Raw genomic sequence first — 57,671 nt, forward strand, 5'->3', positions numbered from 1 at the left:
GGCCTGCACCGCCTTCGCCATCGTGTTCTTCCGCACCCCGCTGAAGCATGTGTTCTTCTGGAGCGTGTTCATCACGCTGATGCTGCCGCTCGAAGTACGCGTCGTGCCGACCTATGCCGTAGCCGCCGACCTCTTCCAGCCGATCAAATCCATCCTTGGGTTTTTCGGCCTCGACATCTCCATCGAGTGGAATCTGCTTAATTCCTATGCCGGCCTGACGCTGCCGCTGATTGCGACGGCCACCGGCACCTTCCTCTACCGGCAGTTCTTCATGACGCTGCCGGACGAACTGGCGGAAGCCGCCCGCATGGATGGCTCGGGCTCGGTGCGTTTCTTCTTTGACATGCTGCTTCCGCTGTCGCGCACCAACATGCTGGCGCTCACCACCATCATGTTCGTTTATGGCTGGAACCAGTATCTCTGGCCGCTGCTGATGGTGACCGACCCGTCCTACAAGACGGTGATGATGTCGCTGCGCGCCCTTCTGCCCTCCGACAACGGCATTCCCGACTGGAACGTGACGCTGGCCGGTTCGCTGATCATCATGGCCCCGCCGGTCATCGTCGTCGCAGTCCTACAGCGCTGGTTCGTCCGCGGCCTGGTCTCCTCCGAAAAGTGACCGCCCGCGCGTCGTCTCAAGAAAACAAGGTTTGACTAAAATGGCTGATATCCAGATCCGCGCCGTGCGCAAGAGCTACGGCAAGACCCCGACGCTGCACGGCATCGACCTGTCGTTCGATTCCGGCGAATTCGTCGTCATCCTCGGCCCCTCCGGCTGCGGCAAGTCCACGCTGTTGCGCATGATTGCCGGCCTCGAAGACATCACCGCCGGCGAGATCGCCATCGACGGGCGTGTCGTCAACAAGCTGGAACCGCGTGAACGTGGCTGCGCCATGGTGTTCCAGAACTATGCGCTCTACCCGCACATGACGGTTGCCGGCAATATCGGTTATGCGCTGAAGGTTGCGGGCGTTTCCAAGGCCGAGCGCGAGCGGCGCATTGCCGAAACCGCCAAAATCGTCGGCCTGCAGGATTACCTCGAGCGACGGCCGGCAGCGCTCTCCGGCGGTCAGCGCCAGCGTGTTGCCATGGCGCGCGCCATCATCCGCGAGCCAAAAGTGTTCCTGTTCGACGAACCGCTGTCGAACCTTGACGCAAAACTGCGCGTCACCATGCGCGCTGAAATCCGCAAGCTGCACCAGCGGCTGTCGGCGACATCAGTTTTCGTCACGCATGACCAGGTGGAGGCCATGACGCTTGCCGACCGGCTGGTGGTGATGAACCGCGGCCATGTCGAGCAGGTCGGCCGGCCGCTCGATATCTATCACCGCCCGGCCAGCACGTTTGTCGCCTCCTTCATCGGGGCGCCGGCAATGAACCTGTTTACGACGCGCATCGAGGTGGAAACCGCAACCGTGCGCCTCGACGGCGCTGCCATCGCCATCGATCCGCTGGTGGCGCATGCGCTGCGCGGCCGTGAGGTGATCGTCGGCATTCGCCCCGAGCAATGCCGTCTCACAACCGAGAGCAAGGGCCTTCCGGCGCGCATCGATTTCGTCGAGGAACTCGGCGTTGGACGCGTCATCCATTGCGAGATCGCCGGCGAAGCCTTTGCCGCAGCCGTGGCGGAGGATGCCGACGTTTCCGCCGGCGACACCGTCTGGCTGTCGCTCCCCCCGGAACAATTGCACTTCTTCGACGCCGAGACCGGCCGTCGCATCGAATTCCCCCTCCCGGGCACCGACATCGCTGCTGCACGCGGCAGCGCATCCACGACACAGCACACCGGAGTTCTCTCATGACCGACATCATTTCCGCCATCGGCTTCTGCAACCGTACCGGCCGCGGCGACCTCACCACGCTTGACGCATCGCTGCGCGAAATCGCCGACACCGGCGCAGACGCCTGCGAAATCGGCATCTATGGCGAGGAAATCGTCTCGGGCGGCCGCATCATCGAAGATCGCATGAGCCGCGTCATCGAGATCGTTGGCCAGTATGCGTTCAAGAAGCTGTCGCTGCATGGCCAGATCAGTTCCAACTTCATGGACCGCGAGCACCTCGTCCTGCAAAAGCAGGTCGTGCGCGCCATGCTGGAAATGGCAAACCGCCTCGGCGCCGGCATCCTTGTTCACCACTCCGGCTCGGCCCAGCTGGCACCCGGCGAAAATGGCGCTGACCTTGATCAGATGGAGCGCGAGGCACTGTCCGAAATGGCCGATGTCGCCAAGGGTTATGGCGTGCGGATCGTGCTCGAAAACATCTTCACCACCGAAAGCGGCCAGTATCGCCAGACGCCGAGCCAGGTGGCTGAAACGGTCCGCGCCATCGGTCACGACAATGTCGTTGCCCTCATCGACTTCAGCCATGCCTATATCGAATCCACCTTCAAGGGTCTCGATTTCCGCGACCAGTTGCGCGCCATGGCACCGGTCACCGGCCACCTGCACGTCCATGACAGCTTTGGCCGTCCCTACACGATGACAAAATTCTTCCACCCGGCAGAAGCAACCGCCCTTGGCATTGGCGACCTGCACCTGCCGATCGGCTGGGGCGATATTGCCTGGGACGAGATCTTTTCCGAACTGAGCTTCCTGCCGGACACGACGCTGATCATGGAAATCGGCGCCGAGCGCTTTATCGACCAGCAGCCCGCCTGCCTCGCCCGCGCCCGTGCGCTGGCGCAGATGGTCAACGCACGCTGACGTTCGCCGCATGAAAAAGGGGTTTCGGTCATCCGGAACCCCATTACACTCGAGCTTTCCGCAGGCGACGGCAGAGCAGACAAATTATCGGCGGGTGCGAAGCCCGTCCATCAAAAGCCCGATCAGGCGGTGGCAACGGTCACGCCAGTCGGGAAGGTCCGGCATCGAGTAAATGCCCGACAGCGCATGCAGAAGGTCGCTCGTTTCCATGTCGTCGCGGATCAGCCCCTCGGCGGCCGCCTTGGCACGAAGACTTTCCAGCGCCTCGCGAATGCGGCTTGCGCCATCGGCAAACAGGCCTGAATTGGAACTCATCAACACTTTGAGGCTTGCGGCCATGCCACGCTTGGCGGCAATATAGCTGACGAAGCGACGCATCCATTCCTCAAGTGCTATATCGGCCGGATGGCGTGCGGCAAGGGTTTCGGCCGCCGCCGCCAGACTTTCCAGTTCGCGACGATAGACAGCCTCAACCAGATGCTCGCGGCTTGGAAAATGCCGGTAGAGCGTACCGATCCCGACACCCGCCTGCTTTGCGATATCATCCAGCGACGCCTCGACGCCATGGGCCGAAAAAGCGCCAGCAGCCACTTCCAGAAGTTTCTCGCGGTTGCGCAGCGCATCGGCGCGCGGTCTGGGAGAAGGTTTTATCGGTTCTGCTGCAGACAAAAAACGGGTCCTGGCAAGGCGGGGACTTGACGACAGTCCATACACCCCTAAGTTAATCGGAGGCGCCTCCGTTTATGACGTAGAGCGCTCTCACTGTTTACCGCATCCGGCAACCGGATGTCATGGATAATGTTTCCGCGCATCCCGCGGCCGACCTTTACGGGCCGCCCGCCAACTGCCCCCCACGCATTTCCTCTTCGTTCCCATCAGGAGCCGTCATGACCCAAACCATTCCCCTGACGCTGGACATCAATGGAACACCGCATGCCCTTGCGGTGGAGCCACGCGTAACGCTTCTCGATGCGCTGCGCGAACAGCTTCACCTCACAGGCACCAAAAAGGGCTGCGATCAGGGCCAGTGCGGCGCCTGCACTGTGCTGGTCGATGGCCGCCGCGTTCTCTCCTGCCTGACACTTGCCGTCCAGGCGGAAGGCTGCGAGATCACCACGATCGAAGGCATCGCCGGCGAGAACGGCGAACTGCACCCGGTTCAGGCCGCATTCCTCGAACACGACGCCTTCCAGTGCGGTTATTGCACGCCGGGCCAAATCCTGTCGGCCGTTGCCTGCATCCGCGAAGGCCATGCCGGCTCCGACGCCGAAATCCGCGAATACATGTCCGGCAATCTCTGTCGGTGCGGAGCCTATAACACCATCGTTGACGCGGTGCGTCAGGCAGCGGAGGCAGCCCGATGAAAGATTTTACTTACTTGCGCGCGACTTCGCTGGACGATGCAAGCCTCAGGGCAAAGGAAGCTGGCGTTCTGCTGATGGCCGGCGGCACCACGCTTCTGGATCTGGCCAAATGCGGCGTAACAGAGCCGGATGCGGTGGTGGATATCGGGCGCCTTTCGGGCCTTGATGATATCCGCGTAACAGACGACGGTCTTCACATCGGCGCGCTCGCCCGCATGAGCGACGTGGCGGATCATCAGGGCATCAAGGCCGCTTTTCCCGCGATTGCCCAGTCGCTGTCGCTTGCCGCCTCGCCGCAGCTGCGCAACATGGCAACCATCGGTGGTAACCTTCTGCAACGCACGCGCTGCGCCTATTTCCGCGATCCCGGCGCATTTCCCGCCTGCAACAAACGCCAGCCCGGCAGCGGCTGTTCAGCCCTTGGCGGCGTCACCCGCAACCACGCGGTTCTCGGCACGAGCCCACACTGCATCGCAAGCTATCCCGGCGATCTTGCCGCAGCCCTCATCGCGTTCGATGCGGTGGTCGAACTGCAGGATCGTCAAATTGCGATTGCCGACTTCTTCCTTGAACCGGGCGACACGCCGCATGTCGAAACCGTGCTGCAGCCCGGCGAGATCGTCACCGGACTTTTTGTCCCCGCCTCCCCGGCAGCGCACTGTTCCACCTATCTGAAGGTGCGAGACCGTGCGAGTTACGAGTTTGCCGCAGCCAGCGCCGCCGTTGCGCTCGAACTGGACGAAGACGGACGCACGATCCGCGATCTGCGCGTGGCGCTTGGCGGCGTTGCCACCACACCCTGGCGCGCCCGTTCTATCGAACAGGCCCTGATCGGCAAGACGCTCGACGAAGACACCGTTGCTCAGGCAAGCCGGCTTGCCACGGAGGGCGCCGTTTCCCACGGCGACAACCATTACAAGATTGACCTTGTGCCGCGTGTCGTCACGCGCGCCATCCTGACGCTTGGAGGCCTTGCATGACCCTCATCGAACCCAGAAAGCATGGCGATGCCTCCGACGGCAGCCTCGGCCGCCACGTCGCCCGTCTCGATGGCCGCCGCAAGATTACCGGTGCTGCGACCTATGCGCTCGAACAGCCGGTCGAAAACCTCGTCCACGCCGTTCTTGTCCAGTCCACCATCGCATCCGGCCGCGTCGTGTCGGTCGACAAGGTGGCCGCCGAAGCCTCTTCCGGCGTGCTGATGGTGCTGACGCCGGACAAGGTGTTCAACATGATGGTTGCCTCCGACTGGAACGGCAACCGTGTGGACAAGGTGCCCTACCTGCCGCTGCCCGCCGAGGTGAACTACAACGGCCAGGCGGTGGCCGCCGTCATCGCCGAAACGTTCGAGCAGGCCCGGGAAGCCGCACGCCTGATCACGGTGAAGTACAAGGAAACGCCGGCGACCACGACCATCGCAGAGGCAGGCACCGGCAAGGTCACCGACCCGATGACCGTGGAGTGGGGCGATCCGGAGGCAGCCTTTGCCGCCGCCGACATCACCATCGAGGCCGAATACCGTACACCGCGCGAATATCACGTGCCCATCGAGCCGCATGGCCTGATTGCCAGCTGGCAGGACGACCAGCTGACGATCTGGGAGCCCAGCCAGTGGACGCATGGCATGGCGCGCACCTATGCCGAATGGTTCGAAATCCCGTTCGAGAATGTCCGCATCATCTCACCCTTCATCGGCGGCGGCTTCGGCTCCAAGGGCGGCGCCTATTTTTATGGCGCGGTGGCAGCACTTGCGGCACGGGAACTCGGCCGGCCGGTGAAGCTTGCCGTCACCCGGTCGCAAGGGTTTACCGCCTATGGCGGACGCGCGTCGACGCGCCAGACGCTGAAGCTCGGCGCTTCCGCAGATGGCGTACTGCAGGCGGTCATTCACCGCGGTGCCAACGAAACCTCGACCTATGCGGAGTTTCACGAGTCAACCGGGGCTGCAACGCCCATCATGTACGCGGTGAACAACTTTAGTTCGCAGCAGAGCCTGATCAAGGTGAACACCGTCACCCCCGGCGCCTTGCGCGCACCCGGCAAGAACCCGAGCGCCTATGGCATCGAATGCGCCATCGACGAGCTGTCCTATGCCGTCGGCATCGACCCGCTGGAGATCCGGCTGCGCAATTATGCCGATCACGATTACCAGTCCGGTAAACCGTGGTCGACGCGAAAGCTCAGGGAAGCCCTGATGGCCGGCGCCGAGCGTTTCGGGTGGTCGGATCGAACCGCTGCCCCGCGCTCCATGCGCGACGGCCGCACCCTGATCGGCTGGGGCATCGGCTGCGGCACGTTTCCAAACCTCACCAACAGCAGCGAGGCGATGATCCGCATCCTCTTAGACGGTAGTGTCGAGGTGGAAAGTGCTGGCATCGACATGGGCCAGGGCACCTATACGATCGTGGCCCAGACGGCAGCCGACGCGCTCGGTGTCGGCGTCGAGCAGGTCGACGTGAAGCTCGGCGATTCCCTGTCTGCCGGTGCGCCGGTTGCCGGCGGCTCCATGCTGGCGGGCTCCATCACCGGCGCCGTCCACAAGGCGGCACAGGCCGCCCGCGAGGAACTGATCGGGCTTGCGCTCAACGAGCCGAACTCGCCCTTTGCCACGTCCGGCGCCAACACGCTGATCATCGAGAACGGCCACATCAAAACATCGCGCGAAGACGGCCCATCGATGAGCATCGGCGAACTGATGGCCATGCTTGGCCGCGAGAGCCTGGAAGTGAAGCGCAACACCCTGCCCGAAGGCACGACAACTGAGGAAAAACAGAAAGCCTGGACGCATATGGCCAAGGTGCGCGGACCGACCGCCGGCGACTTTTCCATCCACAGCTGGGGCGCGCATTTCATCGAAGTGCGCGTCGATGAGGACTTTGGCACGGTGCGCGTCTCGCGCATCGTCTCCGCCTTCGATTGCGGCCGGCTGTACAACCCAAAACTTGCCGAAAGCCAGCTGCGCGGCGGCATCATCATGGGCATCGGCCAGGCACTGCTCGAGGAAGGGCTGGTCGATCCGCGCAACGGCCGTGTCGTCAACAACAATCTCGGCGATTACCTCGTGCCGACCAATGCCGACGTGCCGCTGATCGAGATCCTGTCGGTCGGAGAGCCGGATTTCGAAGCCTCCGTGCTCGGCGGCAAGGGCGTTGGCGAAGTGGGCATTGTCGGCGTGGCGCCGGCCATTGCAAACGCCGTCTTCCATGCCACCGGAAAACGGGTCCGCGACCTGCCGATCACGCTGGAAAAACTGCTCTGACAAACGCGGGCGACGCCTCAAGGCGTCGCCTTCCCGTCCTTAGGGAGCGCCGGGCGCTGATACATTCTCCACGGCATTCAATGCCGGGACCAGGTCTTGGAACGAGCGGGCCGCATAATCGGTGGTCAGTGCAGCAGGGAATGGCCCTGACGTCAGCAGCGTAAAATCGAACGAGCCCCTCCTGTCGGCGTTCAGCACATATTGCCGGTGAACGCGCAAAAAATCGCGCTTGATGCGCGCGTAACGCTCCGGCGACAAGAGGTGCTTGACGCGGATGGTGACAAGCGCTGCCTGCGGAGCCGATGGATGGCCGGTGATGGCGACGACCCGCGACTTGTAGAAATTGATCGGATCAGTCAGGCACTGCACCTCAAGCCATGAGACTTCCGGTGTCCGCGCAATAAGGCCGACGCGCCGACGCAAGTCCGTTGCGGAGCGCAGGAGCGCACATTGCAGAATGGCACCGCCGAGCGTGACGAACACAACGCGCTTGCCGGCAAGCGCATCCGGCTGCCGTTCCAGCAGCATGCCCAGCACCTGCACGGCAAGGCTTGAGCCCATGCTGTGCGAACTGATGACATATTCGTCCGCCTCTACCTCGAGCGCACGCCGCAGCGTCTCCACACGATCTTCAAGATACCGTTCCACGCTCGACGCCTTGCCACTGGCAACCGCGACGGCCATTTCCCAATCCGAAAACAGATGCAGCGTGTAAAACCGCTCCGCAAACGGCAGCAGGCCATAGCGGAAGAAGGCGCCTGCCAGCGGCAGGCTCCAGAGGTAATGCCAGTACACGAGGGAGAGCCAGTGCGGCAGAGCGGCCAGACCGAGACTGATGCCGATGCCTGATAGCATCAGGAGGAATGGAAAAAAGAAAAACAGCGCGAACCGCCAGCCATGGCGGAAATAACCGGCAAGCCCGCCTTGAACAACGACCTGTGCGGCGCTCCTGAAACCGGTCAGCAGGCGGTTTACCAGCGGGCGTTCGGCGAGTTCATCGACAAGGGTATCATGGTCGCAGATGTGGATCCGGCTGGTCGTCTGCCAAGTGTCCGATCCGGCAACGACGGTAAAACCTGCGCCCGAGGCATCGGCAGCAAGCGGTCCTATATCGGCGGAAAATCCCCAAACTTTTGCCATCTGCGCAGCTGTGCGCAGGAAGCGGCCATGATGGCCGGCCGTGGTCATTTTCTCAAAGCCGGGAAAGTGCAACACCACCCGCTTGCCTATTGCGACAGTCATTTTGGCCCGCACGTTCATGTCTTTACTATAATACACCAAGCAGTTCCCGCCGGTTTCGGCTCCGATGCCGGATTTTCCGGATCTTTTGGAACAACAGGCCTTTCGTGGGGCACTGCATCAATCGCGTGGCTAAAGCAAGGCATGATTTTTGTCTTGACCTGCATTTCCCTTGTCACGGCGCTACCGGTTCTCCCTGATGGCGGATCGGAAGCTGGCGGTCGTTTGTCGGCGCTCCTTGCCATCGCGGAACGCCTTTGACAAAAGAGCGGTGAGAGTTCGGGAGGAACACGCGCGCAATAACCGGCCTTCCCCGAAAGAAGAGGACCGGCAATAGGAGAGACTGCCACATGACGGTAAGCTGGACGGATGCAGCAATCCTGGGCCTGATACAGGGCCTGACGGAATTCCTGCCGGTATCATCGAGCGCACATCTGCGCATCGCCGGCGAATTTTTGCCCTCCGGGGCCGATCCCGGGGCAGCCTTCACCGCCATCACGCAAATCGGCACGGAAGCGGCGGTTCTCGTTTATTTCTGGTCGGATATCATGCGCATCGCCACCGCATGGTTGCGCCAGACCGTCCTGCGCGCACCCCATGATGCTAAGGACGCCCGCATGGGTTGGCTGATCATCCTTGGCTCGCTGCCCATCGTCGTGCTCGGCCTGCTGTTCAAGGACCAGATCGAGCATGGCCTGCGCAACCTCTATATCACCGCAACCGCGCTCATCGTGTTCGGCATCATCCTTGGCCTTGCCGACCGGATCGGCACCAAGGCGCGCACGCTGGATCACCTCACCTGGCGCGACGGCATCATTTTCGGGTTTGCCCAGGCCATGGCGCTTATTCCTGGCGTCTCCCGCTCGGGCGGCACGATCAGCGCCGGCCTTCTGATGGGTTATACGCGCGAAGCGGCGGCACGGTATTCGTTCCTGCTCGCAGTGCCCGCCGTTTTCGGTTCCGGTTTTTACCAGTTGTTCAAAAGCATCGGGCAGGACAACCCGGTGGGTGCCGGCCAGACGGCGCTTGCGACGCTCATTTCCTTCGTGGTCGGCTACGCGGTGATCGTCTTTTTTCTGAAGCTGGTCTCCACCCGCAACTATCTGCCCTTCGTCTATTACCGCGTTGTCATCGGCCTTGCCATCATCGCTCTCCTCGCCACCGGCAAGCTTTCCGCTCTCTGAGGACGCGTCAACCGGGGTCAGCCGTCGATGCGCAGCACGACGCGGCCCCGGATACGGCCATCCACAATATCCGCTGCCAGCTGCGGCAGCGCCGACATCGGCTCGATGCGCATCAACTCTTTCAGATGTAGCTTGCCCGCTCAGGCGCACTGCACCACGCGCTTGGTGACAGCGGGCACGAAACCGTCAGAACCGGACGTCAAACCGCGCCTTTATCTGGTTCTGCCAGTCCCCCTCTCCTGCTTGAGCTGCATAAGACAGACCAAAGCTTGCGCCATCGGAGACGGGCAGAGAAACAGCCGCACCGACAAGGGCAACGTCGCGGGCAATCGGGGTGCCGGAAACGGAGAATGTTTCGCCCGTCGCGAAGCGATTGATTGACCCCGGCGTCTCATCACCAAAGGCGTGGCGCCAGGCAAGTTGACCGTGCACAGTGGCTGCCATGCCAGCAAACTCAAGCGGTGTTTGAGCACGCAAGCCCATGGTGGCATAGGTGACGGCGTCGTGGTTGTCTGCGACGGACAGTGCGGCATCCCCGCCTGTTTCATCAAAACCGTCCGTATGCGTGCGCACATGGGCCAGCCCGGCGAACGGGGAAAATTCGACACCGCCTGCGTCGAGCGAAACACTTGCCTCAGCAAATATCTGTGCCGTGCCACCGTCATAGTCGGCGCTCAGCCTGTTGCTCAGACCGTTGAAGTCCACGGTTCGGTCCGTATTGATCTGATGCATCGTATAGCTGCCGCCAAGCCGCAGATCGACACCTCCCACAGCACCGCCGCCATAGATCCCGAGCGAATAATTGTCGGCGGTCGCATGGCTTGAGCGGCCATCCACATCAACGCTGGTGCGGCTGTAAGCGGTGGCCAAGCCAAGGCGCCAGCCATCCGTCAGGTCACCGTCGAGGCCCGTAACGAAGCCGCCGGTGTTTCGGCGAATATCGGCCGCGTTGCCGTCCCCTCCCCCGTCACGCCAACCGCCGAAGGCCGACATCCAGAAGCCGCGGCCGCCAGTGCCGTCGCCCTGTGAAAGACGGTCCATGAGCCCGTCGCGCAGAAATGCGCTATCCTCCAAAAGGACGCCGCGAAGCGATGCATGGCTTTCACCCGAGAGCTGATCATAGGCGCCGGGCACTGCCGCATCGGTCAATGTTGCAACGGCATTCCAAAGAGATCCACCGGTCGCCATCACATCGAAGGCTGCGCCGACGGCGCGCTGGTTGCCGGTTCTGCCGAGGCTTGCAAAGTTCACGCCGTTGCGGGCAAGCGTCAGGTAAACATTGTTGGCATCGTAAGCGAGGACCCCGTCGAGGAAGGCAAAGCTGTCCGTCAGCGAACCGAAGGTGCCGTTGATGCCGCCATCCGCCGTGATAATCGTATAGCGGGTGCCGATCGTGTAAGCGCTGCCATCATCCGTGCCATTTTCTGGCTCAAAATGCACCAGCGCCCCGGAACTGATCGAGGCGATCCCCGTCGCGTGCAGAAGATCGCTCGCACCGGTCTGATCGATCTCCACGGAATAGGTCGAACCGGAGGCGAAGTTGATATCGGCCACCGTCAGCGTGCCGATGGAATTGCCGGGAGCAACCGTGGCGCCACTGGCAACACTGACATTGCCCATCGTTCCCGAACCGCCAAGCGTTGCACCAGCCTCAACATCCGTCACGACAGAAAGCGTCGCGGTATCCACAGATACGAAACCGCCCGATATCTGCAGGCTGCCGGTAAAATCCGTGTAATCGCCCGTCAGATAGGTCGAGCCGGAATCAAATTCCAGGGTGCCATTACCGTCGACATCGGCCGCAAACGTGTAGTGGTTGTCGCTGTGATCAAAAACGATCTTGCCGGTGCCATCGCCGAAGGACACGCTGTTGGTGTTGATGGCGCCTGCTGCTGCGCCAATGGTCAAGGTACCCTCGGAAGCGGCATCGCCGGCGATGACGATCCGGTCAGCCTGGATGACAGCACCGTTGCTGATAACCAGCGATCCATCTCCTTCAAGGCCGACAGACAATTGATTGGTGACATTGATGCTGGAGCCTGCACCCGTCAGTGTCACCTGCCCGAAGGACCCTGCTTCGTTGCCGATATGAAGCATGCGGCCGGATACCGAACCGCCGCTTGCGATCGTGAGGTATCCTTCCCCAAAACGGCCGACGTTCAGATCGCCGGAATACTGAATGTTCGGATCGACGTGCGCACTCCAGGTGGAGCCGGTTCCGGTCACCGTCATACGCCCCTCAGAGCCGGAGAGATCGCCGAGTGTTCCCTGCAATCCGTCGATCACACCCCCTGCAGAAATGGTCACGACGCCTTCGGTGGCCGATTGGTAACCGACAATGAAAGTACTGCTCATGTCCCAGCGCGAGCCGGCGCCTGTTACGGTGATCTGTCCGGTTGAACCTGTGACGGTGCCCACATAACCGGCTGTACTGGTGACGACACCGCCGGCTGATACGGTAAGCGACCCAGACCCCTCATTGCCGACATAGAGTTCGGCCGTATTATCAAAGCGGCTACCGGCACCATCGACCGTCGCTTCACCTGTACTGCCCGCATACCAGCCGATGATTGCGCCTGCCGCATCGACGGTGCCCGTGTTGGTGATCTCAAGCTTGCCTTCTCCCTCCTGGCCGACAAAAACACGGCCGGTAACGTCAAGGTCTGAATCATTAACGATGAGACTGCCATCCCCTGATGTGGTGATACCGAGCTTGACCGCTCCCACGGTTGCCGAAGCACCGTTTTTCAGCTCAAGTTCTGCATCCGTTGCGCTTGCAATGTTGACGTCACCGGTAACGGTGAGGCTGCTCGTTGCTCCGTCAATCGTCACCTTGCTGCCGGATGCCGTCGCAAGGCTGCCGATGGAGAGGCTCCCCGTTTCGACAGCACCGCCATCCGTCACAGTCAGCAACCCAAGGCCGCCGCCGCCAACCACCATTGTCCCGGAATTGTCAAAGAGAGACCCGGTACCATCAACCACGACCGTACCTTGGGTATTGTTCCCGTCCGCGATGTTTGCGCTGGCACTGGTGACAGTGGAACCGGAATAGATGTGCAGATATCCCGTGCCGCCATGGGTTGCGTCCCCGCCATAGCCAACATAGATCGCGCCCGTCGCGGTGAGTTCTGCGCCATCTTGCAGCCGCACCGTGCCGACACCATCTGCCGCCGAGCCCAGATAGACATCAACAGATGAAACGGCAGAGCCGTCCAGAATATCAACCTCACCTGTTCCACCATGGCCCACATAGATGGCAGAACTGTTGGCCCACAGGCTTGCAGTCCCACCGGACACCGTAAGGGTGCCGGAAGAGCCGGCATTGTAACCGAGTGTGACACTGTTAGAGGTCAGATCATCCTCCAAAGTCAGGTCGGCCACACCGCTTACACCAATGAGCAGGTCCTTCACCGCTCCTGCCGTGCCGACCACGACACCTGGAGCATCAATCCGGGCATCATCCGCAGATGTGGGCGCATGGCCGTCCCATACCCAGTTGCTGTCGGTGAACCAGTCGCTTGTGCCGGCTCCCCCGGACCACGAAACACTGCCGGCATGGGCGTGACCAACATCCAGAGACTGAACTGCAAGAAGTCCAAGAGCGGTCGAGATCAACAATCTCCGGCGCCGGTGGAGCCCAGGAAAATTCAAAACCGGAAACATTGTTTACCCTCCCACAGGCACTCAATAAAGTTGTTTGGGACTTATTAACGTGCAGAAAAGGCTGTTACAATCATTTTCACCTGATTTTTTGAAACCGGATAGGAGAATTGGCGGCCATTGCTTCAACCCTGCAAGCATCTATGTCACTCTTGATCGCAGTATAACCGCGACCTGAAGAAGATGGAGACAGGCTCGCTTTTCTGTGCTGGACAGTCATCAGGCGCATCCGCGCGTTTTTATTGATCTCAGCGGTCTGGAGCAAAGCCAGTTCCGAGGCGAGAGCCTGGGCAAAACTCGCTTTCCAATCGACCAGACCAAGGGCTATGCGCGGTATCAGGTGATAATTTACAAGAAAGCGCACGCCCTTTGTTTTCTGAACAATGCGCGATAAAATTCCAAGCCATCTTTTGACTGCTCCGCCCCAAAGGCCACAGGCGCACCTGTGACCGGATACCGCCACATCTTGCCTTTCTCGTAACCTGACCTAATGCCCGTCCGCCTGAAAAGCCGCACCGGAAAACGATGAGGTGCCAGATCCTTGCCTGAACTCATCATAAAAATCGCCGCTCCCGTACCGGTACAACTGGATGCGCCTAGGCAAGATAGCCGCCTCCCCTCACCCGGTTTTCCGTTCACTTCCGCCGTTCTGTCTCATCAGCGCCATGACCATGGGCGCAAGCGAGAACTCGCCGCGTTCGGCCTTTCGCGTCAGATCGCGCAGGTAACCGCCGGCGGAATTGATCTGCCCGGCCCGTTCCAGAATGCAGGCCATGACGATGGCCGCATTTTCAGCCCCGAGGATTTCGCAGGCGTTCTGGTAGGCCGACGGGCTGACGCCGAGCATTGAGCGGGTGACGACGGCGGCGACCAGAAGATCGCGCCAGCTGCGGATATCACCGTCCGGGCCGTAATCGAGGATCTGCGGGCAGGCTTTCAGCACCATCGGCAAGGGCAGTGGTTTTAACCGCTCGGCAAGTTTTTCGCGCAATTGCCTATTACGCCCGCCGGCTGGGTCAGCGGCGGAACCGGAACCGGAACCGGAACCAGAAATGGAAACACCATCGTTTGCAGCATCGGTTTCAGAGGCTGGCCCTTTTGCCCACTCCTCCCCTGTCGTCCCGGCTTGCCGTGTCTTATTGGCATTCGGGTTTTCGCCCTGCTTTTTTTCTAAAGCGGGTTCAAGTTCATTAAAGGATTCGGGTTTTGAATTCTGTATGTGATAGCCAGAATGGATAGCACTGGCGTCTGTTTTTTGGCTTTTAAGCTGTATTTCCAGAATGTTGAGCACTTCATCGCGCAACATCTGCATGTCTTCCAGGATTGCGGTCACCGATGCGAGATCCGCACGGCGCGGAAGGCGGGCCACAAGTGCGATATAATGGCTCTCGACCACATCCCAATTGCCGGACGCGCCCTCTTCGATGGCCGCCGTAATCAGCTTGCGGATATCGCGACGGCAGATCGTCAGCGCTTCACGTGCCTGCGACAGCGCTCGCCGTTCGGCAGCGACCGATTGTGCCAGATGGGCAAACTCTTCCGAGCGCAACAGAAGCGGTGCCAGGCTAAAACCAAAGGCCTGCTCGATCTCGCCACCGGCCTGACGGCGCACATAACGTTTGCCGTTGGGGCTATCGCGGCGATGGAGAAGTCCTGCGTCGACCAGGGCTGCCAGATGCCGGCGTAGCGTCGTTCCCGCAATGCCGTGGGCGCGAAGGCTCAGTTGCTCGTTGGAGGGAAACACCACGAGCCCCTTTTCCTGGCAAAGGTCGGTTTCTGGGTAAAAGCTCAGAAGCGCGTTCAGCACCGCAAGGCTTCGATCCTGCAGTCCAAGCTTTTCGCGCGCTTCCGCGACATCGCGAAACAGCTTCCATTTGTCCACCACCTTGCCGGCGCGGATGTCCTCCGCCTGCATTTGCCCTTTCACGAGCGCAAGCGAAACCCCACGCCGCCCAAAGGGCGTCGTCACTCCATGCGTCTGCATTGTCCTTCACCTTCAAACAGGCAAAAGATCCCGGCCCGTCAAAACAGACGGCTGTAAAAGCTTGACAGCGATTCGGGGAAATGCGATTCTCAACTTGCTACAGATCGAGAAGGGCTTCCACGACGTCAGTCGCTTGGGGGCCTTTTTCTTTTGCGGTTCAAATCTCCTGTTTCATTGTGGCCTGTGATCAATCCGTTCGTGGTGAGCGGACTGAACCTGTGATTTGTCATTCCGGCTTGCCTCGTTACCAGGCTGCCATTGTCAGCTGACAATCAGGCTAGTCGCCCGATGTCTGCGCGTCCTGTTCTTCGAACTCCGCCACCAGCTGCGGCATGCGTTCCGCCATGAAAACGGCAAAGGCCTGCGAGCGAATGGCAAGTTTTGCCCCCCTGCCCGAGCGGGACAGCGTCGCGAGAACGGCACCCTTGCGGGTCTTGACCGGCTCATCGGAAAGCCTGCTCTTCTGCTCTGGTGCTGCCTCGTTCAGCGCGGCCCAGAGGCTGGCAAACCGGTCATTGCTGTCTGCCGCGCCAAATTCCTCTGCCGATGTCAGCGTCATGGCCTTGCGCGCCAATGGCGCTGTCTTCAGTCGGTCTGCAAGCGCCAGCCAGCGCGGCCGGCCGATCTTGGGTGCCGGGCCGATAGCCAGGATAATATCGTCCGGAACCGCCTGCGCCACCTGCAACAGGCGGGACACTTCCGGTTTGTCGACGGACAGCGCCTGCGCGATCGTTTCACGATCAAAGCCATGCTCGTCCATCCGCCGGGCAAAAAGCGACCGCTCGATAAAGCTCAAATCGACGCGCTGACCATTTTCCTGGCCCTGCGCAAGGATCAGCTCCTCATCCGTCAGCTGGCGGATGACCGCCTTCACCTTCAGCCCAAGCTCGCTTGCCGCGCGCAGACGCCGGTGACCATAGGCGGCCTGGTAAAGTTTTGGTTTGTCCGGATGCGGACGAACAAGGATCGGTACCTGCTGACCGTTCTCGCGTATGGATGCCTTCAGCGCCTCCAGCGTCACGTCAAGACGTACGGGAATGCGGTCCTGGATGAAGGCCGCTTCCACCTGCGCCGGATCAAGTTCCACCACCCGGTCGCCCTGGGCAATGGTTTCGCGCAACACCTTGGCGGCCGCCGCTTCCTCGTTGAGACGTCCGAGAGACATGTTCATCGCCCGCACGGCACCTGCCGGGCGGTGAGCCTGTTGCGGGCTCTGATCGAGCTTCTTCGGGTCGGTGGAGCCCACCATGCCCTTCAGGATGTCGCGTCCCTTCATGCTCGTCCCCATGCACTGCGAATCAACTGCTCGACCTCACCATTGACACCGTCCATCGCCTCGACAGCACGGTCGTAGGTCTGGCGGTGCATGGTTTCGCGACCAGCCTCATAGATCGTCTGCTTTGACAGCCCCGCATCCGAGACTGCGGTGGATTTGACCATCATCGAGGTCAGCACCCGCTCATTAAACAGGCTGCGCAGGAAGGCCACGATCTGCGCCTGCGGGCCATCATTGGCCTCATAGCGTGTCACCAGGTAGCGCATCCAGTCGTATTGCAGATTGCCGCCAGCTTCCTTGACGACGGCGAGAAGATCGGACGTCATCGCGAGAAACTGGTTCATCGATGCGACATCCAGCATCTGCGGATGTACGGTGATGAGAACCGAGGTTGCCGCACACAAAGCCGAAAGCGTCAGAAAACCGAGCGTCGGCGGGCAGTCGATCACCACCACATCATAACGATCGTCAAGCGAGGCAAGCGCATTGCCCACCCGCATGAAGAACATGTCGGTATCGGTGCGGTCATTATCGGCGAGCGCGCGCGGTGTATCGTGCTCGAACTCGTGCAGTTCCAGATTTCCGGGGATCAGATCGAGGCCGGGGAAATAGGTTTCCCGCACCACCTCGTCCACGGCGCGCCGATGTTCGTCATAGCGGATTGCGCCGTACAGCGTCTCGTTGTCGTTGACGTCAAACTCTGGCTGGAACCCAAGCATCGCCGACATGGAAGCCTGCGGATCGAGATCAACGGCAAGCACCCGGTAACCGCGGAGCGCCAGATACTGGGCCACATGAATGGCGGTGGTCGTCTTGCCGGACCCGCCCTTGAAATTGGTGACGGCAATGACCTGCAGATGGTCGCCAGGGCGACGGCCTGGCAGATAGGCGGGCTTGGTCTTGCCGAGATGCCGGCGGATGGCATTGATCTCTTCCAGCGAAAACGTACGCCGGCCGGACGCCGTCTTTTCGGAAGAGACCGTTTCTTCCTGCGCTGCCAGATGGCGCACATAACTGTCGGTGACGCCGAGAAGGCGTGCGACTTCGGTACTGCTGAACCGGCGCAGCTCCTTGCGGGCGTTGGGCGAGAACAGCTTTTCGAAAAGGATCTGCAACTGCCCGCTCAAAATCGCGGAATCATTACCGATCGTCTCATCGATCGAACGCGTTTCTGGCTTTCTCATTTTGTCGGCAATTGCGTTCTTGTTCGGCATTCACGGAAAACCCGGTAAATTGGTAAGGTTATCGCAAATAGGGGCCGAGTCTGTGTTGGCGTCAAGCAGTTTTTGGTCAACCGTCCGGATGCAGGAATTTTATACAGGGTTTTCAGGGATTTGATTCAATTGTCAGCTGACAATCGCGCCAAAAACACGCCCGATCGCGGGGCCAAAGTTCTTCTAGCGAAGAATCGGAGGAGGGGGAAGGCCGTGATTCTAGGGGTCGCCATGGCTTGTCCCGGCCCGATTCTCATCCAAGCATCGCCCCATCTGTCGGCGAGCATCGTCATCACAGGGCAGGCCCGCAACAGCATAAGGCCCGCAAGACCGGTTTGACGCAAGATGCTTTGGCGCGAAGGCAGGGCATCAGGCCGCGGCATGGGAAAGGGACGCGCTGTCGGGCCCATGCTCGCCGTCCGAAAAAGGCCTCGTCATCTGGTGCCACGTCCACCGACGTCACGCTGCGCACCGTTCTACGACATCAGAGGCGAAAGGGGAGGGGAGGGGAGGCCGACGCGGCCACCCCGTGTTGTTCACACCGTGGCCGTCGCGGCAAGGCCGAGGAGGGCTGCGCCGATCAGCCCCGGCTCGATCTGGCATTCCGCCTTCACCACAAGAGGACGGTCGAACTTGCGCAGGATGCGGGCTCGCACCGCGCGGTCGATCTCGCCCAGCAGTTCCAGCGAATTGGACAGCCCCCCGCCAACCGGCATGATCGTCGCCCCGGTGACATTGGCAACCAGCGCCAGCGGCGAGGCCAGCACATCGACATAGACATCGATGGTGCGGGAGGCATCCGCCTCCTGTCGCTGCCAGGCCCTGATGATCTCTTCGCTGGTCAACGTCGTCCCGTGCAGATGGGCGTGCAGCTTTTCCATGCCACGCGCGCTGCACACCGCATCGATACATCCGTCGAGGCCGCAGCCGCAGCGGAAACGCGGCAACTGGGCCGGCGGGTTTCCGGCCTGCGTTGCCGCAACCGGCGCATGGCCCCATTCCCCGGCAAAGCCACCCTCGCTGTTGATAAGCCTGCCATCGATCACCAGGCCACCCCCGACGCCAGTGCCGAGAATGACCCCGAATACAACGCGATGTCCCCGGCCAGCACCAATACCCGCTTCCGCCAGCACAAAGCTGTCGGCATCATTGGCAATCTTCACCGGAAGGCCGAGTGCTGCCTGCAGATCCTCCTGCAACAGTCGCCCGTGGATGCAGGGCACGTTGGCCACGACCGCGCGCCGGCTGTCAGGATCGATGATGCCGGCAATCGACAGCGCCACGCAATCAGGTTTTTCCGGCGAAAGATCGATGACGGAGCGCATAGTGGCAACGAAGGCATCGAAATCATGCAGCGGCGTCGGCTGGCGCGGCACCGGGCGGATATCCTGTGGCGACCAGGCCATCGCTCCCTTGATGGCCGTGCCACCGATGTCGAAACAGACGATCATGACCGGGCAATCTCTTGGCGTGCGGTGTAAACGCACTGTCCGCCGATCCAGGTGGAAAGCAAACCGAGCTTGTTGTCCAGCATGATGAAATCTGCATCCCTGCCCGCCATCAACTGTCCCTTCGTGTCTGCGCCAATGGCTTCTGCCGGATAAAGAGAGGCCATGTTGAGCGCATCGGCAAGCGGAAGGTTCAGCCTCTCATGCACGAAACGCACGCAGGACAGCATGTCAATATCAGCGCCTGCAAGCGTGCCATCGGCAAGCGTCAGGCGTCCGTCGCGGCGGTAGACTTGGCGCCCGTTCAGCTCAAAGCCCGTCTCGTCCGTCCCGATTGTCGACATGGCGTCCGTCACGAGGAAAATCCGGGCGGGCCCCTGCTTGGCGCGCAGCGCAATCGCCATCGACAGCGGATCAACATGAAATCCATCGGCAATCAGGCCGCAGGAGAACCGCCCGTCGCCCAGCGCTGCCCCGACAACGCCCGGCTCACGATTGCCGAGCTGGCTCATCGCATTGAACAGGTGGGTCACCATCGATGCTCCCGCATCGGCATAGGCAATGGCTGTTGCCGCATCGACATCGGTATGGCCAAGGCTCACCACATAACCGGCAGCTTTCAACCTGTTCACCTGCTGCGGCGTGACGTTTTCCGGCGCAATGGTGATCAGCGCCTTGCCGAACGCGCCCGCTGCTTCGATGAGAACGGCAAGATCAGCCTGCGTCATCGGGCGGATCAGGGCGGGATCATGCGTGCCCTTGCGCGCGATGGAAAGATGCGGGCCTTCCAGATGCAGGCCAAGAAAGCCGGGAATGCGGTTTTCGTGCGCCGTGCAGCCGGCGGAAAGGACAGCCGTTCGCAGGTCCACGGTGTCAGTGATCAATGTTGCCATCAATGCCGTCGTCCCAAAACGCGCATGGGCCGCGCAAATCGTGGCGATGCCCTCGAGGGTGGGCTGATTGTTGAGCAGCACTCCGCCACCGCCGTTCACCTGCAGGTCGATGAAACCGGCCGCAATCAGTGCGCCCTGTGCATCGATGCGGGGGAGGGGGGGCAAAGCGACATCTTCAGGCAGGATGGCGACGATCTTGCCGGCCGCCACCAGAAGCACATGCCTTTCCAGAAAGCGGTGACCATCGAAGATCCGGCCGCCTGTCACCATCATGTCGGTGGGCTGCATGTCGGCAGGCTGGAACGGCGTGCTCATCGCGTCTCCGTCACTTTCTTCAAGGCCGCCGGCTTGTCGGGGTTGAACCCGCGCCGAAGCGAGAGCGCCTCCACCATGCCGTAATAGGGAATGATGAGGCAGAGCGCATCGGTCAGCGGGTGCCCGGTTTCCACCACCGGCAGGACCGCAGGTCCGTTGCCGCGGCTGGACGTGAGGTAGATCGCGGCATTCTTTTCCACCAGCCGCGAGGCGGTCTCGGCAACGGACGCTTCGGCCTTGTCGCGGGCGGCAAAGGCGATGATCGGAAAATTCGCCGCAACCAGCGAGACCGGGCCGTGCAGAACCTCGGCGGAGGAATAGGCCTCCGCATGCAGTTCGCAGGTTTCCTTGCATTTCAGCGCCGCCTCCGAGGCAATCGCCAGGGAAGGGCCGCGGCCCAGCATGTAAAGCGAATCGCACGTGGCGAGCGGCTCCACCAGTTCGCTCCAGTCAAGCGACAGTGCCTTTTCAAAATGCGCCGGCAGATCGGCCACCGCCTTTGCCAGCACCGCATCGCCCTTCCAGGCTGCCAGAATGGCAAGACCGGTGACGATGGAATTCACGAAGGATTTCGTCGCGGCAACGGCAATTTCCGGGCCGGCCTTGATGTCGATGGCCATGGTTGCCGCATCGGCAAGCGGGGAGGGGACCGTGTTGGCCAGCGCAATCGTCAGCGCCCCGCCGGCCTTTGCGGTTTTTGCCAGGGATACGATGTCAGGGCTTGCGCCCGACTGCGAGACCGCAATGGCGGCTGCCCGCTCCAGCCGCAGCGGCGCCTCGTAGATGGAACTTAGCGATGGCCCGAGCGAGGCGACCGGGATGCCAAGCTCCAGTTCGATGGCATATTTCAAAAAATGCGCCGCATGATCGGAAGAGCCGCGCGCGATTGTGACGACGACAGCGGGATCACGTTCGCGCAGAGCCTTGCCTGCCGCCTCGATGGCTGCATGGCTGGTGGCAAGAAGGTTTGCGGCGACGGCCGGGATCTGGTCGATCTCCTGGCGCATGATGGAAGTCATGAAAAAGCCTTTCGGGAATTGGGCGTGGCGTCAGGCGCCGATGGTGAGTTCTGCGACGAGATCATAGGCGTCGCTGCGATAAAGGGCGGTCGAAACTTCCATCACGCGCCCGCCCTCAAGATAGGCGATCCGCTGGACGGAAAGCGCAGCCGAACCCGGCGGAACGCCCAGAAGCTCGGTCTCCTCGTCCTTCAGCAGCACCGCGCAGATACGCTGGTTTGCGCGCACCGGCTGGATGTTGCGCTGCGCAAGCGCCTGATAGAGCGAGTTTTCCACGAGATCGGGATCGGGCAACATGTCGTCGGCAAGGCTTGTCCGCTCCAGCGCAATCGGCATGTCGTTTGCCGTACGCAGGCGCGTCAGCCGGGCCACCCGCGCCGAACCGGCAAGCCCGAGCGTCATGGTTTCCTCGGAGGTCGGTTCGAAAATGCCACGATCCAGCCAACGCGAGCCGGGCACCATGCCACGACGGCGCATGTCTTCGGAAAAGGAGGTCAGCCGCGTCAGCGCCTGCTGCATGCGCGGCACCGGTTTCACCACGAACGTGCCGGAACCGCGACGGCGTACCAGAAGCCCCTGATCGACGAGATCATCGATGGCCTTGCGCACCGTCACGCGCGAAATCGCCGCCTCATCGGCAATGTCGCGCTCGGCCGGCAGGGCATCGCCGTGCTTCAGACGACCGGACACCACAGCGTCTTCGATCATGTTCTTCAGCTTGAGATAAAGCGGACCGCCGCGCACAGCCTGGAGCTGCGCCAGCGGCAGAACCTCCTCCATTGCCATGCCGATCCCCCTTTCGCGCTCGAAGAGCGAGATCGCGGCTGTCTGCCGTCCCCTGCAATTCGCGCTGCTCACCTGCCGTTTCGTAAGGCTGGACAATACCAACGCGATACCAAATCCGCAAATGGTTTTATTCCAGTCGTCAACTTCATGCGCAATCACTGATTTATTTCGCCCACTCGGGCAAAAACAACCGGTTTCGAATTTTTATGCTGGAACCGGTAGACGATTGGCATTTTTTTGGTATTGTCTCTGCAACGACTGGACAGAATGACGGGCAGCAACAACGACCAAAGATCTGCAAGGCCTTTTCAAGAGGCGAGACGCGCAACACGCGCCGAGCCATGAAAAGGAATTTCAGGAAATTTGCCCACGGGCGTTTTTTGGTTGACGAAATCCGGCATCTGCCACAGGCTAAGAAAAATAATTACGAAAACAGGGAACAGGCCACTATGAAGGTCGCCATTATCGGGCTCGGATTCCGACTGGGCTATCTCGGATGCGCATTCAAGGATATCGATCCGGATTTCGAGATCGTCGGTTATGTCGATCCGGCGCCGGCAGGTCTGCCGCGCCTGACGGAGGCTGGCATCTCGCCCGGCAATGCCTATTCCACCCCTCAGGAACTGATCGCCGCTGAAACGTTCGATCTCCTGATGATCGGCTCACCCAATCACCTGCATCTGGAGCATATCCGCATCGGGCTCGAAGCCGGTCTTACCGTCTTCACCGAAAAGCCGATCGTGGTGTCGATCGAGGAAAGTTATGCGCTGGCCTCGCTCCTCAATACCTATGGCCATGACCGGCTGCTGGTTGGTCTCGTGCTGCGCTATTCGCCGCTTTATCGCGACCTCCGGGAAGCCCAGTCCAAGGGACTTCTCGGCGATGTCGTGTCTATCGAAGCGTCCGAGCACATCGCGCCTTATCACGGCGCCTTCTTCATGCGCGACTGGCGCCGCTACGGCCATTATGCCGGCGGCTTCATGCTGGAAAAATGCTGCCACGACCTCGACCTCTATAACGGTGTCGTCGGCCAGCGTCCGCGTTTTGTCGCAAGCTTTGGCGGCCGCAAGAGCTTTGTGCCGGGCAATGCGCCACAAAATTCCGGCGTCAACGATCTCGAAATCTACCACAAGAAGCCGAGCGGCTGGATGGGCTCCGACAAGGTGTTCGACAGCGACGGCGACATCATCGATTACCAGACTGCCATCGTCGAATACGAAGGTGGGGCGTCGATGACCTTCCACACCAATCTCAACGTACCCGACGAATTCCGCCGCTTCTGCGTGATCGGCTCCAAGGGCATGGCCGAAGGCGATTTCGTCCGCGGCTTCCTCGACGTGCATGATGCCCATACCAGCGAAAAGCGGGTTGGAAACAAATATCAGGCGCCGTCGGCCACCTCGCATCACTACGGCGCCGATGAACAGATGGCGGCCGACGTGTTTGCCCATGTGACGACCGGTGCCGCCCTGCCGGTTTCGGCGCTGGACGCCATCGAGGCCGGCATTCTGGCGCTTGCCATGGATGAGGCGAGGGCAGGCCGCAAGGTGGTCGATCTCGCCCCCGTCTGGGAGCGCTACGACACCTGCCTCCACGGGCATTCCCTCAAGACGAAAACCGCGTGAGGGGAGAAGCTCCATGCATGCCAGACGAAGCGCTGTCATCTTTGCCTGGTTGCTACTGGCGCCGGCCCTTCTTTATGTCTTGACCATCGTTGCCTATCCGCTGGTCGATACGTTTATCCTCTCCTTCACAGACGCCTCGCTGAAGAAGGTGACGAACTGGGTCGGCTGGGATAATTACGACAAGATCTTCAACGCCACCTTTGCCGAAGTCATCACCCGGACCTTCGTGTGGACCTTCTTCTCGGTGTCGATCAAGATGATCATCGGCACTTTTGGCGCCTCCATGCTGAATGCAGCCGTGCCGGGCCGCGCGCTGTTTCGCGTGCTCACCATGCCGCCGTGGATCGTGCCCATGGCCATCGGCATCTTCATGTGGGGCTGGATGTATAACGGCCAGTTCGGCATGATTTCCGGCCTGCTGCAGCGCGCCGGCGTTGTCGATGGACCGGTTGCCTTCCTCGCGCAGGGCTCGACCGCTTTCTGGGCAACCGTCATCACCGATGTGTGGATCGGCGTGCCGATGGTAACGCTTTACATGCTGGCCGCCATGCAGTCGATCCCGCAGGATCTCTATGAAGCTGCCTGGACCGATGGGGCAGGGCGCTTCTACCGCTTCCGCCGCATCACGCTGCCGCTTCTCGTGCCGGCCATGATCACCATGTCAATGCTGTCGCTGATTTCGACGTTCAATTCCTTCGACATCATCTGGATCCTGACGCAGGGTGGTCCGAACGGCGAAACCACGACGATGATCATCGATACCTATCGCACCGCCATCGGCTCGAAGAAATACGGGGAAGGGGCAGCGCGCGCGGTGATGATCTGCATCTTCCTGTCGATCTTCTGCCTTTGTTATTTCCGCGTCACCAGCCGCCTGTCTGCCGGAGAGAAATGATGAAAGAGCCCCAGCAGCTGATCAATCGCTACAAGTGGTACGAGATCGTCGGCATCTATTGCGGCATCTTCGTTTTCCTGTCCTTCGTGCTGTCGCCCTTTGTCGAAGGGTTCCTGGTGTCGCTGAAACCGCTTTCCCAGCTGTTTTCGTCGCCCTACCGCTTCATTCCGGAAAACGGCTCGTTTGCCGCCTACCGCACCATGTGGGAAAGCGTGCCTGGTTTCGGCCGTTACATCTTCAACTCCTTCTTCATCTCTTCGATTGTCACCATCGTGGTGCTGCTGATGGTGGTGCCGGCGGCTTATGCCTTTGCCCGCTTCGAGTTCAAGGGACGCGGCATGCTGCTCGGTGCCTTCCTCGCGGTCAACATGTTCTCCGGCGCCGTGCTGCTGATCCCGCTGTTTCGCCTGATGCGCACATTGGGCGTGCTCAACACCTATTTCGCCATGATCGTGCCCGGCGTCGCCTTTCTCATCCCGTCCGCCATCTGGCTGTTGCGCACCTATATCATGCGTATTCCGCGCGAGCTGGACGAGGCGGCCTATGTGGATGGGGCAAGCCATTTTTATACGCTGCGCCGCGTGATCCTGCCGATTGCCATGCCCGGCATCACGGTGGTCGCCATCACCACCTTCATCGGGTCCTATGCACAGCAGTTCATCTTCGCGCTGACCTTTAATGCCAAGAGCGAATACATGCCTTTGCCGGTTGGGCTTTACGCCTATTTCGGCCGCCAGGAAGTGATCTGGAACGAGTTGATGGCGGCGAGCTTCGTCGGCATCACGCCGGCCATGATCGTGATCTTCTTCCTGCAACGCTATCTCGTCAGCGGTCTCACCGCCGGCGCGGTGAAACAATAAAACAACAACCACAGAGAATGGGAGCATGACCGTGAACATTTCAATCAAGACTGGGATCTATGCCATAGCGCTGGCCGGCACCACGATGCTGAGCGCCATGGCGGCACATGCCGCCGACAAGGAAATCTCCTGGATCTATTGCGGCGACAAGATCGACCCGATCCATGAAAAATACATCAAGGAATGGGAAGGCAAGAACGCCGGCTGGAAGGTCACGCCAGAAGTTGTCGGCTGGGCGCAGTGCCAGGACAAGGCAACAACGCTTGCTGCCGCCGGCACGCCTGTTGCCATGGCCTATGTCGGTTCGCGCACCCTGAAGGAGTTCGCCCAGAACGACCTCATCGTGCCGGTGCCGATGACGGAAGACGAAAAGAAGAGCTATTACCCGAACATCGTCGATACCGTGACCTTCGATGGCAACCAGTGGGGCGTGCCGGTCGCTTTCTCCACCAAGGCGCTCTACTGGAACAAGGACCTCTTCAAGCAGGCAGGCCTTGACCCGGAAAAGGCCCCGAAGACCTGGGCTGAAGAAATCGCCTTTGCCAAGCAGATCAAGGAAAAGACCGGCATTGCCGGTTACGGCCTGCCGGCCAAGACCTTCGACAACACCATGCACCAGTTCATGCACTGGGTTTATACCAACAATGGCAAGCTGATCGATGGCGACAAGATCGTTGCCGACAGCCCGGAAGTGCTGGCAGCACTGCAGGCCTACAAGGACATCACGCCCTATTCCGTCGAAGGCGCCACCGCCTACGAACAGAACGAAATCCGCGCCATCTTCCTCGATGGCAAGGTCGGCATGATCCAGGCAGGCTCCGGCGCTGCCACCCGTCTCCAGGCGACGAAGATCAACTGGGGCATCGCACCGCTGCCGCTCGGCCCCTCGGCCAAAGGTGAAGGCACGCTTCTCATCACCGACAGCTTGGCCGTGTTCAAGGGATCGGGCGTCGAGGAAAAGGCAATCGAATTTGCCAAATACATCACCTCGCCCGGTCCGCAGGGTGAATACGAGTTGCAGGGAGGTGCCGGCCTTACCCCGCTTCGTCCGTCCGCCAAGGTCGATGAATTCGTCGCCAAGGACCCCTTCTGGAAGCCGCTCATCGACGGCATCAAGTTCGGTGGACCTGAGCCGCTGTTTACCGACTACAAGGGCTTCCAGAACGTCATCATCGAGATGGTTCAGTCGGTCGTGACCGGCAAGGTCGAACCTGCTGCCGCGCTGAAGAAGGCGGCTGCCGACCTCGAGCAGTACAAGTAATATCCGTTTTCCATCGGGGATCGCGGCCATGCCGGTCGCGATCCTCATCCGCTTACCTTACCGCCGCGGCCGCTCGTTCCGGCGAACGGAGACTGAGAACCTTGGGACAGCTTTATCTCAACAACGTGCAGAAGTTCTACGGTGACTTCGAGGTGCTGAAAAGCATCAAGCTTGAAGTCAGGGACGGCGAATTCGTCGTCTTCGTTGGCCCCTCCGGCTGCGGAAAATCGACGCTGCTGCGCATGATCGCCGGTCTCGATTCCACCTCGTCGGGCGATATCGTCATCGATGGCGAACGGGTCAACGACAAGCCGCCCGTGGAGCGCGGCATTGCCATGGTGTTCCAGTCCTATGCGCTTTATCCGCATATGACCGTGTTTGAAAACATTGCCTTTCCGCTGCGCGTGGAAGGCCTGCCAGAAGCAACCATCAAGGAAAAGGTCGGCGCGGTCGCAAAGATCCTCCAGCTGGAACAGCGCCTGCAGCAGAAGCCGGGCATGCTGTCCGGCGGCCAGCGCCAGCGTGTCGCCATCGGCCGCGCCATCGTGCGCGAACCAAAGATCTTCCTGTTTGACGAACCGCTGTCGAACCTCGACGCCGCTTTGCGCTCGGACATGCGCATCGAGCTTTCCAAGCTGCATGGGGACCTGAAGGCCACCATGATCTACGTGACCCACGATCAGGTGGAAGCCATGACCATGGCAGACCGCATCGTGGTGCTGAACGCCGGCACCATTGCCCAGGTCGGTGCGCCGCTGGAACTTTACCACAAGCCGCAGAACATTTTTGTTGCGGGCTTCATCGGCAATCCGAAGATGAACTTTTTGCCCGTGCACTGCGAGGCGGCCGGGGAGGAGGGGATCACCGTGTCCTACGAAGGACAGACCGTCACCCTCCCGGTCGAGCCACGCGCCGATATCGTAGGGCGCACGCTGACGCTCGGCATCCGGCCGGAACATACGACGCTTATAGGCGGCGACCTGAAGGTCACCGTCACCCCGTCGGTCATCGAGCGCCTCGGCATCAACACGGTTGCCTATGCAAGCCTGCCAACCGGCGAGCCTTATTGCGCGCTTCTTTCCGGCTCCGCACCGATCCAGGTCGACACCCCCGTCACGACCGGTATCCGTATCGCCGATTGCCATCTCTTCGACGCGGACGGCCAGGCCTTTGAGCGCCGCATCGACTGGCGCACCGTCGATATGCCGCAGGCTGTCACCGCGGCATAAGAGGGATCACGACACCAGCGCCGCAGGTTACCCTGCGGCCATCCCTGTCAGCGAAAGCGATGACGGCGCAGACGGTGGTCGAGACGATCAGACGATCAGCATCGCTCTGAAATCGTTCACATTGGTGCCGGTCGGTCCGGTTTGGAACAGATCGCCGATCGCGTTGAAACCCGAATAGCTGTCATTGCCATCGAGCAGCCGGCGCGGATCGAGACCGGCCGCACGAAGACGCTTGATGGTCGCGCCATCGAAATAGGCGCCTGCATTGTTTTCCGAGCCATCAATGCCGTCGGTGTCGGCCGCCAGCCCATGGATGCCGTCAACGCCGTCAATGGCAAGCGCCAGGGCAAGCGCAAATTCACTGTTGCGTCCACCCCGGCCACCCCTGGTGCGCAGCGTCACCGTCGTCTCGCCACCGGAGAGAATGACAACCGGCTTTGCAAACGGCCGGTTGCGGCTTGCGATCTCACGGGCGATTGCCGCATGCACCAGCGCCACATCGCGTGCCTCACCTTCGATCGAATCCGACAGGATCGCCGGCGTGATGCCGTAAGAGCGGGCAAGTTCCGCAGCAGCTTCAAGCGAGACGGCCGCCGATGCGATGACATGATGTTCGTGTCGCGCAAAGATAGGATCGTCGGGCCGTGGGGCATCGGCAGCCGGAGAATTCAGATGATCGACCGCTGCCTGTGGCAGCTTCAGATCATATTGTGCGATGACATCGAGAGCATCGTGTCGGGTGGAGGCGTCCGGCACGGTCGGACCTGACGCAACATGGGCGGGGTTGTCGCCCGGAATGTCCGAAACGATCAGGCTGACGACACGCGCCCTGGTTTGCGCGGCCAGCCGCCCGCCCTTGATCGTCGACAGATGCTTTCGCACCACGTTCATCGCTGCAATCGGCGCTCCGGAGGCCAGTAGCACTTCGTTGACGTCAATCTCGTCCTGAAGGGTCAACCCTTTGGGTGGAGCCGGCAGCAGTGCCGACCCGCCGCCGCAGATGAGGGCAATGACCAGATCGTCTGGGCCAAGACTGCTGATCGTTTCGACCAGTTGACTTGCCGCGGCAAGGCCCGCAGCGTCCGGCACCGGATGGGCGGCTTCGATGATCCTGACATGGGCGGTCTCACAGCCATAACCGTAGCGCGTCACCACCACGCCATCGAGCGGCCCTTTCCAGACGCTCTCCAAGGCGCGCGCCATCTGCGCTGCTCCCTTGCCGGCTCCGATGACGACTGTCCGTCCCTTCGGCCTTTCCGGCAGATGACGGATGATGCCGGACAAGGGGTCGGCGGCACGCACCGCCGCAGAAAACAGGCCGGCCAGAAAATCGCGGGGGAGGGCAGGGGGCACGGCAATTTCTCCTGTGTCGGCTGGGGACCCCCAACCCGTTTTGGAACTCTGAGAGCAGCGCAGGCACCGCCATACCCATTGTTGATCTAACCCGCGGGAACACCGGCCACGCAGCTTGCAAAACCTTGCGTTCAGAGAGCTTTACAGCCGCCTTCCGAAGGCCCCATGTCCAGCCGATATCGGCAGACGTTGATACCGCCGGAACAATGCGCCTAGAAAGCAGCGAGGCGCTCGCATCCCATGCGGCAAAAGCGATCACAAGGGGAGGATTATTATTCTCTTCGATCCGATTCATCAATTGCCAGAGACCGGTTCGCGCCATTGTCGCCCTTTCGCACGCAGGTTGCGGCACGGTTTGGCCGGCGTCTCCGATGCCGGCCGCCTTTGCGCATGGCAACGGGAGCCGCGAACCTAGACCGATGTATAGGTTCGGCTAGACCTCCATTGACTGTGCGTCAAACGCCCCCGGACCTAAACTGTGCCTCGATCACAATAGCCAAGGGAACCGAGGCAATGGATATCACAGCACCGAACATAAAGGCCGCAGCACCCGTTATCGACAACAGAGGGATCGGGCAGGCGGCATTGCTGGCCATGGCCGTCGCCGGTGGCATTGCTGTTGCCAATATCTATTACAATCAACCGATGATCGGCATTATCGAGGCCGAGTTGCACCATCAGCCGATCACCGGCATGGTGCCGACAGCAACACAACTGGGTTATGCACTGGGGCTGTTCCTTCTGCTGCCGCTGGGTGATCTCGTCAATCGGCGGCGCATGATCATCGGCCAGTTCGTGGTCCTGGCCGCAGCCCTGGCACTGGCTGCGCTGGCGCCGACGGCTTGGATGCTGGTCGCAGCCTCGGTTGTCGTCGGGGCCTGTTCGACGGTTGCCCAGCAGATCGTCCCCTTTGCCGCATCGCTGGCCCCGCCGGAAAAACGCGGCGCTACGATCGGCACCGTCATGGCTGGCGTGTTGTCGGGCATTCTCTTCAGCCGCACCCTGTCGGGCTTTGTCGGTGAACATGCCGGCTGGCGTGACATGTTCTGGATCGGCGTGCCGCTGGCCCTCATTGCCGCCGGCCTGATGTTTGCGGTCCTGCCGCAGCATCGCCCGGCTTCGACCCTTCGTTACCACGAAGCGATCCGCTCGCTTGGCCATCTCTGGACACGCCATCCGGCGCTGAGGGCCGCAACCATCATTCAGGCATTCCTGTTTGCCTCCTTCACCGCCTTCTGGACGATCCTGGCGCTTTATCTCGCGGGGCCAAAGTTCCAGCTCGGTGCGGATATTGCCGGCCTGTTCGGCATTGTCGGTGCGGTGGGCATATTTGCAGCACCGCTTGCCGGCCGGGTTGCGGATAAAAAGGGCCCGCACTTCGTTGTCTGGCTCGGCGCCGGCCTGACGATTGCCGCCTGGCTGATCTTCGGCGCATGGAGTTCGATCTTTGCCCTGGTCGCCGGTGTCATCGTGCTGGATTTCGGCATCCAGAGCGCGCTGATCTCCAACCAGCACATCGTCTATGCGCTCGACGCCGATGCGCGCAGCCGTCTCAATACGATTTTCATGACGGGCATGTTCCTCGGCGGTGCGGCAGGCTCGGCGATGGCAACATTTGCCTGGGGCGAGGGCGGCTGGTTGATGGTGAGTGTGCTGGGTGCAGCCCTTGGCATCGCAGCCTTTGCAGTCAAATTCACGCATCATCGGCGCCGCAAGCCCGCTGTGGCCGGGCAGTGAGGAACGACACATGGAAAAGCTGCGTATCGCAATCGTCGGCGGTTCTCTCGCCGGTCTCTTCGCCGGCATCATGCTCCAGGAGGCCGGTCATGATGTACAAATCTACGAGCGCTCGAAAAGCGGCCTCGCCGGCCGGGGCGCAGGTCTGGTCGGCCAGAGTGACCTTCTGCACATTCTGACGCTGATCGGATGCGCGCATGTTACCCGGACTGGCGTGGTGGCCAAGGAGCGCATCTATCTCGATCGAGACGGACACATTGCGCAAACCGTCCGCACGCCGCAGACGCAGATCTCCTGGGATGTGCTGTTTGAAACAGTCGCCGCGCAGATTGCGCCGGCAACCTATCATCTTGGACGGGCCGTCGTTGATGTGCTCGACGGCGAGCGTGGTGCCGAACTGGTTTTCGCAGATGGTACGCGCGACACTGCCGATCTGGTCATTGGTGCGGATGGCCTGAGTTCCGTGGTACGCCGCGCCGTTAATCCGAGGGATAGCGAAAACCACTATGCGGGTTATGTCGCCTGGCGCGGGCTGATCCCGGAGACGCAGCTTCCCGCAGGCGCCGCACTGCTCCTCGAGCGGTTTTCCTTCTTCATCCGGCCGGGGAACCATGTGCTGGGCTATCTGGTGCCGGGATCGAAGGGCGAAATGAACAGCGGCAGCCGCCGCTATAACTGGGTCTGGTACCGCAAGGTGCCTGAGAGCGAATTGGCTGCGACCTTCACGGATCCCGATGGGCGGGCGCATGCCTTCTCGTTGCCGCGGGGCGGCTTGCCGCAAGACCGGCTCAAGGCCTTGCGGGCAGATGCCATGCAGCTGCTTGCCGCGCAATTTGCGCTGGCGGTCGAGGCAGAGCCAAGCCCGTCAATCCAGGGTATCTTCGACTACGAAGCACCACGGATGATCGGCCGGTCGATCGCGCTGGTCGGTGATGCAGCCTTTGTAGCACGCCCGCACACTGCCATGGGCGTGTCGAAGGCGGCAGGCGATGTGATGGCGCTGGTTGCAAGCCTGTCGTCGCAAAGCGATTTGCTGAGCGCCTTGCAGCGTTATGAGGCCAACCGTATCGGTGTCGGCCGGGATATCGTAGCCTATGGTCGGCAGCTCGGCGCATCCGCACTGTGAGCACGATCGAACGATTTGCATGACAGCATGAACTTCAGGCATCAGGCTTTCGCCCCGCCGGCAGAGACCGGCGGGGCGAAATTTTTGTGGGCATCGTCCCGGTTCAACCCCGGCTGTTCATCAAGCTCAGGGCGGCGTGGATCTGGGAGACGACGGCAGCCCCTTCTCCGACCGCTGCGGCAACCCGCTTGGTCGAACCGGCTCGGACATCACCAATGGCAAACACGTTCGGCAGGCTGGTTTCCAGCGGCATCGGCGTGCGGGCAATGCTGCACTGCGTATCGAAGGACTGGCCGGTGACGATAAAGCCCTTGCCATCGGTGTGGACGCGGTCGCTGATCCAGCCCGCATTGGGATCGGCTCCGATAAAGAGAAACAGGTGATGGAGTGCCAGCTGTTGCCGGCTCCCATCCCCGCGATTGCGTAAGGTCGCAGACGTCAGGCCTGCAGCAGGATCGCCATTGATCGCTTCCACTTCGCAATGCATGTGCAGGTCCACATTGGGCAGGGCTTTGATGCGGTCGATCAGATAGTGTGACATCGTTTCTTCCAGAGCGCGCCGCACGATGAGATGCAGCTTTCTCACCTGCGGTGCAAGAAAGACGATGGCTTGGCCGGCCGAGTTGCCGCCGCCGACCAATGCGACCTCTTCGCCGGCGCACAGTTTCGCCTCTATGGGCGAGGCCCAATAGGAAATGCCATTGCCTTCGAAGGTCGCGATATCGGCAATGTCGGGCCGCCGGTAGCGGGCGCCGGATGCAATGACCACGCTGCGGGCATGCACGGATTTGCCACCGGCAAGTTGCAGCGTCAGCGCGCCTGCGTCATCGCCGGGGGCGATCAGGCTTTCGACTTCGACCGGCAGCACCACTTCGGCGCCAAATTTCAGCGCCTGATTATAGGCGCGGCCGGCAAGCGCCTGACCGGATATGCCGGTGGGGAAGCCCAGGTAATTCTCGATCCGTGAAGATGCACCTGCCTGTCCGCCGACCGACCGCTCGTCGATGACGATGACGTCGAGACCCTCGGATGCGGCATAAACGGCGGCGGCCAGCCCGGCCGGGCCGGCACCGACGATGGCGACATCATAGAGTTTGCCAGGCGTGAGTTCCGGCGTCAGGCCGAGGCACGCGGCGGCCTCGTGGTCGGTCGGGTTCTTCAGCACGGTGCCATTGGGGCAGACCATCAACGGCAGGTCGGAGCCGTGAATGCCGAGACGTTCGATCAGGGCGCGGCCTTCCTCATCGGTGGAAGCTTCGAGCACAACGTAAGGGAAGGCGTTGCGGGCGAGAAAACCCTGCAGGCGCGACAGCGCGGCATTGCCCGCAGCGCCGATCAGGACCGTGCCGGCGCCGGCATCGATCAGCCCGACACGGCGCAGGATAAAGGCGCGCATGAGGATCTCTCCGACATCGGCCGATCCGATGAGCAGAGCGCGCAGGTGCGCTGCATCAAAGGGCAGGGCCACGCAGCCGTCGGCGCCGGCACGCGCTCCGGCAAGCGTCGGCCTGCCGGACAACTGGTTGACCTCGCCGGACAGTTGGCCGACCCCATGGGTGGTGATTGGCGCCTCGCCGGAGAGCCCCTCATGGCGGAACACGTCCATCGAGCCTTCAAGCACAAGCCAGGCGGGCGCGGCGTGATCGCCAATTTTATAGACGAACTCTCCGGCCCTGAAATGCTGCGGCTCGGCACTGGCGAAGCGTCTGGCCGTCTGCACCTGATGGGGATTAAGCACCGGAAACATCTGGTACTGGCGTGCGCTGAGGTCTGCCATAAACGTCTCCGGGGTCAGATAGGATATAAACTGCCATGTTAGAATGGCGTGCGGTCAGTAATATCGGGGGATCGGGCCGCGCTGCGGCGTCTGGTCGGGCAAGTCCACCTGGATGTTATCGACATAACACCAGCCCCAGCCTTCCGGCGGGTCATAACCTTCAATGATCGGATGGCCGGTGGCGTGGAAATGCGCCGTCGCATGGCGCCCGGGCGACTGGTCGCAGCAGCCGACATGGCCGCATTCGCGACAGAGCCTCAAGTGCAGCCAGGCTTGCCCGGTCTTCAGGCATTCCTCGCAGCCGAGGCTTTGCGGATAAACCGCGCGGATGGTGGAATGATGAGAGCAGAAATCGGTCATGCGTTTTGCTCCTGAAAAGGGGTACTGCCTCCGCGGTTCAGTGCCTGTTCCAGGCACTGAACCAGTTGATCGAAATCGACCGGCTTGCCGAGAAAGGCAAAAGCGCCGCCGTCCATCGCCGCTGCCCGCGTTCGTTCGTCCCGATAGGACGTCATGAAGATCATCGGTGGCCTGGGTGCCTGCTGACTGTTGAGCACCGCCTGCAGTTCTATGCCGCTGAGGCCTGGCATTTTGACATCGACGAGCATGCAGGCGATGCCCGCACGATCGTCCTCCGCGAGAAACGCTTCCGCCGAACTGAACAGCCGGCTGCGATAGCCACAGGACAAGACGAGATCGTCAAGGGCTTCGCGGATCGAACGGTCGTCGTCGACAATGGCTATTACAGGTGTGGACAATTCTCTGGCCTTGGCACGTTCATTGAACTGCCCATCCTATGCGCCGTTCAGCCCGGGCGTTCTATCATACATGGGTCTAGGTTCTGACGCCTAGAGGCCGAGCAGTTCGGCCTTGCGGACCAGATCGGCCACGGACCGCGCGTCCATCTTACGCATGACATTGCCGCGATGCAGCTTGACGGTGATCTCGCTGATGCCGAGGTTGAAGGCAATCTGTTTGTTCATCAGGCCCTGCACCACGGCCGCCATGACCTCGTGTTCGCGGCGCGTCAGGGTTTTTGCCAAATCCGCGACAGCGCCATTGGCTTCAGATTGCTCCCGGATGTCACGGTCCTTACTGAAGGCCAAGGCGACGGCATCCAGGATGTCCTGGTCCCGAAACGGCTTGGAAAGAAAATCGACGGCACCGGCCTTCATGGCACGCACGCTCATCGGAATGTCGCCATGGCCGGTCATGAAGATGATCGGCATCCGGTTGCCAAGCTTTTCCAGATGAAGATGGAAATCCAGGCCATTGGCGCCGGGCAGGCGCACATCGAGCAGGATACAGCCCGGCCGCGTGAGATCGGCATTGTCCAAGAGGTCCTGCGCGCTTTCGAAGGATTTCGCCTGCGTGCGCGTCGACAGGAAGAGATCGGTCAGCGCTTCGCGGATCGCGGGATCGTCATCGACGATGTGAACGACCGGTATATCGCTTGCCGGGGCTTTGGCAGATTTTCGGGCATCAGTCATCAAGTGCCTCGATCGGTACGATCATTTCGAACAGCGCGCCCCCTTCGGGGTGATTGCTGGCGGTGAGGGAACCGCCACGAGCTTCCAGCATGCTGCGGCAGATCGCAAGTCCCATGCCGAGGCCGGTCTCCTTGGTGGAGTGAAATGGTTTGAACAAGTTTGTAAGGACGTCTTCACCAAGGCCGGGGCCGCTGTCGTGAACGCGGACCGCCATGCTGCCTGCGCCCGCCGGTTCGATCGAAACGACGATCCGCCTCAACTCGTCCGGTGTCTCGGCCATGGCCTGGATGGCGTTGGTGATCAAGTTGATCAGAACCTGCTGCAGCTCGATGCGCACGGCATGGACGGGCAATATACCGGATCCAGCGCGCGTTTCGAACGCGATCCTGTGCCGGGCAAGTTCGGCTTCCATCAAGGCATGGGTTTCTCCGACGAGGTCGACCAAAAACACCGGCTCGCGCAACGGTGTCCGCTTGTCGAGCATGGACCGCGTGCTCTGGATGATATCGCTTGCGCGCTGGCTGTCGCGCACGATGCGCTCGGCTGAACGGGCAACGGCCTGGAGATCCGGCGGATCACGGTCGAGCCAGCGCAGCAGGGTCTGCGCGTTCACCACCAGCGCACCAAGCGGCTGGTTGAGTTCGTGGGCAAGCGATGCCGACAGCGCGCCGACGGTTGCCGCTCGCGATGCCAAGGCCAGTTCCGCCTGCGCTTCGAACAGCGCCTTCTGGGCCAATTCGCGGTCGGTAATGTCGAACATGCCGACGATGACACGGTTAAAATTGGCCGGGTCCTTCGGAAAGCCGACGGTCAGCAGCACACATTTGGTAGCGCAATCGTTGGAGATAATGCTGCCTTTGCCCTCAAAATGCGTTTCATTGCGATAGATCGCGGCGAGAAGGTCCAGAAAGGTCGCATCATTCTGCGCAATGAAACGGCGCATCGAGCCGGCATTTTCACTGCTGACATTCCCGAGCAGTTCAAGGGCTGCCGCGTTGGCGGCCACCGTCGGGATGCGGGTGATGCATTGCTCAACAAAGTCCGGGTTATCCCGGGCATGAGCGTGGAGATCTAAAACCCCATCGTCTCTCAGCGCCATCAACATGGCGCGGACCTGCGAATAATCGCGCTCCCACAGCGCAACGCGGCTTTGCTCGAAAATCGTCCGGTAACGTTCCTCGCTGCTCTGCAGGGCGGCATTGAACTTAAGCAGGTCGAGGCGGGCACGCTGATTGCGGATGATCAACGCGCAGGTGATCGCCATCGCCGCCACCGCCACTGCCAGGCGCAATGTCGCGGCAAGATCGGCCTGCATGCCATGGGCAATCCCATAGGAAAACACGGCAAGACCGATGCAGACCGCGCTCAGCAGCAGCGTTCCCTTTTCCGTCAGCGTTTCTGCCGACAGAAGCAGGGTGATGACATAGAGGGTTGCCAGCGCACTGTGGATGTCCGTGAATGTATCGAGGTAAAAAACCGTTGCCGCAAGCAGCACCGCACAGCCAAGCACGCCCATTTCAAAGCGCGCGGGCAGGCGCCGCTTCGGATTGACAAGGACCAGCGAACGCAAAACCATTTCCCATGACCATATCGATGCCGTCATCAAGCCATCCCGGTTGATAAAACGCAAATGCGAATTCGAGCATTGCGTGCAAATTCAAGCCTCCTGTCGCGCAAATGCGAAAGGCCATCCCATGGGCGGCTGGGATGGCCTTGAATGGGTGGCGACATCCACACCTGCGCAAATGGGGGCAACCCGAACCTCCAGGACTATTGGCACGAGGCAGGTTTTGCGCGCAGGGGCGTCAAGACAGGACTGTCTAAGCGCCGTGTCGGCGGCGTGGAACTATACTTAGGTGTGGGTTCAACTAACCAAGCATTGGATACAGCGCCGCCACCTCCTCGGCTACAACCGTCTCGTCAACCAGACGATGTGGCCAAGGAGGTGAACATGAAACCGATGAGAACATGCCCCGCCGCGCTCCTCCACCTGCGCTGCCACTCCATGACCTCCGCCTGCTTGCCGGAGATCACCGCCGCATTTGGCCTGGTCGAGCATGATCTTTTGCCCTCTCCAGCCGCCATCGACGATCCGCATCTCGTCGCAAGGTTTTGAAATTCTGTCCCTCGCACCCAACTCAGGGAGACCATCATGGACCGCACAATCGCTGAAAAACATCGCAAGGCGCCGCTTGCCACGCCGACCACCCTTGCGCCAAACGCAACGACCGACATTGCCGGTGCGCTGACGGCTCTTCTGGCCGATGTCTTCGTGCTTTATCTCAAGACCAAGAACTTCCATTGGCATATGAGCGGCCCCCATTTCCGCGATTATCACCTGATGCTCGACGAGCAGGGTGAGCAGATCTTCGCAATGACCGACGACATTGCCGAGCGCGCCCGCAAGATCGGCGGCACGACGATCCGTTCGATTGGACACATTGCAAGGGTACAGCGCCTGCTCGACAACGATGCGCCCTTCGTCACGCCAAGCGACATGCTGGCCGAGCTTCGCGACGACAATCTCACGCTGATCTCGCTGATGAAGGAGACCCATGCGCTTTGCGACGAACATGGCGATATTGCCACGGCCAGCCTGATCGAAAACTGGGTCGACGAGACCGAGCGGCGCGCCTGGTTCCTGTTCGAGAGCACCCGCGACAGCCAATGAGCCGCGTCGAAACCTATCGGAGCGACCGATGATCAACCAGCTTCCTCTTTCCCGCCGGCAGGTCCTGCTGACCGGCACCACCATTTCCCTGGCCCTGGCCATGCCGGCCCTGGCTTCCGAAAGCAAGATTTTTTCCCACCCAGAAGGAATTGAACCGATGACCCATAATTTCGTGACCACCAAGGACGGCGTTGAAATCTTCTACAAGGATTGGGGTCCGAAGGATGCCCAGCCGATCGTCTTCCACCACGGCTGGCCGCTGTCGTCCGACGACTGGGACGCCCAGATGCTGTTCTTCGTCAGCCAGGGTTTTCGTGTTGTCGCCCATGACCGCCGTGGTCACGGCCGCTCGGCCCAGGTGAGCGACGGTCACGACATGGACCACTACGCTGCCGATGCAGCCGCCGTCTTCGAACATCTCGACCTTCGCAATGCCGTGCATATCGGCCATTCCACCGGTGGTGGCGAAGTCGCCCGTTATGTCGCAAGGCATGGCCAGCCGCAGGGCCGTGTTGCCAAGGCGGTGCTGGTCAGTGCCGTCCCGCCGCTGATGGTCAAGACGTCTGCCAATCCTGAGGGCACACCGATCGAGGTGTTTGATGGTTTCCGCGCAGCACTGGCCGCGAACCGCGCGCAGTTCTACATCGACGTCGCCGCCGGCCCGTTCTACGGCTTCAACCGCGAAGGCGCCAAGATCTCGCAAGGGGTGATCGACAATTGGTGGCGCCAGGGAATGATGGGCAGCGCCAAGGCGCATTACGAAGGTATCAAGGCCTTCTCCGAAACCGACCAGACCGAAGACCTGAAGGCGATCACCGTGCCCACGCTGGTCACCCAGGGCGATGACGATCAGGTCGTGCCGTACAAGGACGCTGCGGAAGTCCAAGCAAAACTGCTCAAGAACAGCAGCCTGAAAATCTACAAGGGTTTCCCGCACGGCATGCTGACCACCCATGCCGATGTGATCAACCCGGACCTGCTGGCCTTCATCAAGGGCTGAGTTGCATTTCCTCGACCCAAGCTCGAATGTGGCGGCCCCTAACGGCCGCCACACCGGCGAAAGGGTACAATCGGCCTTAGAGACAGCAGAAGACTACTGCGTCATTTTATTCCATAATACATATTACGCCGCAAACCTGTATAGCGGGGGTACATTCTATTTCCAAGTGCGACATGCCAGCAATTTCAATGGCTTCATTTTAGAGTTTTTGGCATGTCTCGATGTTCTACGCAGATCACCCTTGCCAATCGCCGACCCCTGCATCACCTCTTGGCGGCAAACGTTTCCATCAATGAGATGGCACATCTTCGGCTTGGCCTTGAGACGGTTCGATCGTCCACTCACTCCGCGGCTTTTTGCCTCGACCATGCTTTCGCCCGCCGCGTGGTCTCTTGTGGTCGCATCACTGAGCGCCATGTCGAACATCTTCCGGCCTGACTGGACACGGCAAGGCCCCCTAGCCGGGTCGCCACTGTCTGATCTGGAGACTTTTGCCGTGGGACAGACAAATTCTTTCGCATGACGACAGGCCTCAACTGCTATAACGGCGGTGAAAACTGTCCGATGCAGAGCAAGGAAAACGCACCATGGCAAGCCCGCCCCGCCGACCGGTTAATCCGAAGGATGCCGCAGAAGCCTTGTTCAAGCCGGTGAAGAAGCCGGTGGCGCCGGCTGTCGAGCGGCCGCGCGTACCGAACGCCAAGGAATTGGTGTCGCTGAAGATCGACAGCGACATCATTGCTTTTTATCAGGACGGCGGACCCGGTTGGCAGGATCGCATCAATGATGCCCTGAGAGCCGCCATGATCGGCCAAAGCTGACGCCGGACCGCGTCAGCCTGCAGCGCCGACCTCTTCTGGGACCATACCTTTCGAAACGGCCGTGGACAAAGCCTCCGTCACCGCAAGGCCGGCCATGGCAAGGGCCGCCTCGCGTGTCTTCGCCGCCGCGATGAAGCGGGCGTTGTGGCAAAAGCTTGCGCCCGTCACGCCGCAGGCGGCTTCCAGATCACTTCCGGTCAGCCCCGCCCAGGCGGCAGGAAGGTCGGCGCGCAGTTCAAAGCCCTCGTCGGCGCGACGGATGCCGGTCACGCACCAGTCCTTGTCGCGCGGATGCACCACGAACAGCAGATGATCGGCGCCGGCCTTCACCACAGCCGGGCGAAACGGCATGCCGGCCGGCAGTTCCAGGATGTGGCCCTGCCCCGCCTGTTCGATGGCGACCTGCACGATGGCCTCGGCCCGAAGCTTTGCGGCCTGGCGCCCGATGGCCGCCTCGACGAAACTGCGTGCAATGGCAAGCGCCCCCTGAAAGGCGCGGTCTTCCGCCTGCGGGTCCTTGTCGTCGAACACCGGCTTCAGGGTTTCCAGAAGAACCGGCAAGGTGAGGCCGGCAAGCGGACCGGCCGTCGACGGGTCAATCGCGCCATTGTCCAGAAGATCGACCGGCAGCACGAAACTCTTGTCGAAGGACGCATGCACCGTGTCCAGGTTCTGGTCGGCAATGCCGCAGGCGACGAGATAGTCGCGGCCAAAATGCTTCCAGATCAGTCCGAAGGAACTGTAAGGCTTGCCATCCTCGCGCAGCGGCGCACCGCGCTGGTGATGGTCGAAAATGCCGGCACCGGCATCATAGGCGCCGCCGACATCGTAGATGATGCGGTCATCTGCGGGAGTGATCCACTCAGGCGCACGGCTGCGCACCAGGCGTGCATCGGGAAAAAGCCTTGTGAGGATGACGCTCGACAGCAGTTCGTCGGCATGGAAGCCACCGGAATGGGTGACAAGAAATTCAGGGCGCATGCCGCTTGGACCTTTGGTTTGCAACACAAATAGGATGGACGCGACCCGATAGCCATTGTTGGCGGTGATCTCAACCCGTCTGCGCCATTTTGCAGGGCCAACAGCATCCCGGATCAGATGATGCGGATAATTTCCAGTTCCTGCTCGCCCAGCATCGCCACATCGCCCACCTGCTTGCCGAGAAGCAGCCTTGCGACCGGCGAGACATAAGACATCGATCCCGCCTTCGGATCGGCCTCGTCTTCGCCGACGATACGATAGGTCTGGGCGCGACCGTCGTCGCGCCGGAAGCTGACGGTGCTGCCAAAGGCAACCGTATCGCAAGAGGCAGGATCCGGCATGACCTGCGCGGTGTGGACCCGCTCAGCAAGATAGCGCAGATCGCGCGCCGGGCCCGCCATCTGGCGCCGCCGCTCGTTGACGTCCTCGATCAGGCTTGCCGCATCATGGGCGGAGCGCGCCTCCTGCAACTGGCGCTCCAGCGCCTGCAACCCGCTCAACGTCACAAGGTTCAAGTGGGTCGAGACCACGCGGTCCGGCAGCTGCGTTTCGGCCGCTGTTTCCGCACTCTCTTCCTTGACGAAGGCAACACTCACACTTCAACTCCCGTTCCACAAGGCCGCAGACGCAGCGACTTGGGCCGCGACCACGAGGCCGATCCCGCTCATATAGAGTGTGAGCGGCAAAGATGCACGGATTTACCCTTGAAACGCGAAGCGGGCCGCTACCACACCAGGCCGCGGGCAGCGACCTCTTCCACGCGCGTCACCACGCCGTTGCGATGGAAGGTCATGGTATCGAAGAGGTTGGAGATGACGCAGGTGTGGTTCGGCACGATGCGCACCTTTTCGCCGATCTCCGGTCGTATGCCTTCGACGCGCGACAGATCCACCACGCCATGTTCCTCCGAAAGGCCTGTGATCACCGCCTCCGGGTAGTCGACGATGAGGCCATAGTCGGAAAAGCCGAGCAGATCCGACGTCAGCGCCTTGGAGCCGGCGTCGAGCACGGCGCGATCCGGCGTCGGGCGCGACACGACGGTTGCCAGCACATGCATGGCGCAGTCATCCAGCGTGCAATGGCCTGATCGCACCATCGAGCGGTCGTTATAGACATAGGTGCCGGCGCGGTGTTCCGTGGCGGAGGGCACCAGATGGGCGGAAAACAGGCTCGGCGTGCCGCCATTGGAGCGGATGGCGCAATCGATACCGTCGACCGCCAGATAGGCCATGGTGGCGATGAAAAAATACTCGACCGCCTCTTCACCATTGGCCTTTGGATAGGTCATCAGGCCGCCGAAACGCAGCCCCTTGGCTGCCCGGATGCCGCGGGCAAGGGCGGCCGCCTCATCGGGCGTCTGCACGCCGCAGCGGCCGGCGCCCGTATCGCATTCGACAAGAACGGTCAGCGGCTTGCGGTCGGTGAAATAGGCCGAAAGGCCTGTCACCGTCACGATGCTGTCTGCGACGACCTTCAGGCCGGAGATCTTTTCGTTGAGGGCCGCCAGCCGGGACAGCTTTTCAGGGCCCAGAATGTTGAAGGTGATGAGGATATCCTCAAAGCCCGCCTCGGCAAAGATTTCCGCCTCGGTGATCTTCTGGCAGTTGATGCCGGTTGCGCCAGCCTCGACCTGCTGGCGCGCAATCGCCGGGATCTTGTGCGTCTTGATATGCGGGCGAAATTTCAGCGCATGGCTGTCCATGTAGGACTGCACGCGCAAGATATTGGCGGCAAGCCTGTCCTCATCGATGACCGGCAGCGGCGTGGAGAGAGACGACAGCACATCGCCGGGCTTGGGGCGCGGAAGTTCGAGCGGAAAGGTGCTGTCCATGTCAGGCGGCCTCCGTGCCATGCGGGTCGGCCATGATCGGCCAGATATCGCGGCGCGCCCGCCGGTAGGGGTTGGTCGCCGGGTTGTTGGGATAGGGCGATCCGGCCGAGCAGTAAAGGATCTCGGTGGCGATGCGCGAGAAGGCTGCGTAAAAATGGTTGGTGGATTTGATCACCAGCAGCTGTTTCTGTGTCGGATCGATACCAAGCGCCGTATAGAGCGACGGATCATAGCTCTGGACACGCACCGAGCTTAAGATAACGTCGATGCCATCGAGATGAATATGGGCGGCATCGCCAAACGGGGCGATACTGTCGCCGAAGCGCATTTCGGCATTGCGCACCAGTTTCACCACCTTCACCAGTCCGTCGATGGGTTTGCCCGTGCCGGGCGCCGATTTCGCCCCGAAACGCAGCGGAATTTCCGCCCCCTCTCCGGCTGCCATGCAGATCTGCACGGCAATCGGGTCCCAGATCATGCCGACGGCGACATTGGTGACGCTGCGTACCAGAAGCTCACCGAGCAGCACGGTCGCATCGCCAGCCGTGCCGCCGCCGGGATTGTCCCACATGTCGGCAATGACAACAGGGCCTTTTTCGATTGCCAGCGCCTGCGTCACCGCCTGTTTTTCATCCATCGAGGGCATCATGAAGGTGCCGCGTTTGGAAAACAGCTCAAGCCCCAGCGTGCGGGCAAGGTGCGCGCCCTTTTCCGGTTTTCCATCGGTGATCGAGATGGTTTTCGTGCCCATTTCCGGCACGTCGCCGGCCATGAAGCCGTGAATCACAGAGAGCGACAGGACGTCGGCGTCGTCAGCCTCGATCTGCTTCATCTTGTCGACAAAGGCCCGCATCGGCTCGCGCGACGTCGGGAAGACGTCAATCATCCGGCAGTCGAACACCGACATGACGGGCTTTACCCGGCCCTCCAACGTATCGACCGCAATCCGCCAGAGATCTTCGGCGCGATCGACGAAATCGGTGTGCGGAAATTCCTTGAAGACCACGAAGAAATCGGCTGCCGCCACGCGCTTTTCCGTGAGATGGCTGTGGGGATCCAACTCGGCGCAGACGAGGATATCGGGACCGACAAGCGCGCGGACGCGGGACAGAAAATCGCCTTCGCAATCGAGATAACCATCCGCCACCATCGCGCCATGGAGGCCAAGCACCACCGCATCGACCGGCATCGCCGCCTGCAATTGGCCAAGAATTTCGTCGCGCAGGCTCTCATAGGCCTGCCGGTTGAGAAGGCCAGCCGGATCGGCCCAGGCCGCCGTTCCCTCGATCAGCGTCCAGCCCTTTTGCGCGCAGACCTTTCGCCCAACGGTAATCGGCGCGGTGCAGAGCGTCGGCGTGTCCGGATGCTCACCCGGAGGCGCATAAAGCGATTCCTCAAACGCCCGCCGGTCAACGCAGATCGGGGAAAAGGTATTGGTTTCCGTGGCAAGAGCGGCGGTGAAGATGCGCAATGGCTCGGCTTTCTCATTGGCGGGAACAGGGACCGAAGGGATAACTCGACGATGAACCGTCAGCCCATCGGGTTGGGCAGATAACCGGTAAAGCCGGAAATCTTCCAGCGCCCCTCATGCAGGCGGCAGTAATAAAGCGTCTGCCAGCGCATCACGTCGAGCGTGCCGTCCGCCTTGTGGATACCGCCGTCGAACTTCTTGCGCACCAGTGCGGTCTCGCCGGAAATCTCGATTTCCTCGAGCGTGGTGGTGGTGAAGATGGCGACACGCGGATCTTCGCCATAGGATTGGGCGGCAAAGTCGGCGGCCTGTTTCAACCATTCGTCGCGATAGGCGGCAAGGTTCGGAAACGCCAGACGCCAGTTGTCGGGGTTGGCATCCTTGTTCCCGGAAATGCCGATAAAACCCTCCTCGACAAAATCGTGCGCCACCATGGACCAGTCGGCGGCCAGGAAGGCATCGATATCGCGCGGCACCAGCATCTCCCAGATGGCGTGGCGGGCAGTGTCGCTGGATGGGAACGGATTCTGGAAGGGATCGCGCACTATAGACCTCTTGTCTAAATTCTTTTCATGATCTGCGAAAAACTCTGGTCAAAATCCGTCCATTATGGTCCAGTGTCAACAATTGAAGAAAATAATTTGCATGAGGTCTTCATGACGATCACCCGTTATGGTGCGGAAAAAGCCGGTGCCGGCGGCCAGAGATTGCCCTTTGCGCGCGCCGTGGAAGCCGATGGCTGGCTGCACGTGTCCGGCCAGGTGGCCATGCAGGATGGCGAGATCATCTCGGGCGGCATTGTCGAGCAGAGCCACAAGGCCATCCAGAACCTCATCGCCATTCTGCACGAAGCGGGTTACGGCGTCGAGCATGTGGTGCGTTGCGGCGTGTGGATCGATGATCCCCGCGATTTCTGGAGTTTCAACAAGATCTACCAGGGATATTTCGGCGAGCATCCTCCGGCGCGTGCCTGCGTACAGGCCTCCATGATGGTCGATTGCAAGGTCGAGATCGACTGCATAGCCTACAAGCCGAAAAGCTGAATTCGGATCTGGGGAGGTCGCATGGATATTTTCGAGACGATACAGGAAGACCGCGAGCAGTTTTCGCCCTCCGAACAGCGTATCGCCGATATCCTGCTCGATCACTTCGATTTTGCGGTCAACGCCTCGATCATCGAACTTGCCGAACGCGCCGAAGTCTCGCCGCCAACGGTCACGCGCTTCTGCCGGCGTCTCGGCTGCCAGAGCTTTTCCGATTTCAAGGTGAGGCTCGCAAAAACCGCCTTTGTCGGCGTGCGTTATCTGAACCCGGCAGCCAAGAGCACCGAACCGGCGGACGTGGCCTCGGATGTGATCACCAAGGCGCAGAACGCATTGTTCGGCGTGCATCGTGCGCTTGACCCGGCCGTGCTCGACAAGGCGGCGGAGCGCCTGTCCAATGCCGGCATGATCTATGCCTTCGGCTCCGGCGGCAATTCCTCGATGATCGCGACCGAATTTCAGAACCGCCTGTTTCGGCTGGGCTCGCGCGTGACCGCCAGCAACGACCATAATATGCAGCTGATGATGACGGCCGCCGCCCAGCCGCAGGATGTGATCATCGGCTCGTCCTTTTCCGGCCGAAACCAGGAACTCGTGCGGTGTTTTACACTGGCGCGCGACAATGGCATCGGCACCATCGCGCTCACCCAAAGCCGCAGCCCGGTTGCGGACGCGGCCGAACTGGTTGTTGGCATCGACCTGCCGGAAGGCGACAACATCTTTCGCCCAACCTCCACCCGTTTTGCCTTTCTCGCCATGGTCGATGTGATCGCAAGTCTCGTTGCCTATCGCAACCGCAAGCGGTCCACCCCCACCCTTCGCCATATCAAGCAGCAACTGGTCGAACACCGCGACGGTGACGACCGGCAGATCCTCGGAGACTAGCCCCATGCCCGCATCCGTTGCCGTCGTCACCGGGGCCGCAGGCGATATCGGCCGGGCCATTGCCAAACGCCTTTCGGGCAGCCACGACGTGGTGGCGCTGGTCGATATCGATACGCAAGCGCTGGCGGCCGCCGTGGCGGAGCTTGGCGGCGCACCGCGTTTCATCGGCATCACCTGCGATGTGACGAACGAGGAGAGCGTGCGCCAGATGGCAGCGAAGGTCAAAGACCTCGGTCTTGCCACCACGCTCGTCAACAATGCCGGTGCCGCGCGCGCTGTTTCCCTGCATGATACGGATGGCGATATCTGGCGAAAGGACAGCGCGCTCAATCTTGAGGCTGCGTTCCTGACATTTCGCGCGCTGGAAGACGGGTTGAAGGCTTCGCAAGGCTCGCTCATCAATATCGCCTCGGTCAACGGCATGGCGGTGTTCGGCCACCCCGCCTATAGCGCGGCAAAAGCCGGCCTTATCCATTTTACCAAGCTGGTCGCCGTCGAATACGGAAAGTTCGGCATTCGCGCCAATGCGGTGGCACCCGGCACGGTACGCACGCAGGCCTGGGAGGCACGCGCTGCCGCCAACCCGCAGGTGTTTGAGGAAGCCAAGCGATGGTATGCGCTGCGCCGCATCGCCAGTGCCGAAGACGTCGCCAATGCCGTTCATTTTCTCGCCAGCGACCAGGCATCCGCCATTACCGGCGTCTGCCTTCCCGTTGATTGCGGCCTGACCGCCGGCCAGGCGGAACTCGCCCGCACCTTTTCGCAGTCAGACAATTACTGACCCGTTCGATCACCATAAGCCATAAGGGGAACCATCATGGCCAATGCCAAATTTCGTCTTGAAAACAGCTGGGCGCCGATCGAAGGCGACGAGAGCGGCGGTTTTGTCTTCACCCTCGTCAACCTCTCGGATGCTCCGATTTCCGGCTTTACGCTCGCCTATACCTCCCTCACCCGCGTCAAGGATAATCCGGCCTGCGAAAATGCCCGCTTCCTCCGGCGCAACGCCAATTTCCATCAGTTTTCGCCGCCGGATGGCTTTGTGCTGCAACCGGGTGCTTCCTGGCAGTTTTCCGTCAAGGGCCTCTGGCGCCCTGCCCGCCACCGCACGGATGGCGCAAAATCCGCCTATCTGACGCTTGCCGATGGCGCCCATGTGGATGTGGCCGTGGATGACCTGATGCTGTCGGGCCGTCACAGCGAACCAGCACCAAGACTTCTGCCTGACGGAGAGGCGAAGGAACCCTTCGCGCTCCTCCCCTTCCCCGCCGATGCTCGCCTTGAGGCGGCTGAAACCTATCCCGTTGCGCTCTATCCGGCAGAAGGCACCAGCCTTGAGGATTTGAAGGCGATGCAGGCGATCGGTGGGCTCTATCGCCGGCTGTTTTCGGTCGCCCACGCGCCGTTTGCGCTGGGTGCCGTACATGAAGGCAAGGCACTAAAATTTGCGTCCGACACATCGCTGGGCAAGGAAGCCTATAATCTCGACTTCGGCTCCGACATCACGCTGACCTATGGCGATGCGGCCGGGCGTGCCTATGGCCTGACCGCACTGGCGCAGCTTCTGCACGGCGCGCGGCTGGAGCCCAAAAAGTTTTCGTTTCCGGCATCGGGCCATATCAAGGATGCGCCGCGTTATGGCTGGCGCGGTTGCCATCTGGATGTCTCCAGGCAGTTCTATCCGGTGGCCGACGTCACCCGCCTCATCGACATCATGGCCTGGCTGCGGCTCAACATTTTCCATTGGCACCTCACCGATGACGAGGCCTGGCGCCTGGAGATCAAGGCCTATCCGACGCTGACGACGCTTGGCGTGCTGCGCGGGCCGGACGAGCCGATGCTGCCGCAGCTTGGCAATGGCGCCGAACCGGTTGGCGGTTTTTATACGCAGGACGATGTGAAGGCGATCGTTGCCCATGCGGGCACGCTTCATGTGGAAGTCGTGCCGGAAATCGATATTCCCGGCCACAGCACGGCAACGCTCACCGCCCTTCCGCACCTTATCGACGGACAGGAAGCACCCGACAGCTATCGCTCCGTTCAGGGTTTTCCGAACAATGCGCTGAACCCGGCCATCGAGGAAACCTACGTCTTCCTCGGCAAGGTGTTTGACGAGATGGTGGAGCTTTTCCCGTCAAAGCTTCTGCATATCGGCGGCGACGAAGTGGCGGCCAACACATGGATGGCCTCGCCGCTTGCGAAAAAGCTGATGGAAAAGGAAGGCATCGAGGGCACATTCGGCCTGCAGAGCCATTTCATGAAGCGCGTCCAGAGCATGCTTGCCGAGCGCGGCCGCAAGCTTGCCGGCTGGGACGAAGTGTCCCATGGCGGCGGCGTCGATCCCGCCGGCACGCTGCTCATGGCCTGGCAGAAGCCGGAGGTCGGCATCGAGCTTGCAAAACAGGGCTATGACGTGGTGATGACGCCGGGACAGGCCTATTACCTCGACATGGTGCAGGCAACAGAATGGCAGGAACCGGGCGCCAGCTGGGCCGGCACCGTGCCGCCGCACCATACCTATACCTACGAGGCCGTCGGCGAGTTTCCAGACGAGCTGAAGCCGCGCATGCGCGGCGTGCAGGCCTGCATCTGGTCGGAGCATTTCCTCAACCGGGATTACTTCAACCATATGGTCTTCCCCCGCCTCGGCGCCATCGCGGAAGCCGCCTGGACACCGAAGGACAAGAAGGACTGGCTGCGTTTTGCCGCCATCGCACCGCTGGTGCCGAAGCTTTAAATTGACGCAAGGATTGTTTCGATGACCTATCGCATTGCCTTTGGCGGCATTCACACCGAATGCTCCACCTCCTCGCCCGTCCTGATGCAGCCGGAGGATTTTCGCGTGTTGCGCGGGGATGAGCTTCTGGGCGCCGACTATTTCAGCTTCCTGAAGGCCGACGACATCCAGCATCTGCCGCTGCTGCATGCTCGGGCCGTGCCGGGCGGCCCCGTTGCCCGCCACACCTATGAGGCATTCAAGGCGGAATTTCTCGACCTCCTCAAGCAAAGCCTGCCGCTCGACGGGCTTTATCTTGCCATGCATGGCGCGATGAATGTCGAGGGCATGGACGACGCGGAAGGCGATTGGATTTCAGCCGCCCGCGCCGTTGTGGGTCCCGATATCCCGGTTGCGGCCAGTTATGACCTGCACGGCAATGTCACCCAGAAGATCATCGACCAGCTGGACATCTTTGCCGGTTATCGCACTGCCCCGCATATCGATGTGCGCGAAACCATGGTTCGCGCCTGGTCGATGCTGGCAAAAACGCTGAGAACAGGCGAAAAACCCGGCGTCGTCTGGGCGCCGGTTCCGGTTCTGCTCCCCGGCGAGCGCACCTCGACGGAAGACGAACCGGCGAAAAGCCTCTACCTGAAACTGCCCGAACACGATGCCCGCCCCGGCATCTGGGACGCAAATCTCATGGTCGGTTATGTCTGGGCCGACGAGCCCCGCGGCACGGCCTGTGCCGTGGTGACGGCAACCGATGCGGCCGAAGCGCAGCGCGTGGCAGCAGAGATTGCAAAGAGCTATTGGGATGCCCGGACAGATTTCCAGTTCGGCCCCGTCACCGGTCCTCTCGAAGACATGCTGGAGATTGTCGAAAAGACGCAGACGCGTCCGGTGATCCTTGCCGATTCCGGCGACAACCCGACCGGCGGCGGCGTGGGTGATCGCGCCGACGTGCTGAAGGCGCTGATCGAGCGGAATTTTGACGGTGCCGTCATCGGCGGCATCACCGACCGTCCGGCCGTCGAGGCCTGCTTTGCCGCAGGCGTTGGCTCGGTCCTCACCTTGAAGATCGGCGGCTCGCTCGATCCGGCAAGTCCCTCGGTCGAAACGCAGGTCACGGTCGTTCGGTTGGATGACACGGGCGTCGAAAGCGAGCGGCAGGCGGTGGTTACCATCGGCGGCATCACGCTGATCCTCGCCGCCAAGCGCCGGCCTTACCACAATCTGGCCGATTTCGCCCGCCATGGCATCGATCCGCAGGCTGTGCGGCTGCTGGTGGTCAAATCCGGCTATCTGTCGCCGGAACTTGCGCCGATTGCCAACCCCAACCTGATGGCGCTGACCGATGGCGTGATCAATCAGGATATCGAACGCATCCGCAACACCCGCCGCACCATGCCGAGCTATCCCTTCGTCAAGGATTTTGACTATTCCCCTACTCCGCGGCTTTCGGCACGGTTTGCCGGAAAGCCACCTGAAAAACCGTAAGGCTTACCCGATCATGCCTCCATCCGCTTTTGTCCGTATGGGTGCCGCGTGAGCGCGGCCCTTCGGGCAACCTTCAAAAACCCGTCATTGCGCGTGAGCGCACTTGCCATTTTCTTCTTCGGCACGACGGGGGCCGCGGTTTCCCCCTATCAGTCGATCATCGGCATCCAGGAACTGGGGTTGAGCGATAGCGGGTATGCCCTGCTGATGCTGGCGGCGGCCGTGATCAACGTCACGGCCAGCGTCATGATGGGCATCTTTTCCGACAGGCTCGGCGACTACCGCACCTCGATCATTTATGTGACGCTGTTTGGCATCGCCGGTTTCGGCATTGTCTATGTCTTTGCGAGCGCCCCCGCCTTCGTTGTCTCAAAACTCATGTTGCTGCCGGTATTCGGAGCGTTGAACTCGCTGATCTTTGCCAATGTGCGGGCAAGTTCGGCAGGCCTCACGCCCTCGGCGCTGATTGCCGTCAACTCCACCATGCGGGCAACGATCTCGCTCTCCTGGGTGTTGATGCCGGGGCTTGTCGGCCTGATGCTGATCAAGGCGCCGACCATGCTGCCGGCCTATCTGGTTGCCACGGCCTCCGCCATCGTCTGTTTCGTGCTCGCTGTCGGTTTCCTGCCGCGCACGCAAAAACCTGCCGAACGCCATCATGAAGACCGCTACAAGGTGTTCGCCTCGCTTGGCGAGGTCATGGCACCGCGTGTCCTCCTGCGTGTCCTTGCCATCTCGCTGATCTGTTCGATGCTCTATGTCAGCGACACCGTGCGCCCGCTGATCGTCACCGGCAAGGCCGGCGGAACGGTGGCCGATCTCGGCATCATCGTCGGCATCGTCGCCTTTCTCGAAATCATCTTCATCATCGTTTGGGGAAAAGCCGAACGCTACATGCGCGCCGTGACCGCCCTTGCGCTCGGAGCAAGTCTCTACACCGTCTACATGGTGCTGCAGGGGCTTTCCAGCGCCACCTGGCATGTCTATGCCCAGACCATTCTCAGCGGCATCGCGGCAGCGGCCATCATCAGCCTGCCGATCACCTATCTGCAGGACCTGATTGCCGATCGGCCCGGCCTTGGCAGCTCGCTGATCGCCGTCAACATGTTCCTGAGCGCGGGCCTCAGTGCTGCGGTATTCGCCATCGGCACCCGAATCGGTGAATATGGTGCCACATCCGTCTTAAGCGCTGCGGTCGGGGCCGCCGGCGTGGTGCTGCTGATCGTTCTCGATGGCGGCCGGAAACGGGTGGCATGAGCGTTGAAACAGGAGTGCCGGGCACCGTGCAGCCGATCCTTGAAATCTGCGTCGACAATACCGACGGGCTTTTCGCCGCCATCGAAGGCGGCGCCGGCCGCATCGAATTGTGTTCGGCGCTGTCCGTCGGCGGACTCACGCCCTCGCGCGGCTTCATGGATCTCGCCGGCCGCCAGGATATCGCCGTTTCCGTGATGATCCGCCCGCGCGCCGGAAGTTTCACCTTCTCCGCTGCCGAAATGTCCGTGATGAAGGCCGATATCGATGCCGCCCGCGCCGCCGGCCTCTCCGGTGTCGTTCTGGGCGCCAGCCTTTCCGATGGCCGGCTCGACACAAAAGCCCTTGAAGACCTCTGCCGTCATGCCGAAGGGCTGGACCTCACGCTGCACCGCGCCTTCGACCTCACCCCCGACAAGCCGCATGCGCTGGAAGAGGCGGTCAAGCTCGGGTTCTCGCGCATCCTCACGTCAGGCGGCAAACAGACGGCGCTTGAGGGCATCGAAACGCTGGCAGCCCTCGTCGAACAGGCCGGCAATCGCATCACCATCATGCCTGGTGCTGGCGTCCGCCCGCAGACAGCGGGCCCGCTGCTCGAGCGCATGACGATCAGCGAACTGCACGCCTCCTGCTCGGCCCGCTTCATCGAAGGCGACAGCCAGCTGGTCGAACTGAGCTTTGCGTCCCGCGAGATGCTGCGCACCGATGCCGCAATCGTGCGCGAACTGAGGGCGATGCTGTTTCACGCCGCAGCCGAGCGGCGGCCGGGCGCACGCGCCGCCGGCTGACGCCCTTTACGCCCGCTTGCCGCGCGCCAAAGCATTGCGGATCGAAAAGCTTGAATGGATGCGCGTGACGCCTGGAAGTTTTGACAGGATATCGGTGTGGATCGCCTCGAATTCTCTCGGGCTTTCCACCTCGACGCGCAAAAAATAGTCCCAGTCGCCGGTCATCAGGTAACATTCACGAATTTCCGGGCGCTTGCGCACGGCATCCTCGAAGCGGTTGAGATAATCCTCGGTCTGGCGGTCGAGCGTGATGTTGATCATCACGGCGAGCGTGCTCCCCTCTTCGCCAGAGCCGATCAGCGCCGTATAACCGCGGATGATGCCGGCCTCTTCCATCAGCTTGATGCGACGCAGGCAGGCGGACGGCGAGAGCCCGACAACCTCGGCCATTTTCGAGCTGCTCATGCGCGCATCCAGCCGCAACAGGCGGATGATGTTGCGGTCGATGGCATCGAGTGTCGCGGCCATGCGCGTTTCCCCTGAAAATCTGCGGTTTCCGTGCTCGAATTGAGCATGATTGCGCTTTTCACGCAAGATCTGCTCAAAACACGCGAAAATTCTCCGCTACACTTTTTCCCATCACTTGCGAGGGGTTGCCATGGACATGTCGCATTCCACCACCTGGGAAAAGGCCGGCGCGCCCGGCGTCCTCACCATCGATCTCTCGGCCCTTGCGCGCAATTACCAGCGCGTGGCGACAACCGTCGCCCCGGCAAGGGCCGCCGCCGTCGTCAAGGCGGATGCCTATGGATTGGGCGCGCAGACGGTCGCCCCGACACTGTACGCCGAGGGATGCCGCGATTTCTTCGTGGCACAATATGCCGAAGCCGTCACACTTCGCCCGCTCCTGCCGCGCGATGCCGCGCTTTACGTGCTGAACGGCCTGCAGCCGGGCACCGAAGGTGATTGCGCCGCACGCGACATCATCCCCGTCCTGAATTCGCTGGAGCAGGTGGTGCGCTGGCGCACGACGGCTGAACTTTTGGGCCGCACGCTGAAGGCGCTGCTGCAATTTGATACCGGCATGTCGCGTCTCGGCATGGCGACGGAAGAGGCCGAAGCGCTTGCCTCCGATCCGACGCTGCTTTCCGGCATCGAAATCCTCTATATCATGAGCCACCTCGCCTGCGCCGACGAGGCGGAAGATCCACATAACGCGGCTCAGGCCGAGATGATGCGCCGCTTTTCCAGCAGCTTTCCCGGCATTCCCGTCTGTTTCGGCAATTCCGCCGGCGCTTTTCTGGGTGAAGGTTTTCGCGGTGCGCTGGTGCGTCCCGGCATTGCCCTTTACGGCGCACGTCCAACCGATATCCTCGAGCGGCCGATGGAGCCGGTGGTGAAGATCGAGGCACGCGTCATCCAGACCCGCACCGTGCCATCAGGCACCGCCATCGGCTATTCGGCCACCCACGTAACCGACAGCGAACGGCAGCTGGCAACCGTGGCGCTCGGTTATGCGGACGGGTTGCCGCGGACGCTCAGCAATCGCGGCGCGCTCTATTTTAGCGGCCATCGCCTTCCCATCGTCGGGCGCGTCTCGATGGACAGCACGATCATCGACATCAGCGACCTTGAGCCGGGGACGCTTTCGCTTGGCAGCCTTGTCGAATTCATCGGGGAACACCAGACGCTGGAAGACGTGGCGGAAACCGCCGGCACTATCTCCTGGGAGATCCTCACCGGCATCGGCCATCGCTACTTTCGCCAGTATCGCTGACGGCATAATTCAAGAATAAAAAGGGGAAAGACCATGAAGATCACCATTCTCGGAGCCGGCGTCATCGGCGTCACCTCGGCTTATTATCTCGCAAAAGCTGGTCATGAGGTGACGGTCCTCGACCGACAGGCCGGGCCGGCGCTGGAAACCAGCTTTGCCAATGCCGGCGAAGTATCCTTTGGATATTGCTCCCCCTGGGCCGCCCCCGGCATTCCCCAGAAGGCGCTCAAATGGATCTTCATGGAGCATGCACCGCTGATCCTGCGCCCAAAGCTCGATGTGGCGATGCTGTCCTGGATGTTCCGCATGCTCTCCAACTGCACCTCGGAGCGGTATGCCCTCAACAAGAGCCGCATGCTGCGTCTTGCCGATTATAGCCGGCTGGCGCTTGCCGAAGTGCGCGCCGACACCGCCATCGCCTATGACGAGCGCATGCAGGGCACGTTGCAGCTGTTTCGAACCGAAGCACAGCTGGAAGCCTCGGCCAAAGACGTCAAGGCGCTCGCCGCCGATGGTATTCCTTACGAAGTTCTCGATCCCGCCGGCTGCATCCGCGCCGAGCCGGCGCTCGCCCATGTGCGCGAAAAGATCGTCGGCGGCCTTTTGACCCCGAAGGACGAGACGGGTGACTGCTTCAAGTTCACCAATGCGCTGGCGAAAAAGGCCGAAGAACTCGGCGTTACCTTCCAATGGGGCGTCGATATCAAGGCGCTCGAAGTGTCCGGCGGCACGGTGAAGAGCGTGATCACGGGTCGTGGCCGCATGACGAGCGATGCCGTGGTCGTGGCGCTCGGCAGTTATTCGCCGATGCTGGTCAAGCCGCACGGCATCGGCCTGCCGGTCTATCCGGTGAAAGGTTATTCGCTGACCATCCCGATCACCGATGCCAGCCGCGCGCCGGAATCCACCGTGATGGACGAGACCTACAAGATTGCCATCACGCGCCTCGGAGACCGCATTCGCGTCGGCGGCATGGCGGAAATTTCGGGCTATACCAATGATCTCGGCTTGGCCCGCCGCCGCACGCTCGAACATTCCGTGACGGATCTTTTCCCCGGCGGCGATGTGACGAAGGCGGATTTCTGGTCGGGCCTTCGCCCGATGACGCCGGATGGCACGCCTGTGATCGGCGCGACCAAAGTACGCAACCTCCTCCTCAACACCGGCCATGGTACGCTCGGCTGGACGATGAGCTGCGGTTCGGCCAAGGTGCTCGCCGATATCGTCAGCGGTCGCACGGCCGATATTGAAACGAAGGATCTCGCCGTGTCGCGTTACGCCGCCTGAGGTTTCGGTTGAGACACAGACCTTCAGATGCCGCCGTTGACAGGCGGCATCGGGCTCAGCGCATCAGGCCGGCAGAGCGCAGGGCACTTTCGATAATACCCTGAATGCTGTGGGGCGAATGCTGCGGCTGGCTGTCATGGGCCTCTTCCGGCTTTGCGGCTTTGCGGCTGCCCTTTTCCGCCTTGATGCTGTCGGGCATCAGGCCCCAGATCTGCGCCATCATGCGGGTGGAGGATAGGCCGACATCAAGAAAATACGATCCCGGTTTTTCAGTGTCGCTGGCGCCATCGACCGGTGTCCCGTGCCCCATGCCCTCGATCCGGTAGGATTGAAGAACATTGCGGTTGCGCGCGTCCTTCCAGACCGTGCGGGTATGGCCGGAAATGACATCCTGCTGGGCCGGTTCATCGCTGACGCCATGCACGCCACGCCATTGGGCGATGATGGCCTTTGCGTTGTTGTCGGCCACCGTATTGTCGGCGGTGCCATGCCAGACGGCAACCGTTGGCCAGCGCCCTTCGTGGTCGGAGGCATCCTCAAGCCGGCGTTGCAATTCCGCCTCGCTTGGCAGACCGTGGCCTCGCATGCGGTCAAAGGCTTCCGGCACAGATGCAGCTGTCGCAAAGGGCAGTCCCGCCATGATCGCGCCGCCAGCAAACACTTCCGGATAGGTCGCCAGCATTGTGTTGGCCATGGCACCGCCGGCAGAAAGGCCGGTGATGTAGACCCTCGCCGGATCCGCATCGTAGCGCGAAATGGCCGTCTGGATCATCTGGTGGATGGATTGAGGTTCTCCCGATCCACGACGGCTGTCTTCCGGTGCGAACCAGTTGAAACACATATTGCCGTTGTTGGCCCGCGTCTGCTCGGGAAAGAGCACGATAAAACCCTGCTCGTCGGCAAGTTTTGACCAGCCCGAACCCTGATCATAGGCCTCCGCCGTCTGGGTGCAGCCATGCAGAACCACGACGAGCGGCGGCTTGCCCACCATCAGGTCAGGCACATGCACCTTTGCGGAGAGCGCACCGGGGTTCGAGCCGAAATCCGAAAACGCCACCAGCGCGCTGCCGGAAGCGGGGGTGTCGTGATGGCGTGAAAACTGGCCGGTGCGGGCGCGCATGCGTTCAAGCCGCTGCAAAGTATCCGAAAGAGAGCGCATCTGATGTCCTAGTCGCCGCACCGAAATGGCGAGGCCCTAATATCCAAACGCTCTTCTACAGGATTTGTTGCTGCATTGCACAATTTAGATGAAGCACATGATCGAAAATGATCAGGCGCCCACCAAACGCATCTCCGTTTTCGCGTCGAACAGGTGGAGATGCGCCGCATCGAAGGTGATCGGAACGCTGTCTGCGGGAGAAAGTGGAATCCGGCCGTTCAGCACGAGAGTGAGTTCCGGCGTGGTGGCCGTCGTCACATGCGTGGCCGCGCCGGTATTTTCCACCGAGGCCACCGGCAGGTGCAGCAGCGCCTTGCCGGGTTCCGCGGGCAAAAGATGTTCCGGGCGAAGACCAAGGATCACGTCGAGGCCGGGCTGAAGAGGGCGCGCCATGCGGATCGTCTGCGGGCCGCCAAGATCGACCACCAGCGTTTCGCCATCCGCGCCGACCTTTGCGGGCACGAAATTCATCGCGGGCGAGCCGATGAAGCCGGCGACGAAACGGTTGACCGGGCGGTCGTAAAGGTCGAGCGGTGCGCCCTGCTGCTCGATGAGACCGTTGCGCATCACCACGACATGGTCTGCCATGGTCATCGCCTCCACCTGATCGTGTGTGACGTAGACGGACGTGGCGCCCAGCCGGTCATGCAGCATGCGGATTTCCTTGCGCATATGGACGCGCAGCGCCGCATCAAGGTTCGACAAGGGCTCGTCGAACAGGAAGGCCTTCGGGTTGCGGATGATCGCCCGGCTCATCGCCACGCGCTGGCGCTGGCCGCCGGAGAGTTCGCGCGGATAACGGTGCAGCAGGTTGGAAAGGCCTGTGGTTGCCGCTACCTCGTCGGC

The 57,671-nt window shown here is 61.3% G+C and carries 53 protein-coding genes (2 of these 53 running past the window's edge); 28 read left to right on the forward strand and 25 right to left on the reverse strand.

The window, feature by feature from the left end; translation table 11 throughout:
- The 3 genes in view from AC4CWH_RS25750 to AC4CWH_RS25760 are tightly spaced (at most 40 nt apart) and all read left to right on the forward strand, a layout consistent with a single transcriptional unit that may run on beyond the window.
- Nucleotides 1-619, forward strand: partial view of an ABC transporter permease subunit gene (locus AC4CWH_RS25750; RefSeq protein ID WP_491322351.1) — the 3' portion only. It extends 266 nt beyond the left edge of the window; only the last 619 of its 885 coding nucleotides appear in the window; its start codon lies off the left edge, out of view; it ends in the stop codon at nt 617-619.
- Between the two features lie 40 nt (nt 620-659).
- Complete coding sequence (locus tag AC4CWH_RS25755) at nt 660-1,802, forward strand: sn-glycerol-3-phosphate import ATP-binding protein UgpC (protein ID WP_491322352.1); 1,143 nt, start codon at nt 660-662, stop codon at nt 1,800-1,802.
- The gene (locus AC4CWH_RS25760; protein ID WP_491322353.1) at nt 1,799-2,704 is read left to right on the forward strand and encodes a sugar phosphate isomerase/epimerase family protein; all 906 of its coding nucleotides are present in this window, start codon (nt 1,799-1,801) and stop codon (nt 2,702-2,704) included. Before AC4CWH_RS25755 ends, AC4CWH_RS25760 begins: the two co-directional genes overlap by 4 nt.
- 84 nt (nt 2,705-2,788) lie before the next feature.
- On the opposite strand, the gene AC4CWH_RS25765 is transcribed toward AC4CWH_RS25760, so the two are convergent.
- Complete coding sequence (locus AC4CWH_RS25765; protein ID WP_491322354.1) at nt 2,789-3,373, reverse strand: TetR/AcrR family transcriptional regulator; 585 nt, start codon at nt 3,371-3,373, stop codon at nt 2,789-2,791.
- A 218-nt stretch (nt 3,374-3,591) separates the two neighbouring features.
- Between AC4CWH_RS25765 and AC4CWH_RS25770 the strand changes: the two genes are divergently transcribed.
- The 3 genes from AC4CWH_RS25770 to AC4CWH_RS25780 are packed head-to-tail and all read left to right on the forward strand — an operon-like array spanning nt 3,592 to nt 7,327.
- Entirely contained in the window at nt 3,592-4,068 is a 477-nt protein-coding gene (locus tag AC4CWH_RS25770; RefSeq protein ID WP_491287877.1) for a (2Fe-2S)-binding protein, read from the forward strand.
- Complete coding sequence (locus AC4CWH_RS25775; RefSeq protein WP_491322355.1) at nt 4,065-5,048, forward strand: FAD binding domain-containing protein; 984 nt, start codon at nt 4,065-4,067, stop codon at nt 5,046-5,048. The genes AC4CWH_RS25770 and AC4CWH_RS25775 overlap by 4 nt, the downstream gene beginning before the upstream one ends.
- On the forward strand, nt 5,045-7,327 hold the full coding sequence (locus AC4CWH_RS25780; RefSeq protein ID WP_491322356.1) for a xanthine dehydrogenase family protein molybdopterin-binding subunit: 2,283 nt from the start codon (nt 5,045-5,047) through the stop codon (nt 7,325-7,327). The genes AC4CWH_RS25775 and AC4CWH_RS25780 overlap by 4 nt, the downstream gene beginning before the upstream one ends.
- Before the next feature lie 39 nt (nt 7,328-7,366).
- Here the strand turns inward: AC4CWH_RS25780 and AC4CWH_RS25785 are convergent, their stop codons facing one another.
- Nucleotides 7,367-8,515 carry a hypothetical protein gene (locus AC4CWH_RS25785; RefSeq protein WP_491322357.1) on the reverse strand — a complete coding sequence of 383 codons (1,149 nt, stop codon included), beginning with the start codon at nt 8,513-8,515 and terminating at the stop codon, nt 7,367-7,369.
- On the opposite strand from AC4CWH_RS25785, the gene AC4CWH_RS25790 reads away from it, so the two are divergent.
- Both AC4CWH_RS25790 and AC4CWH_RS25795 read left to right on the forward strand, forming a co-directional pair.
- Nucleotides 8,495-8,827 (forward strand): hypothetical protein, encoded by a 333-nt coding sequence (locus tag AC4CWH_RS25790; RefSeq protein ID WP_491322358.1) that lies wholly within the window; start codon nt 8,495-8,497, stop codon nt 8,825-8,827. The genes AC4CWH_RS25785 and AC4CWH_RS25790 overlap by 21 nt on opposite strands.
- 89 nt (nt 8,828-8,916) lie before the next feature.
- Nucleotides 8,917-9,750, forward strand: a complete 834-nt coding sequence (locus AC4CWH_RS25795) for an undecaprenyl-diphosphate phosphatase (RefSeq protein WP_491322359.1) — start codon at nt 8,917-8,919, stop codon at nt 9,748-9,750.
- Nucleotides 9,751-9,936: 186 nt separating this feature from the next.
- Here the strand turns inward: AC4CWH_RS25795 and AC4CWH_RS25800 are convergent, their stop codons facing one another.
- From AC4CWH_RS25800 to AC4CWH_RS25840, 9 genes are all read right to left on the reverse strand, one after another.
- Nucleotides 9,937-13,365 carry an autotransporter domain-containing protein gene (locus tag AC4CWH_RS25800; RefSeq protein WP_491322360.1) on the reverse strand — a complete coding sequence of 1,143 codons (3,429 nt, stop codon included), beginning with the start codon at nt 13,363-13,365 and terminating at the stop codon, nt 9,937-9,939.
- A gap of 124 nt (nt 13,366-13,489) precedes the next feature.
- Nucleotides 13,490-13,774 (reverse strand): hypothetical protein, encoded by a 285-nt coding sequence (locus tag AC4CWH_RS25805; protein ID WP_491322361.1) that lies wholly within the window; start codon nt 13,772-13,774, stop codon nt 13,490-13,492.
- A 255-nt stretch (nt 13,775-14,029) separates the two neighbouring features.
- Nucleotides 14,030-15,394, reverse strand: a complete 1,365-nt coding sequence (gene repC, locus AC4CWH_RS25810; protein ID WP_491322362.1) for a plasmid replication protein RepC — start codon at nt 15,392-15,394, stop codon at nt 14,030-14,032.
- Between the two features lie 277 nt (nt 15,395-15,671).
- A complete protein-coding gene (repB, locus tag AC4CWH_RS25815; protein WP_491322363.1) occupies nt 15,672-16,670 on the reverse strand; it encodes a plasmid partitioning protein RepB in 999 nt (332 codons plus the stop codon).
- Nucleotides 16,667-17,884: a plasmid partitioning protein RepA gene (repA, locus tag AC4CWH_RS25820; RefSeq protein WP_491322364.1), complete on the reverse strand. Its 1,218-nt coding sequence runs from the start codon at nt 17,882-17,884 to the stop codon at nt 16,667-16,669. The genes repB and repA overlap by 4 nt, the downstream gene beginning before the upstream one ends.
- A 536-nt stretch (nt 17,885-18,420) precedes the next feature.
- A complete protein-coding gene (locus AC4CWH_RS25825; RefSeq protein WP_491322365.1) occupies nt 18,421-19,335 on the reverse strand; it encodes an ROK family protein in 915 nt (304 codons plus the stop codon).
- Nucleotides 19,332-20,540 (reverse strand): N-acetylglucosamine-6-phosphate deacetylase, encoded by a 1,209-nt coding sequence (gene nagA, locus AC4CWH_RS25830; RefSeq protein WP_491322366.1) that lies wholly within the window; start codon nt 20,538-20,540, stop codon nt 19,332-19,334. The genes AC4CWH_RS25825 and nagA overlap by 4 nt, the downstream gene beginning before the upstream one ends.
- A complete protein-coding gene (locus AC4CWH_RS25835) occupies nt 20,537-21,559 on the reverse strand; it encodes an SIS domain-containing protein (RefSeq protein ID WP_491322367.1) in 1,023 nt (340 codons plus the stop codon). The genes nagA and AC4CWH_RS25835 overlap by 4 nt, the downstream gene beginning before the upstream one ends.
- A gap of 30 nt (nt 21,560-21,589) precedes the next feature.
- Nucleotides 21,590-22,339: a GntR family transcriptional regulator gene (locus AC4CWH_RS25840; protein WP_491288240.1), complete on the reverse strand. Its 750-nt coding sequence runs from the start codon at nt 22,337-22,339 to the stop codon at nt 21,590-21,592.
- Nucleotides 22,340-22,794: 455 nt separating this feature from the next.
- Here AC4CWH_RS25840 and AC4CWH_RS25845 point away from each other — a divergent pair, with 455 nt between their 5' ends.
- From AC4CWH_RS25845 to AC4CWH_RS25865, 5 genes are all read left to right on the forward strand, one after another.
- Nucleotides 22,795-23,970: a Gfo/Idh/MocA family protein gene (locus AC4CWH_RS25845; RefSeq protein WP_491322368.1), complete on the forward strand. Its 1,176-nt coding sequence runs from the start codon at nt 22,795-22,797 to the stop codon at nt 23,968-23,970.
- A gap of 13 nt (nt 23,971-23,983) precedes the next feature.
- Nucleotides 23,984-24,865: a carbohydrate ABC transporter permease gene (locus AC4CWH_RS25850; RefSeq protein WP_491322369.1), complete on the forward strand. Its 882-nt coding sequence runs from the start codon at nt 23,984-23,986 to the stop codon at nt 24,863-24,865.
- On the forward strand, nt 24,865-25,725 hold the full coding sequence (locus AC4CWH_RS25855; RefSeq protein ID WP_491288242.1) for a carbohydrate ABC transporter permease: 861 nt from the start codon (nt 24,865-24,867) through the stop codon (nt 25,723-25,725). Before AC4CWH_RS25850 ends, AC4CWH_RS25855 begins: the two co-directional genes overlap by 1 nt.
- Nucleotides 25,726-25,750: 25 nt before the next feature.
- A complete protein-coding gene (locus AC4CWH_RS25860) occupies nt 25,751-26,986 on the forward strand; it encodes an ABC transporter substrate-binding protein (protein WP_491322370.1) in 1,236 nt (411 codons plus the stop codon).
- A 101-nt stretch (nt 26,987-27,087) separates the two neighbouring features.
- Nucleotides 27,088-28,215, forward strand: coding sequence for an ABC transporter ATP-binding protein (locus AC4CWH_RS25865; RefSeq protein ID WP_491322371.1), 1,128 nt, complete (start codon nt 27,088-27,090; stop codon nt 28,213-28,215).
- Between the two features lie 87 nt (nt 28,216-28,302).
- Here AC4CWH_RS25865 and AC4CWH_RS25870 read toward each other — a convergent pair whose 3' ends face one another.
- Nucleotides 28,303-29,568 carry a glycerate kinase type-2 family protein gene (locus AC4CWH_RS25870; RefSeq protein WP_491322372.1) on the reverse strand — a complete coding sequence of 422 codons (1,266 nt, stop codon included), beginning with the start codon at nt 29,566-29,568 and terminating at the stop codon, nt 28,303-28,305.
- 513 nt (nt 29,569-30,081) lie between these two features.
- Here AC4CWH_RS25870 and AC4CWH_RS25875 point away from each other — a divergent pair.
- A complete protein-coding gene (locus tag AC4CWH_RS25875; RefSeq protein WP_491322373.1) occupies nt 30,082-31,305 on the forward strand; it encodes an MFS transporter in 1,224 nt (407 codons plus the stop codon).
- A gap of 10 nt (nt 31,306-31,315) precedes the next feature.
- Complete coding sequence (locus tag AC4CWH_RS25880) at nt 31,316-32,431, forward strand: FAD binding domain-containing protein (RefSeq protein ID WP_491322374.1); 1,116 nt, start codon at nt 31,316-31,318, stop codon at nt 32,429-32,431.
- A gap of 103 nt (nt 32,432-32,534) precedes the next feature.
- Here AC4CWH_RS25880 and AC4CWH_RS25885 read toward each other — a convergent pair whose 3' ends face one another.
- The 5 genes from AC4CWH_RS25885 to AC4CWH_RS25905 all read right to left on the reverse strand — a co-directional run bounded on the left by AC4CWH_RS25885 (nt 32,535) and on the right by AC4CWH_RS25905 (nt 37,301).
- On the reverse strand, nt 32,535-34,208 hold the full coding sequence (locus AC4CWH_RS25885) for an FAD-dependent oxidoreductase (protein WP_491322375.1): 1,674 nt from the start codon (nt 34,206-34,208) through the stop codon (nt 32,535-32,537).
- Between the two features lie 54 nt (nt 34,209-34,262).
- Nucleotides 34,263-34,568, reverse strand: a complete 306-nt coding sequence (locus tag AC4CWH_RS25890) for a UBP-type zinc finger domain-containing protein (protein ID WP_491287916.1) — start codon at nt 34,566-34,568, stop codon at nt 34,263-34,265.
- Nucleotides 34,565-34,966, reverse strand: a complete 402-nt coding sequence (locus tag AC4CWH_RS25895) for a response regulator transcription factor (RefSeq protein WP_491322376.1) — start codon at nt 34,964-34,966, stop codon at nt 34,565-34,567. Before AC4CWH_RS25895 ends, AC4CWH_RS25890 begins: the two co-directional genes overlap by 4 nt.
- Before the next feature lie 90 nt (nt 34,967-35,056).
- Nucleotides 35,057-35,698 carry a response regulator transcription factor gene (locus tag AC4CWH_RS25900; RefSeq protein WP_491322377.1) on the reverse strand — a complete coding sequence of 214 codons (642 nt, stop codon included), beginning with the start codon at nt 35,696-35,698 and terminating at the stop codon, nt 35,057-35,059.
- Complete coding sequence (locus AC4CWH_RS25905; protein ID WP_491322378.1) at nt 35,691-37,301, reverse strand: sensor histidine kinase; 1,611 nt, start codon at nt 37,299-37,301, stop codon at nt 35,691-35,693. Before AC4CWH_RS25905 ends, AC4CWH_RS25900 begins: the two co-directional genes overlap by 8 nt.
- Before the next feature lie 348 nt (nt 37,302-37,649).
- Between AC4CWH_RS25905 and AC4CWH_RS25910 the strand changes: the two genes are divergently transcribed.
- From AC4CWH_RS25910 to AC4CWH_RS25925, 4 genes are all read left to right on the forward strand, one after another.
- On the forward strand, nt 37,650-37,814 hold the full coding sequence (locus AC4CWH_RS25910) for a hypothetical protein (RefSeq protein ID WP_491322379.1): 165 nt from the start codon (nt 37,650-37,652) through the stop codon (nt 37,812-37,814).
- 36 nt (nt 37,815-37,850) lie between these two features.
- The gene (locus tag AC4CWH_RS25915) at nt 37,851-38,369 is read left to right on the forward strand and encodes a Dps family protein (protein ID WP_491322380.1); all 519 of its coding nucleotides are present in this window, start codon (nt 37,851-37,853) and stop codon (nt 38,367-38,369) included.
- Between the two features lie 28 nt (nt 38,370-38,397).
- Entirely contained in the window at nt 38,398-39,369 is a 972-nt protein-coding gene (locus AC4CWH_RS25920; protein ID WP_491322381.1) for an alpha/beta fold hydrolase, read from the forward strand.
- 587 nt (nt 39,370-39,956) lie between these two features.
- Nucleotides 39,957-40,190 (forward strand): BrnA antitoxin family protein, encoded by a 234-nt coding sequence (locus AC4CWH_RS25925; protein ID WP_491322382.1) that lies wholly within the window; start codon nt 39,957-39,959, stop codon nt 40,188-40,190.
- 12 nt (nt 40,191-40,202) lie between these two features.
- Here the strand turns inward: AC4CWH_RS25925 and AC4CWH_RS25930 are convergent, their stop codons facing one another.
- The 5 genes from AC4CWH_RS25930 to AC4CWH_RS25950 all read right to left on the reverse strand — a co-directional run bounded on the left by AC4CWH_RS25930 (nt 40,203) and on the right by AC4CWH_RS25950 (nt 45,018).
- Complete coding sequence (locus AC4CWH_RS25930) at nt 40,203-41,171, reverse strand: MYG1 family protein (protein WP_491322383.1); 969 nt, start codon at nt 41,169-41,171, stop codon at nt 40,203-40,205.
- A 113-nt stretch (nt 41,172-41,284) separates the two neighbouring features.
- Nucleotides 41,285-41,767, reverse strand: a complete 483-nt coding sequence (greA, locus tag AC4CWH_RS25935; protein ID WP_491322384.1) for a transcription elongation factor GreA — start codon at nt 41,765-41,767, stop codon at nt 41,285-41,287.
- A 128-nt stretch (nt 41,768-41,895) separates the two neighbouring features.
- The gene (locus AC4CWH_RS25940) at nt 41,896-43,002 is read right to left on the reverse strand and encodes a D-TA family PLP-dependent enzyme (RefSeq protein ID WP_491322385.1); all 1,107 of its coding nucleotides are present in this window, start codon (nt 43,000-43,002) and stop codon (nt 41,896-41,898) included.
- Nucleotide 43,003: 1 nt separating this feature from the next.
- Nucleotides 43,004-44,473 carry a M81 family metallopeptidase gene (locus AC4CWH_RS25945; RefSeq protein ID WP_491322386.1) on the reverse strand — a complete coding sequence of 490 codons (1,470 nt, stop codon included), beginning with the start codon at nt 44,471-44,473 and terminating at the stop codon, nt 43,004-43,006.
- Between the two features lie 59 nt (nt 44,474-44,532).
- Nucleotides 44,533-45,018, reverse strand: a complete 486-nt coding sequence (locus AC4CWH_RS25950; RefSeq protein WP_491322387.1) for a hypothetical protein — start codon at nt 45,016-45,018, stop codon at nt 44,533-44,535.
- Nucleotides 45,019-45,129: 111 nt separating this feature from the next.
- Here AC4CWH_RS25950 and AC4CWH_RS25955 point away from each other — a divergent pair, with 111 nt between their 5' ends.
- The 7 genes from AC4CWH_RS25955 to AC4CWH_RS25985 are packed head-to-tail and all read left to right on the forward strand — an operon-like array spanning nt 45,130 to nt 52,662.
- Nucleotides 45,130-45,516: a RidA family protein gene (locus AC4CWH_RS25955; RefSeq protein WP_491322388.1), complete on the forward strand. Its 387-nt coding sequence runs from the start codon at nt 45,130-45,132 to the stop codon at nt 45,514-45,516.
- A 21-nt stretch (nt 45,517-45,537) separates the two neighbouring features.
- Nucleotides 45,538-46,401 carry a MurR/RpiR family transcriptional regulator gene (locus AC4CWH_RS25960; protein ID WP_491322389.1) on the forward strand — a complete coding sequence of 288 codons (864 nt, stop codon included), beginning with the start codon at nt 45,538-45,540 and terminating at the stop codon, nt 46,399-46,401.
- A gap of 4 nt (nt 46,402-46,405) precedes the next feature.
- Nucleotides 46,406-47,182, forward strand: a complete 777-nt coding sequence (locus AC4CWH_RS25965) for an SDR family oxidoreductase (protein WP_491322390.1) — start codon at nt 46,406-46,408, stop codon at nt 47,180-47,182.
- 36 nt (nt 47,183-47,218) lie between these two features.
- Nucleotides 47,219-49,138 (forward strand): beta-N-acetylhexosaminidase, encoded by a 1,920-nt coding sequence (locus AC4CWH_RS25970; protein WP_491322391.1) that lies wholly within the window; start codon nt 47,219-47,221, stop codon nt 49,136-49,138.
- 21 nt (nt 49,139-49,159) lie between these two features.
- Nucleotides 49,160-50,620, forward strand: a complete 1,461-nt coding sequence (locus AC4CWH_RS25975) for a M81 family metallopeptidase (protein ID WP_491322392.1) — start codon at nt 49,160-49,162, stop codon at nt 50,618-50,620.
- Nucleotides 50,621-50,668: 48 nt separating this feature from the next.
- Complete coding sequence (locus AC4CWH_RS25980) at nt 50,669-51,877, forward strand: MFS transporter (RefSeq protein ID WP_491322393.1); 1,209 nt, start codon at nt 50,669-50,671, stop codon at nt 51,875-51,877.
- On the forward strand, nt 51,874-52,662 hold the full coding sequence (locus AC4CWH_RS25985) for a copper homeostasis protein CutC (RefSeq protein WP_491322394.1): 789 nt from the start codon (nt 51,874-51,876) through the stop codon (nt 52,660-52,662). Before AC4CWH_RS25980 ends, AC4CWH_RS25985 begins: the two co-directional genes overlap by 4 nt.
- Before the next feature lie 6 nt (nt 52,663-52,668).
- Here AC4CWH_RS25985 and AC4CWH_RS25990 read toward each other — a convergent pair whose 3' ends face one another.
- Nucleotides 52,669-53,130 (reverse strand): Lrp/AsnC family transcriptional regulator, encoded by a 462-nt coding sequence (locus AC4CWH_RS25990; RefSeq protein WP_491322395.1) that lies wholly within the window; start codon nt 53,128-53,130, stop codon nt 52,669-52,671.
- 130 nt (nt 53,131-53,260) lie between these two features.
- Between AC4CWH_RS25990 and alr the strand changes: the two genes are divergently transcribed.
- Entirely contained in the window at nt 53,261-54,379 is a 1,119-nt protein-coding gene (gene alr / locus AC4CWH_RS25995) for an alanine racemase (protein ID WP_491322396.1), read from the forward strand.
- A gap of 33 nt (nt 54,380-54,412) precedes the next feature.
- Entirely contained in the window at nt 54,413-55,666 is a 1,254-nt protein-coding gene (locus tag AC4CWH_RS26000) for a D-amino acid dehydrogenase (protein WP_491322397.1), read from the forward strand.
- A 55-nt stretch (nt 55,667-55,721) separates the two neighbouring features.
- Here the strand turns inward: AC4CWH_RS26000 and AC4CWH_RS26005 are convergent, their stop codons facing one another.
- Both AC4CWH_RS26005 and AC4CWH_RS26010 read right to left on the reverse strand, forming a co-directional pair.
- Complete coding sequence (locus AC4CWH_RS26005) at nt 55,722-56,825, reverse strand: extracellular catalytic domain type 1 short-chain-length polyhydroxyalkanoate depolymerase (protein WP_491322398.1); 1,104 nt, start codon at nt 56,823-56,825, stop codon at nt 55,722-55,724.
- Between the two features lie 111 nt (nt 56,826-56,936).
- On the reverse strand, nt 56,937-57,671 hold the 3' portion of the coding sequence (locus AC4CWH_RS26010) for an ABC transporter ATP-binding protein (RefSeq protein ID WP_491322399.1). 342 nt of this gene lie beyond the right edge of the window; the window shows 735 of its 1,077 coding nt (coding positions 343-1,077); the start codon falls outside the window, past its right edge; it ends in the stop codon at nt 56,937-56,939.

The sequence above is a fragment of the Neorhizobium sp. PAMB6716 genome (genome assembly GCF_058242805.1).

Coding starts and splice junctions, on each gene's coding strand:
- AC4CWH_RS26000 (WP_491322397.1), top strand. CDS start 54,413: ATGAAGATCACCATTCTCGGAGCCGGCGTCATCGGCGTCACCTCGGCT.
- AC4CWH_RS25905 (WP_491322378.1), bottom strand. CDS start 37,301: ATGACGGCATCGATATGGTCATGGGAAATGGTTTTGCGTTCGCTGGTC.
- AC4CWH_RS25985 (WP_491322394.1), top strand. CDS start 51,874: ATGAGCGTTGAAACAGGAGTGCCGGGCACCGTGCAGCCGATCCTTGAA.
- AC4CWH_RS25850 (WP_491322369.1), top strand. CDS start 23,984: ATGCATGCCAGACGAAGCGCTGTCATCTTTGCCTGGTTGCTACTGGCG.
- AC4CWH_RS25915 (WP_491322380.1), top strand. CDS start 37,851: ATGGACCGCACAATCGCTGAAAAACATCGCAAGGCGCCGCTTGCCACG.
- AC4CWH_RS25960 (WP_491322389.1), top strand. CDS start 45,538: ATGGATATTTTCGAGACGATACAGGAAGACCGCGAGCAGTTTTCGCCC.
- AC4CWH_RS25845 (WP_491322368.1), top strand. CDS start 22,795: ATGAAGGTCGCCATTATCGGGCTCGGATTCCGACTGGGCTATCTCGGA.
- AC4CWH_RS25910 (WP_491322379.1), top strand. CDS start 37,650: ATGAAACCGATGAGAACATGCCCCGCCGCGCTCCTCCACCTGCGCTGC.
- AC4CWH_RS25990 (WP_491322395.1), bottom strand. CDS start 53,130: ATGGCCGCGACACTCGATGCCATCGACCGCAACATCATCCGCCTGTTG.
- AC4CWH_RS25780 (WP_491322356.1), top strand. CDS start 5,045: ATGACCCTCATCGAACCCAGAAAGCATGGCGATGCCTCCGACGGCAGC.
- AC4CWH_RS25920 (WP_491322381.1), top strand. CDS start 38,398: ATGATCAACCAGCTTCCTCTTTCCCGCCGGCAGGTCCTGCTGACCGGC.
- AC4CWH_RS25775 (WP_491322355.1), top strand. CDS start 4,065: ATGAAAGATTTTACTTACTTGCGCGCGACTTCGCTGGACGATGCAAGC.
- AC4CWH_RS26005 (WP_491322398.1), bottom strand. CDS start 56,825: ATGCGCTCTCTTTCGGATACTTTGCAGCGGCTTGAACGCATGCGCGCC.
- nagA (WP_491322366.1), bottom strand. CDS start 20,540: ATGAGCACGCCGTTCCAGCCTGCCGACATGCAGCCCACCGACATGATG.
- AC4CWH_RS25930 (WP_491322383.1), bottom strand. CDS start 41,171: ATGCGCCCTGAATTTCTTGTCACCCATTCCGGTGGCTTCCATGCCGAC.
- AC4CWH_RS25900 (WP_491322377.1), bottom strand. CDS start 35,698: ATGACTGATGCCCGAAAATCTGCCAAAGCCCCGGCAAGCGATATACCG.
- AC4CWH_RS25760 (WP_491322353.1), top strand. CDS start 1,799: ATGACCGACATCATTTCCGCCATCGGCTTCTGCAACCGTACCGGCCGC.
- AC4CWH_RS25860 (WP_491322370.1), top strand. CDS start 25,751: ATGACCGTGAACATTTCAATCAAGACTGGGATCTATGCCATAGCGCTG.
- AC4CWH_RS25875 (WP_491322373.1), top strand. CDS start 30,082: ATGGATATCACAGCACCGAACATAAAGGCCGCAGCACCCGTTATCGAC.
- AC4CWH_RS25975 (WP_491322392.1), top strand. CDS start 49,160: ATGACCTATCGCATTGCCTTTGGCGGCATTCACACCGAATGCTCCACC.
- repB (WP_491322363.1), bottom strand. CDS start 16,670: ATGAAGGGACGCGACATCCTGAAGGGCATGGTGGGCTCCACCGACCCG.
- AC4CWH_RS25825 (WP_491322365.1), bottom strand. CDS start 19,335: ATGATCGTCTGTTTCGACATCGGTGGCACGGCCATCAAGGGAGCGATG.
- AC4CWH_RS25955 (WP_491322388.1), top strand. CDS start 45,130: ATGACGATCACCCGTTATGGTGCGGAAAAAGCCGGTGCCGGCGGCCAG.
- AC4CWH_RS25970 (WP_491322391.1), top strand. CDS start 47,219: ATGGCCAATGCCAAATTTCGTCTTGAAAACAGCTGGGCGCCGATCGAA.
- AC4CWH_RS25965 (WP_491322390.1), top strand. CDS start 46,406: ATGCCCGCATCCGTTGCCGTCGTCACCGGGGCCGCAGGCGATATCGGC.
- AC4CWH_RS25790 (WP_491322358.1), top strand. CDS start 8,495: ATGATGGCCGGCCGTGGTCATTTTCTCAAAGCCGGGAAAGTGCAACAC.
- alr (WP_491322396.1), top strand. CDS start 53,261: ATGGACATGTCGCATTCCACCACCTGGGAAAAGGCCGGCGCGCCCGGC.
- AC4CWH_RS25840 (WP_491288240.1), bottom strand. CDS start 22,339: ATGGAGGAGGTTCTGCCGCTGGCGCAGCTCCAGGCTGTGCGCGGCGGT.
- AC4CWH_RS25785 (WP_491322357.1), bottom strand. CDS start 8,515: ATGACCACGGCCGGCCATCATGGCCGCTTCCTGCGCACAGCTGCGCAG.
- AC4CWH_RS25925 (WP_491322382.1), top strand. CDS start 39,957: ATGGCAAGCCCGCCCCGCCGACCGGTTAATCCGAAGGATGCCGCAGAA.
- AC4CWH_RS25795 (WP_491322359.1), top strand. CDS start 8,917: ATGACGGTAAGCTGGACGGATGCAGCAATCCTGGGCCTGATACAGGGC.
- AC4CWH_RS25885 (WP_491322375.1), bottom strand. CDS start 34,208: ATGGCAGACCTCAGCGCACGCCAGTACCAGATGTTTCCGGTGCTTAAT.
- AC4CWH_RS25855 (WP_491288242.1), top strand. CDS start 24,865: ATGAAAGAGCCCCAGCAGCTGATCAATCGCTACAAGTGGTACGAGATC.
- repC (WP_491322362.1), bottom strand. CDS start 15,394: ATGCAGACGCATGGAGTGACGACGCCCTTTGGGCGGCGTGGGGTTTCG.
- AC4CWH_RS25890 (WP_491287916.1), bottom strand. CDS start 34,568: ATGACCGATTTCTGCTCTCATCATTCCACCATCCGCGCGGTTTATCCG.
- AC4CWH_RS25940 (WP_491322385.1), bottom strand. CDS start 43,002: ATGGACAGCACCTTTCCGCTCGAACTTCCGCGCCCCAAGCCCGGCGAT.
- AC4CWH_RS25835 (WP_491322367.1), bottom strand. CDS start 21,559: ATGACTTCCATCATGCGCCAGGAGATCGACCAGATCCCGGCCGTCGCC.
- AC4CWH_RS25770 (WP_491287877.1), top strand. CDS start 3,592: ATGACCCAAACCATTCCCCTGACGCTGGACATCAATGGAACACCGCAT.
- repA (WP_491322364.1), bottom strand. CDS start 17,884: ATGCCGAACAAGAACGCAATTGCCGACAAAATGAGAAAGCCAGAAACG.
- AC4CWH_RS25880 (WP_491322374.1), top strand. CDS start 31,316: ATGGAAAAGCTGCGTATCGCAATCGTCGGCGGTTCTCTCGCCGGTCTC.
- AC4CWH_RS25755 (WP_491322352.1), top strand. CDS start 660: ATGGCTGATATCCAGATCCGCGCCGTGCGCAAGAGCTACGGCAAGACC.